The sequence below is a fragment of the Actinoplanes derwentensis genome (assembly GCF_900104725.1).
Lineage (GTDB): Bacteria > Actinomycetota > Actinomycetes > Mycobacteriales > Micromonosporaceae > Actinoplanes > Actinoplanes derwentensis.
Genome location: NZ_LT629758.1, coordinates 10361372 through 10415897 on the forward strand (window position 1 = coordinate 10361372; position 54526 = coordinate 10415897).

The window sequence follows — 54526 nt, forward strand, 5'->3', positions numbered from 1 at the left end:
CCGGGGATGCACGCGCTGGGCGGGAACGGTGCCGGCGGAGGCGACCTGCCCGCCGATTCGATCCCGCCACAGGGCCGCGGCGAGCTGGGAGCGGGCGGAGTTGTGGGTGCAGACGAACACCACCCGCTGCCCGGCGTCGAGCCGTGGTGCGGTCAGCGTGGACAGCACCCTGGGAACGAGTTGCAGGTAGGTGCGGCGGCGATCGCCTTCGGAGCGGCTGCGCCTCAGCAGACCAGCTTCTTGCAGGACCTTGACGTGGTGGGCGACAAGGTTGGTGGGCATGGCGAGTTCGGCGGCGATCTCGCCGGGAGAGGCGTCGCCGAGGGTGAGCGCGTCGACGATCGCGAGGCGGGCGGGGTCACCGAGTGCAGCGTGGACTCGAGCCCGCGCCGTCAGGGACAAAATTTCAGCGTCCATTGACTCAATTATTACTGAGTCATTCTGGCTGGGCAAGCGAACGTCGGGTGAACACGGCGGCTGTGAGAAGTCGGTGGATCTGATCCGCGCAGCCCAGGAACGGTCTGGCAGGGCTGGCGCGAGAACCGCGGCCTGTGGTGGATCGCCGCCGGCGTGATGGTGCTCGGCGCGTACGGCTTCGTCGCGACCTTTCAACCGGATCCGAACTTCGGCCGGATCCTGGCCGCCTACGGCGGCGTCTTCGTCACCGGATCCCTGATCTGAGGCATGGTCGTGGACAGATTCCGCCCGGACCGGTGGGACCTGCTCGGCGTCGCCGTGATCATGTACGCCCCACGCGGCCCCGCCGCCTCCTGACCGAACCATCGCCCATCTGGACCACGGCGGCGACGCAGCCGGTCACGATGAGCGGGTTGCGCCTTCAGCGTTGCCAGCAGGTCAGGCGACCGCAGGCTCCTCCACGGCGAGCAGCGTGGCGAGCTGGCGCATCAGGCCCGGCCTGGCCCGGTAGTAGACCCAGCTGGCCCGGCGTTCGGCGTCCACCAGGCCGGCTTCTCGTAACACCTTCAGGTGATGCGAGATGGTGGTCCCGGAGAGCGTGAAGGCCGGAGTGAGGTCGCAGACGCAGATCTCCCCGCCGGGCGCCGACGCGATCATCGACATCAGCTGCAACCGGATCGGATCGCCCAGCGCTTTGAACGCCTGGGCGAGGACTCCGGCGGCCTGCGCGGGCACCCGGTCCTGGGCCATCGGCGTGCAGCAGGGCACCGCGTCGAGGTCGATCGGCGGTGACGACACGGCTGGTTTCGACATGCGTCGAGGTTGACAGATGTCGAACCCGCATGCAAGGTGACTTCGACAAGCTTCGGATTCGACAAACCTCGAATCCGGGTACGGCGGATCCCGCCGATCCGCTCTCCTACTCGAACTCACCGAGGAGTCCCCGCCATGAGTAGCGACGCTTCCACCACGGCCACCGCCGGGCAGGACCCGTGCTGCGGCACCGCCGAAGCCGCAGCCCAGGCCGACGCCTGCTGCGCCCCGGCCGCCAAGACCGAAGCGGTCGCCGACGGCGCGAGCTGTTGCGTACCGACCGCTCAAGCCGCGCCGGCCGAGACACGAGAGGCCGGTTGCTGCGGCCCGGCCGGCACCACCAGCGCCGGGGAACTGCTGCCCACGCCTGCCGCCCCTCCGGCCCCGGTCGCTGGCGGTCAGCCGGAGCAGTCGCCGGTCGTGGTGATCGGCGCCGGACCGGTCGGTATGGCCGCTGCCGCCCACCTGCATGAGCAGGGTTTGCCGTTCCTGGTCCTGGAAGCCGGTGACCAGGTCGGCGCGTCGGTGCGGCAGTGGGCGCACGTCGGCCTGTTCAGCCCGTGGCGCTACGACATCGACACCGCCGCCCGCAGGCTGCTCGACGCCGTAGGTTGGGCCGCACCCGACGATGAAACCCTGCCCACCGGCGGCCAGCTTCTCGAGGACTACCTCCAGCCCCTCGCGAAGCTCCCCGAGATCGCCGCGCACCTGCGGTTCAACGTCACGGTGACCGCGATCAGCCGGGTCGGCGCCGACCGGGTCCGCACCGCCGGCCGCGCCGACCTGCCGTTCGTGATCCGTCTCGCCGACGGCACCGAGATCACCGCCAGCGCGATCATCGACGCGTCCGGCACTTGGCGCACCCCCAACCCCCTCGGCGCCAACGGCCTGCCCGCCCACGGCGAACCCGACACCGCCGCGCTGATCGACCATGCCCTGCCCGACGTGCTCAGCGCCGACCGCGACGCCCACGCCGGGAAACACACCATCGTCGTCGGCTCCGGGCACTCCGCCGCGAACACCCTGCTCGACCTGGCCCGCCTCGCCGAGACCACCACCGGCACCCGGATCACCTGGGCCGTGCGCGGCGGGTCCGCCAGCCGCGCGTTCGGCGGCGAGGACGCCGACGAACTACCCGCCCGCGGCGCCCTCGGCAGCGGCCTGCGCATGCTGGTCGACTCCGGCCAGGTCACCCTGGTCACCGGCTTCGGCGTCCACACCGTCCGCCGTACCAGCGACGGCATCGAGCTGATCGCCGCCGACGGCCGCACGCTGACCGCCGACCGGGCCGTGTCGGCCACCGGCTTCCGACCCGACCACGGCATCGCCTCCGAACTGCGCCTGGACCTCGACCCGATCCTGGGCTGCACCCGCACCCTCGCCGACCTGATCGACCCCAACGAGCACTCCTGCGGCACCGTCACCCCGCACGGCTACCGCGAACTCGGCCAGCCCGAACCCAACTACTACGCCGTCGGCATGAAGTCCTACGGACGCGCCCCGACCTTCCTGATGGCCACCGGCTACGAGCAGGTCCGTTCCATCGCCGCCGCCCTCGCCGGTGACTTCGAAGCCGCCGACGACGTGCAGCTCGACCTGCCCGAAACCGGGGTGTGCAGCACCAACCTCGTCGCGGAGAACGCCGCCCGGGAGATCGCCGCCCGCTTCGGCCTGACCCCCGACGTCCCGATCGCCCTTGCCGCCGCCACCATGGCACTACTCCCGGCAGCGGCCAGCACCAGCGACGCGGTCCGGGCCGCCGCCGCACAGATCGGCCTCGACCCGGAGACCGCCTTGCAGATCGCGGCACTGACCGAACAGCCCGGCGCCCTGCCCAGCGTCGCCGGACTGATCAGCCTCACCTCATCCGACGGCGGTAGCTGCTGCGCGTGAGCTCACCCACCCGCACCACGATGCCCGCCGGCCAGCAGGCCGGCGGGCATCACACACTCCTCACCGCGTTCGCAGTCACCCGCAGCCTGGACCCGACCGGAGCCGGCCGTACACGATGGACGATGCGGTGGAAACCTGCCATCGATGCCTTCGCCATCACCTTCAGTGACCGATGGCCAGGAGCCGAGACCTACTAACGAGAACGCCAAAAACACCGCTCGTGGTACACGCCCCCCGCCCGGCTCAGGCGGCTGCGGTGGTCAGCAGATCACGGAGTTGAGCCGCTGTGGGGATTCGTCCGGCGAGAACGACGCGGTCATCAACGACCAGGGCGGGTGTGCTCATCACACCGTAGCCGGCGATGGTGGGATAGTCGGTCACGCTCCTGACCTGGGCCGTCAGGTTCAGGTCAGCGATCGCGGCGCGGGTGAGTTTTTCGAGCGTGTGGCAATTGGCACAGCCGGGTCCGAGGATCTTGATGAACATGATGCCCTGCCTTTCAGAGGATGGCATTGAACAGGTAGCCGGTGGCCACGATGCCGGTGGCGACCACGCCGACGAAGGCGGCCAGCAGCGGTGGCTTGAGGACCCGCCGCAGCAGGATCAGCTCGGGTAGCGAGAGCGCGACGACGCTCATCATGAACGCGAGCACGGTGCCGATCGCCATGCCTTTGGCGTAAAGGACCTCTACCAGCGGAAGGATGCCGGCGGCGTTGGAGTACAGCGGCACCCCGATCGCCACGGCGACCAGTGGGCCGAACGGGTTGTCCGGTCCGGCGACGCGGGTGAAGAAGTCCGCCGGTGCCCAGCCGTGGATCACCGCGCCCAGCCCGATACCTATGAGCAGGTACGGCCACACCTTCCGCAGGATCGTGGCCACTTCCTCGCGGCCCATCACCAAACGGTCCGACCAGGTCAGCCGCTGTCCGGCAACGACGGCCGCGCCGCGCAGGGTGGTCTGGTAGACGAAGTCCTCCACCCAGCGGGACGGGCTGACCCGGCCGAGGACGTATCCGGCGACGGTGGCGATCATCAGTCCGGAGAGCACATAGAGGACGGCGATCCGGGCGCCGAACATGCCGTAGAGCAGCACCACTGCGACCTCGTTGATGAGCGGGCTGGCGATCAGGAACGACAGGGTGACACCGAGGGGCACACCGGCGGCGACGAAACCGATGAACGCCGGCACCGCCGAACACGAACAGAACGGGGTGGCGACACCCAGCCCGGCGGCGGCCAGATTCGCCACTCCCTCACGGCGCCCACCCAGCAGCGCACGGGTGCGCTCCAGGCTCAGGTACGAACGGGCGATCGTGACCACGAAGATGATGCCGGCCAGTAGCAGCACGATCTTGACGCTGTCGTAGAAGAAGAAATGCACACCTGAGCCCAGCCGGGAGCCGGCGTCCAGCCGCAGCCAGTCGTAGACGACAAGGTCCCACCACGGCCGGTTCAGCTGATAGGCGACCAGCCACAAGCCGGCCACGGCAGCCAGCGTCGCGCCCTGCACAGCAGGACGGCGCCAACCGCCCACCGCCGGTGCGGGAATCGATCCGCTGAGCATCACGGTCTCCCGGGAAAAGTGGGAAGAGCGGCCGCGAGCCGGTCGGCCGCACTGTCGGCGATGGCGTAGTCGATCCACCGACCCCGCCGCCGGGCGCTCACCAGGCCTGCCTCACGCAGCACTTTGAGGTGGTACGACAGCAGATTCGCTGCTACCGCCGCGACCGGCCGCAGATCGCACACACACCGGGTCCGGCCGTCGGCCAGGTGGGTGAGTAGCCGCCACCGCACCGGGTCGGCGACCACACCCAGCAGTGCCGACGATTCGATCGCGTTTGCTGCAATCGCCGTTGAAGTGTTCACCACCTCAGCGTCCGCCGGGTCCTCACGTCCCGCGCAGAGTCCGCCGACCCGATTGAGAGGGACCTGCGGGCCGAGCGAGGAAAGGCGGCCCGGAACATGGCCCATGCGATCGCCGCGGAAGCCGAGCCAGGTGCTGAGTTGGTATTGCAGGTGCCGTAGGACGGCGTAGAGGCTCAAGGTTGCCCTGCTGCTGTGGGGTCGGTAGCCGCGTAGCCGGGTGAGGAAAAGCTGAGCAGCGGTGGCGAGGGTGACATGGCGGTGCCAGCCGATCCAGGAACGGCCCTCGAAGTGGTAAAGGCCGATGCCAGTTTGAGCTCGCGATAGTCGTGCTCGATGCGCCAGCGGCTTTCGCGCGCTGGACCATGTCGCTCAGTTCGGTGTCGGCGGGTAGGCCGGACAGCCAGTAGTCGGTGGGTTCTTCTCCCGCCTTGACCGGCCGGACCACGGACGGCAACCAGCCGTTCAGCCCGGAGAGCCTGCGTGGCCTGGTACCCGACCTCGCCGAGCGCGACGTCTACCTGTGCGGACCTGTCGCCATGGCCACCACTGTGCAGCGCAGCCTCCGCGCGTTGTGGGTGCCGGCCCGTCAGCGGCACATCGAGGCGTTCCGCTTGGGCGTCTGACAATCAGCCGAGACGGTGCAGGAGTGGTCGACGTGGCGCCCGATCGCGTCGAAACCGGCCTGCTCGGCGGTGTACCCGGCCTCCGAGGCGAGAGCCCGCGCCCGCTCGGGTTCGCCGGTGGCGAGCAGTTCGGCGTAAGTCAGCTGGGTGCGGGCGACTAACAGTGGAGCGCGAAGGCGGCGGTTGGCGGCGAGAGCGATGCCGGCGGCCTGCTCGCGCCAGTTGTGCAGGATCGGCGCCATGCGGGCCGCGGGCTCGGTGAAGGTGAGACGGTGGCAGACCTCGGCCCACAGCATCAGGGCGGTCGACCAGACCGGCCTCATGATCCGGGCCAGGATCCGCGAGTGATGCCGGCGTGATCGCCTGAACGGTTTGAGGAACTAAGCAGCGTAGGGGACACCGACGATAGCGGTGTCCCCTACGCTGCTTCGCATCGTCTCCCTTGGAAGACCGGGTGGTGCGCCCTTGCTGTTACCGGTTGGTCTCAGCTTCGCTGATGCGGTGCCCCTCGACGTCCGGTGCTGGCGGCGCGTCAGGACCTTGGTGCCCCGGCCGACGGGTGACGATCAGGAAGGCCACGGCGGTGAGGAACACGATGACCGAGGTCCACACGTTGAGTCGCAGGCCCAGGATGTGGTTGACGTCGTCGACCCGCAAGGACTCGATCCAGGCCCGGCCCAAGGTGTAGGCGGCGATGTAGAGCGCGAACACGCGGCTGCCGGTGAGCCGGAATCGCTTCTCGGCCCAGATCAGCAGGAAGAATACCCCGACACACCACAGCGACTCGTACAGGAATGTCGGGTGGTACAAGGCGATGTCGGGGGTGTCGGCGGGACGGTCGTCGGCATCGATGAGCAGCGCCCACGGCGCGGTGGTGGGGCCGCCGAAGAGTTCCTGGTTGAAGTAGTTGCCCCACCTGCCGATCGCTTGGGCCAGGACGAGACCAGGGGCCACCGCGCCGGCGAACGCGGTCAGCGAGATGCCGCGGCGGCGGCAGCCGATCCAGGTACCGACGGCACCGAGCGCGACGGCTCCCCAGATTCCGAGTCCGCCTTGCCAGATGTACAGGGCTGCGGCGGGGTTCCGGCCTGGCGCGAAGTACAGCTGCGGGTCGGTGATCACGTGGTACAGGCGGCCCCCGATGATGCCGAACGGCACCGCCCACGTCGCGATGTCGGTGACATCCTCGGCATTGCCTGACCGGGCGACCCAGCGTCGCTGGGTGATCAGCACCGCCACCACGATGCCTACCAGGATGCACAGTGCGTACGCCCTGATCGGGAAGGGGCCTAGATGCCAGACCCCCGGTGACGGGCTGGGCAGGTAGGCAAGACTCATCGACTTTCTCCGTCCGCGTTAGCGGTGTCTGCACGATCCCGGCCGCCGGCAGCGATCTTCACCAGTCAGTATCGACGGCGTGACAAGCATGGCAACGTTCGGGTTCTGCGGGTGTCGGAGCCAATCTTCGTCAGGATGGAGCGCATCGAGTCGGGATCAGCTCAGTGGCGACGCCTGATCTGACGGCGACTCGGGGTGAGGCAGACCGGGTGTCGCGCGCGGCCTGCGGTGCCGTTGGAGGCCGGACTGTCGTGATCCGTGAGGTGGTCTCTGCGGTGGCCACCGAGGTCGGCTGGGTCAGCGGCGGTGATCCGGTTGGCGCGGGTGAGGTCGCCTTCCGTCTGCGTCAGGGCAGTCCCGGGTTCGTGCAGGTAGCCGAGGACTCGGTCGAAGCCGATGCGGGCGAGGCGGATCACGATTTCCTCGGCACGGTCGGCGTCGGCGACCACGAGCAGAGTGTCGCCGGGCTGGGCGACGGTGCCGGCGGTTTCGGCGAACCGGCCGTAGGCCGGGATGTTCAGCGCCCCCTTGAGGTGCCCGGCGAAGGCGAAGTAGCCGGTGCGGCGGGCTGTCCGGCGGTGACCACGGTGAGGAACTGCTCGACGCTCATCGGGGCGCAGGCGTAATTGGTGCGGCGTTGCTCGCCGATGGTGGACAGGTTCTTGCCGCAGGCGGATCCGGCGCCGTGGGCGGGGAACACCCGAACTTCGTCGGGCAGGGCCATGAGTTTGTGCTGCACGCTGTCGTGGAGCATGTGGTCGAGTTCGTCGGCGGTCACCCCGGCGGAGACGAGCAGGTCGGGTCGGCCTACGTCACCGATGAACAGCGCGTCGCCGGTGTGTTCGTAGACGAGCACGCTGATCGATTCGGGGGTGTGCCCGGGGGGTTTCCATGATCTGCAGGGTGACGTCGCCGAGGCTGATGCGTTCACTATCGGTGAAGTGCCGGATCGGGTATTCGGTCTCGGCGCGCCGGCCGAACCCCATCCAGGCGCCGGTGGCCGCGGCGACTTCGAGGTGGCCGGCGTGGAAGTGGGTGTTGATGACCCCGGCGATGGTCAGGCCGTGGGCCCGGGCGTCGGCGAGCACGGCCTGGCCCGTGGTCTCGTTGGCGATCAGGTATGAGGCCTGCGACAGGCAGTCGAGGTAGTACTGCGTGACCAGCATGATCTTCTTCCGTGGTCGGTGGTGTGGGGTCTCGGAGTGGATCAGACGAGCCGGCCGGGGCGGCCGCCGTTGGCCTGTAGCGGCATCCCGGCGCTGGTCCAGGCGCCCATGCCGCCGGTGAGGTTGTGCACCTGCCGGCCGTCGCGGGCCAAAAGGACGGCGGCCTGCCGAGAGCGGGCCCCGGACCGGCAGACGGTGATCACCGACCGGTCGGCCGGCACTTCGGCGAGTCGGGCGGTGAGCTGCCCGAGCGGGATGTGCCGGGCCCGCGGCGCGTGCCCAGCGCGCCATTCGGCCGGTTCGCGTACGTCGAGCAGCATCGCGCCGTCGGCGATCAGCATGGTCGCCTGCTGCGGGTTCACGGACCGGTACGGCTTGCGGAACAGCTTGGTGAGCAGTGCGGCTACGGGCATCGGATCCCCTTTGGGGTTCGGTGGCGTGGAGGCGTGAGCGGGCACCTGTCCTATCGAATACCCCTGGGGGTATCTGAGAGTGGTGGCTGTGGTGTGCGCCGCTGTCGCGGATGTCAATCTCTGGGGAAGGGCGGTCAGGCCGTGACGGGGTTGACGATCGCCTGGACGGCGACGAACGCGGCGATGGCGAACACGAGCCAGGCGAAGGCGCGTTGCAGCCGCTGGGTGGGCAGCCGGGTGGCGATGCGGCCGGCCAACAGAGAGCCGGTGATCGCGGCGAGGGTGAACGCCGTGGTGATGCGGTAGTCGATGGCCGTGTCGCCGGCGTGCGCGGCGAACCCGGCGGCCGAGTTGACCACGATGATGACCAACGAGGTGGTGACCGCCGCAGGCATGTTCAGTCCGAGTAGCAGCACCAGGGCCGGGATGATCAGGAAACCGCCGCCGACGCCGAACAGACCGGTCAGGAAGCCGACGCCCAGGCCGGCGGCGATGGATTTGGGCAGGCAGCCGCGCCAGTTGATGCCGCCGCCGGGCAGGGCGCAGTCGCCGCCGGAATCGTCGGTGCCGACCAGCATCCGCCACCCGGCGATGACCATGAGCAGGGCGAACCCGGCCAGGACCAGGCGCGGGTCGAGGAGCCGGTTGACGGCGGTGCCGGCGAACGCGGCGGCGGCGCCAGTGCCGCCGACGATGGCGGCGATACGCCACTGCACCAGCCCAGCCCGTAGGCGCGGCAGCAGCGCGGTGGCCGACGAGATACCGACGACCAGCAGGGAGGTGGGCACCGCGGCGGCCAGGGTGAGGCCGGCGCCGTAGACGAGGGCGGGAACGGCGAGGATCGACCCGCCGCCGCCGAGCAGGCCGAGCAGGATCCCGATGAGAGCGCCGAGCCCGACAGCGGCGATCATGATCGGTCGCGCCCCGGTCGGCGGCAGACGCTGCAGCGATACGGCATCGGATTACCGCCGGTCGCCGGTCAGTGCGGTGACGACCTGGTCGAGGTCGGTGCGCGGGCCGCGGTTGTAGGGCAGTCTGGCCAGTAGCATGCCCATCGCGCAGGTGTTGGTCAGTGCCGCGAAGGCAAGACCCCCACCGGCCAGCGCGGCCACCCACTTGACCGGATCGATCAGGACGCTGGCGAGCACCGCGAGCAGGACGATGCTGCCGGCGACCAGGCGGACCTGCCGTTCGAGGTCCCAGCGGGGTGTGCCGGTGGTGACCGGTGCGTTGGCGGCCTGCCAGGCGGTGATTCCGCCGGTGAGTACCCGCAGGTTCGGCAGACCTCCCCCGGCGAGGGCCTGTTCGGCCTGGCCGGCGCGCTGCCCGGAGCGGCAGACCAGAACGACCTGCTCGTCGAGGTGGTTGCGGAGTTCGTCGCGGTGCTCGCGCAGCAGATCCAGCGGCACGTTGTAGGAGCCGGGGATGTGCGTGGTCTCGAACTCGGCTGGGGTGCGCACATCGATCAGCCGAGGCGCGTGGCCGGTGGCGAGCAGGTGTTTCAGGTCGGGGACATCGAGGGCGGCGGGGGTGCCGGTGGGCGTGGTCATGTGGGGCTGGTGCTCCTGTTCAGTGTCCGGCAACGATGGGCAGGCCGGCGCCGGCCGCGGTGGGGTAGGCGTCGTCGATGTGCACGACCTGGCGACCTGCGCGTTGCAGCAGGCTGGTCGCTGCCGCGGCGCGATAGCCGGAGCCGCAGTGCACCCAGACCGTGCCGGCGGGCACGTCGGCGAGGCGGTGCGGCAGGTCGGGCAGCGGGATGTGGATCGCGCCGTCGATGTGGCCGGCCCGCCATTCGTTGGTCATCCGCACGTCGAGCAGAACGTCGACACGGGGCAGGCCGTGCGGTGATGTGCCGGTACGGGCGGCGGCCAGGTCGGTGAAGGCGGCGGTGGTGAGTTCGGTGAGGCGGGTGTCGTCGCCGCCGGACCATTGATCGGGGCTGCCTGTGGCGTGGGTGGCGGGCCGGTCGATGCCGATGCGGGCGAGTTCGCGCTGGGCGTCGGCGATCTGCTGGTCGTTGTCGCCGAGCAGGGTGATCGGCGCGCCCCACGGGGCCATCCAGCCGAGCCAGGTCGACATCGGCCCGTCCAGGCCGAAGCTGAGCGTGCCGGTCAGATGCCGATGTGTGAACGCCTTGCGGGAGCGCAGGTCGACCACCCACTCGCCGTCGGCGATCCGCTGCGCGAGTTCGGCCGGGTCGGCCACGGCGATCGGGGTGAGGTCGATCAGATCGGCGCCGGTGGAGTTGCGGGCACCCATGTGCGCGTAGTAGGCCGGATAGGCGTCCAGGCCGGCCAGGGTCTGCTGGACGAAGTCGTCGGTCTCCAGGCGCAGCGCCGGGTTGGCGGTGCGTTCCCGGCCGATGGTGGACTCCGGGGCGTCGGACTGGGTGGCCGAGCAGAAGCTGCCGAAACCGTGGGTCGGCCATACCTGGGCGCCGTCGGGCAGCAGGTCGGCCAACCGCCTGGCGGAGGCGTGCTGGTGTTCGGCCAGAGTGTGCGCGTGCTGTTTACCGAGCAGGTCGGTGCGGCCGGTGGTGCCGAACAGCAGCGATCCGCCGCTGAACACGCCGAGCGGCCCGGCGGTCTCGTCGAGGATGTAGGACAGGTGGTGGAAGGTGTGGCCGGGCGTGGCGACGACCCGCAGGCGCATCCGTGGTGACACGGTGAGTTCGTCGCCGTCGGTCACCGCCCGGCGGTCGAAGCCGACATGATCGTCGGTGGCGACCAGGTAGGCCGCCCCGGTCAGCTTCGCCAGGGCGAGGCCGCCGGAGACGTAGTCGTTGTGCAGGTGGGTCTCGGCCACGTGGGTGATCCGCACGCCGAGGCTGCCCGCGAGGGCCAGGATGCGGTCGATGTCGCGTTGCGGGTCGATGACGACCGCTACCTGCCCGTCGTGGGCCAGGTAGCTCCGGTCACCCAGCGATGATGTCTGTACGACTTCCACGGTCACGTCAGTCACTGCGCTCATCTCCTTGTACGTCGTCGGGGTGGTGGTCAGTGGCCGGTCTCGACGGGATGTCCGGCCTGCCGCCAGGCCTCGGTGCCGCCGGCCAGCGACTGCACCCGGGCGCCCGCGGCGTCCAGCAGCCGGGCGGCGGCCAGGCTCCTGGCGCCGGAGTGGCACACCGTCACCACGTCCTGCCCGGCGTAGCGAGCGGCGGCCGTCTCCAGTTCGTCGAGTGGCACGTTCACCGCACCGGGCAGATGACCGGCGGCGTACTCGTTCGGGCTGCGCACATCGAGCAACACCCCGGCGCCCAACTGGTCGACACGGATCTCTCTGACTGTCATTGCAAAACTCCGATCAGTGTATACCCCTGGGGGTATGTTGCGGACATGGTTCGGCCATGAACAAGCCGCAAGACTGCCGGCCCTCGAGTTCGGGCCGGCAGTCTTGCGCTCAGGACAGGGACATGAACAGCTTCTCGAGCTCTTCCTCGCTCATCGGCGGCTCCTCGCCCCGCTGCCGGGCGGTCTGACACTCCCGCATCCCGGTAGCGATGATCTTGAAACCCGCCCGGTCGACGGCGCTCGAGACCGCGGCCAGCTGGGTCAGCACACGCCGGCAGTCCTCGCCGTTCTCGATCATCGCGATCACCGCACCGAGCTGTCCCTGTGCTCGCTTCAATCGGGTCAACGCATCCTTGAGCAGGATCGGACTCATCTCCATGGGTATCGCACCTCCTCTTTCAATATACCCCCGGGGGTATATTGAGTGTCAAGGATCCGGGTCCGAGTGACCCGGTGTGATCGCGGCTTGAGGCCTTTCGGCCCCCACCCAAACATACCCCCAGGGGTATCTTCGGTGCAGAGTTGTCATAGGCCAGGAAGCGAGAACAGAGATGAAGACCGTCATCGTGGGCGCCGTGGCCGGCGGGATGTCAGCGGCGACCAGGCTGCGCCGCCTCGACCCCGAGGCCGACATCGTGGTGTTCGAACGCGGCGAACACGTCTCCTACGCCAACTGCGGCCTGCCTTACCACGTCGGCGGCGTGATCGCCGACCGCGAGGCTCTGCTGCTGAACACACCCGACAGCCTGCGCGCCCGCTTCGACCTCGACGTCCGGGTCCGCACCGAGGTCGCCGCCATCGACCGCGACCGGCAAGCCGTACAGGTGCGTGAGATCGACGGCGGCCGACGGTACGAGGAGCACTACGACCGGTTGGTGCTCAGCCCGGGGGCGGCGCCGTTCGTGCCGGACCTGCCCGGCATCGAACGAGCGATGACCCTACGGTCGGTCACCGACGCCGATCGGCTCACCACCCTGATCGCCGAGCAACGGCCCAGGACCGCCGTGGTGGTCGGCGGTGGATTCATCGGCCTGGAGACCGCGGAGAACCTGCGCCGTCGCGGGCTGCCGGTCGACCTCGTCGAACTCGACCGGCAGGTGCTCGCGCCCCTGGACCCGGAGATGGTCACCGCGGTCCACGCAGAACTGCGCCGCCACGGCGTCCGCGTGCACTGCGGCACCGCCCTGACCAAGGTGTTGCCCGCCGCGGTCGAACTCACCGACGGCCGGCACCTCGACGCCGACCTGGTCCTGCTGGCCATCGGCGTACGCCCGGAGACCGGCCTGGCCCGGGCCGCCGGACTGGCCATCGGCCCGCGCGGCGGTATCGCCGTCGACGACGCGATGCGAACCAGCGACCCGCACATCTTCGCCGTCGGCGACGCGGTCGAGAAGATCGACCGTATCGACGGCGAAACCACACTGATCCCTCTGGCCAACATCGCCAACCGGCAAGGACGCCTCGCCGCCGATACGATCGCCGGCCGCCCCGGCCGTCTGCAGGGGCGCCTCGGCACCGCCATCGTGCAGATCTTCGACCTGACCGTCGCCGTCACCGGCTGGAACGAGAAGCGCCTCCGCGCAGCCGGCCGCCCCTACCATGCGATCCACACCCACCCCGCGTCCCACGCCGGCTACTACCCGGGCGCCCAGCCGATGTCGCTCAAACTGCTGTTCGACCCCCACGACGGGCGGATCCTCGGCGCTCAAGCCGTCGGCGGCGACGGCGTCGACAAACGCATCGACGTTCTCGCGACCGCGATCCGCGCAGGCCTGACCGCCGCGGACCTCGCCGACCTCGAACTCGCCTACGCGCCCGCCTTCGGCTCGGCGAAGGATCCGGTCAACATGCTCGGCTACATCGCCGACAACCTGCGCACCGACGGCCAGCACAGCCTGCAATGGCACGAACTCGACGACGCCCTCGCCGACGGCGCCACCCTGGTCGACGTGCGCACCGCCGCGGAACACTCCGCCGGGCACATCCCCGGCTCGATCAATCTGCCACTCGACGAACTGCGCGACCACCTCGACGACCTGCCCGACAGCGACCTGATCGTCTACTGCCAGGTCGGCCAGCGCGGCCACACCGCCACCGCCCTGCTCACCGGCCTCGGCCACCGAGCCATCAACCTCGACGGCGGCTACCGCACCTGGCAAGCCGGCAATGCGGCACGTCCACCATCAGAGACCCACGAGTCCCTGTACGGCCGCCGTCCGGAGTGAACCTGCCACCGGATGAGACGGCGCCGCCGCTGAAGGCGGCGACCGGTGGATGTCGAGGCACCACGGTGCAGCGGGTCGATGGCGCTCCTGCACTGAAGAGGGCTTAGTCCTCTACGGCGCCGCCCGCCCCGTAGATACCGTGGGGGGTATCAGAGCCTGTGAGGTGAGCGCAATGCGACGGTTGCTCGTACTGGGTGCCGGTACAGCGGGCACGATGGTGGTCAACAAGCTGCGCCACCGGCTGCTCGCCCCGGACTGGCAGATCACCGTGGTCGAGCCCGGCGACACACACTTCTACCAGCCGGGCTACCTGTTCCTGCCATTCGGCATCTACGCGCCGGCTCAGGTCGTCAAGCCGACCCGGTCGTTGATCTCCGACACAGTGGAACTGATCCGTGGCGAGGTCGACAGGGTGGACCCGGCGGACAATCGGGTGCTGTTGTCCGACGGCCGGTCGCTGCCCTATGACTACCTGGTGATCGCTACCGGCGTCACACCCCGGCCGGACCAGACACCGGGCATGCTCGACGGCGGCCGGTGGCGCCGCAGCATCTTCGACTTCTACACCTACGACGGTGCGCTCGCGCTGGCGCACGCCCTCGACACGTTCGACGGCGGCCGACTGGTCGTGCACATCACCGACATGCCGATCAAGTGCCCGGTCGCGCCACTTGAGTTCACCCTTCTCGCCGATGCCCACCTGCGCCGGCGTGGCCTGCGTGACCGGGTCGAACTGGTGTACGCCACCCCGCTGCCCGGGGCGTTCACCAAACCGATCGCGGCCGCGCGGCTCGGCTCGATGCTCGACGACCGGAAGATCACCGTCGAACCGGACTTCCTGGTCGAACGCATCGAGGACAAGAGGCTCGTGTCCTACGACGAGCGGGAGATCGCCTTCGATCTGCTGGTCACCGTGCCGCTGAACATGGGCGCCGACTACGTGGCCCGTTCGGGGCTCGGCAACGAGCTGAACCTGGTGCCCGTTGACCGGCACACCATGCTCGCCAAGGCGTACGACAACATCTTCGCCCTCGGCGACGCCAACGACATCCCGACCTCCAAAGCCGGGTCGGTCGCTCACTTCTCCGTCGAAGTCTTCGCCGACAACTTCGTCGAGTACGCGGCCGGCACCCCGATGACCGGACGCTTCGACGGCCACGCCAACTGCTTCGTCGAGTCCGGCGACGGCAAAGCGCTGCTCATCGACTTCAACTACGACACCGAACCCCTGCCGGGCAGCTACCCGATACCGGTCGCCGGCCCGTTCCGGCTACTCGACGAGACGGCCGTGAACCACTGGGGCAAGCTCGCGTTCCGCTGGATGTATTGGAACGTGCTCCTGCCCGGGCGGCCGATCCCGTTGCCAGCGCACATGTCGATGGCCGGCAAGCAAACCCCGTGACCCGAAGGGAGCAGTCATGCCCGTCACCACCATCGCCGGCCGCGACATCCACGTCGACGACGAAGGATTCCTGACCGTCTACGACGAATGGGACCCCGACCTGGCCAAGCGGTTGGCCGCGCAGATCGGCATCGACCTGACCGACGCGCACTTCAAAGCACTCACATTCCTGCGTGACGACTACGCCACCCAAGGCGAGACCGCCACCCTGCGCCGCGTCTCCACGCTGGGCGGTATCCCGACCAGGCAACTGTTCGCGCTGTTCCCCAAGAAGCCGGCCAAGAAGATGGCCTACATCGCCGGCCTGCCCAAACCACACGGCTGCGTCTGAAACGGAGCACCGCCATGACCAATGATGCCGCACCGGCGATCATCCCGAACTTCGACGACGAGCAGAGCGCCGGCCGCAAACTCGCCATCATCTGTTCCAAGGGCACCCTCGACATGGCCTACCCCGGCCTCATCCTCGCCAACGCCGCCCTCGGCGAAGGCGTCGAGACCCACCTGTTCTTCACTTTCTGGGGCTTCGACATGATCACCAAGTCGCGGATGGCCGATCTGAAGTTCACGATGCTGGGTAACACCGCCACCCACCTGCCACAGGGGATCGGCGGCCTGCCCGGGATGACCGCTGTCACCACCCACCAGATGAAGAAGCAGATCGCCGACGCGGGAGTGCCCGAGGTGCCCGACTTCCTGGAGCAGATCGTCGCCTCCGGCGGCCACCTGTGGGCCTGCCGGATGTCGGCCGACATGATGCACCTGGCCAAGCCCGACCTCTACGACGGCGTCGAAGACATCATCAACGCCGCCGACTTCATCGAGAAGACCCACGGCGCGCAGCTCCTGTTCATCTAGGACAACGTCGTTGCCAGCGCACAGGACGGCGTCGACCTGCCGTCCACGCCGACGGCCGGGGGGTGTGACGTCCGCCGGATCCGATCGGGACGCCGTCGGTCACCGCGCAGTTCACGGACCGAGAAGCCGGAGGAGGTCACGAAGTCATGTCCGGTGTGGTTCTCGTGGTCGAGGACGATCGGGAACTGCGGGAAGTCGTCCGCCGCTACCTCGAACGCGACGGCTGCACCGTGCACACCACCGGCTCCGGCGCCGAGGCGTTGAGCCTGCTCGCCGGCGGCGGAGTCGACCTGGTCGTGCTCGATCTCGGCCTGCCCGATGTGGACGGGCTGGAGGTCCTGGCTGCCGCCCGCCAGCAACAGGAGGTGCCGGTGGTGGTGCTGACCGCGCGCAGCCAGGTCGAGGACCGCATCGACGGGCTGCGCCGCGGTGCCGACGACTATGTCACCAAACCGTTCAGCCCCACCGAACTCGTCCTGCGGGTCAAAGCCGTCCTGCACCGCACCCAGGGCGCCGACAGCGGCGGGCCCGAGTCGCCGGCCTTCGGCGGCGGACGGCTGCGGATCGACGACACCAGGCACGAAGCGCACCTGGACGGGATCGCGCTGGAACTGACCCCTACCGAGTGGGGCCTGCTGACCGCCCTGGCCGCCATCCCGGGCCGGGTGTTCTCCCGCTACGAACTGGTCAACCGGGTCCGCGGGTACGAGTTTGCCGGCTACGAACGCACCATCGACTCGCACGTGAAGAACCTGCGCCGCAAACTCGGCGACAACGGCGCCGAGATCGTCGAGACCGTCCTCGGCGTCGGATACCGGCTCGGGTGGTCCCGTGATCACTGACCGCTGGTTCTACGGCCCGCTACGCAGTCCGCTCGGGCGGCGGTTGCTCGCTGCGTTCCTGTTCGTCGCGCTGTCCTCGGTCGCCGTCCTGACCGCCGCCGCGCTGGTCGGTACCGCCCAAGGTCTGACCAGCGCCCAGCAGAACGACCGCCGGGAAGCCGCGGCCCGTACCGCCGAAGCCGCGGCCGTCGCCTATCAGCGGGCCGATGGCTGGGCCGGTGCCGACCTGACCGCCGCGTCGGCGATCGCTGGTGCCGCCGGCGCCGGACTCGTCGTGCGCGACGGCGATGACCAGATGGTCTGGCCGGGCCGGGGAATGGGGCCGGGGATGAACGGGATGCACGCTGCCCCGACCGTGGTCGAGGCCCCCGTCATCACCGACGGGCGGAGCGTCGGCGACGTCCGGCTCGCGTTCACCACGACCGCCACCGCCGGGCGGGCGGTGGCCTGGTCCTGGGTGCTCGGCGCCGCCGCCGTGGCGCTGCTCACCGCCCTGCTCGCCGCCGGCTACGTGACCCGGCGACTGACCCGGCCGCTGCACGCCCTCATCGGGGCGGCTCGCCGGTTCGCCGCCGGCGAACCCGCCGCCCGGGCACGTACCGGCGGCCCGGGAGAACTCGGTGAACTCGCCGACGCGTTCGACACCATGGCCGACGAGGTGGTCCGCGCCGGTCAGGTCCGGCGCCGCCTCGCCGCCGACGTCGCCCACGAACTGCGCACCCCGCTCGCAGCGCTGCAGGCCGGCCTCGAAGAACTCCGCGACGGCCTGCGCGAACCGGGCATCGAACGCCTTGCCGCCCTGCACGACCAGACACTGCGCCTGGGCCGTGTGGTGCAGGACCTCGCGGACCTGTCCGCGGCCGAGTCCGCCGCGCTGTCACTGCGCCGCACCGACACCGACCTGGCCGACATCGCCCGAACCGCGGTGGCCGCGTACCAGGGCCTGCTCGACGCCGCCGGTCTGCGCGCCGACACGGACCTGACGGTCGCGCTGCCCGTGTACGCGGACCCGGACCGGCTGCACCAGGCCGTGACAAACGTGCTCGCCAACGCCGCCCGGTACTGCCGCCTCGGCGACCGCGTCACCATCAGTGGGCACCGCAGTGGCGACGTCGCCGTCCTGGAGATCACCGACACCGGCCCCGGCATCCCCGCCGACGAACTCCCGCACGTCTTCCAGCGACTCTGGCGCGGCCACCGGGCCCGATCCGTCGCCGGCTCCGGCATCGGCCTCGCCGTGGTCCGCGAACTGGTCACCGCCCACAGTGGCACCGTCTCGGCGGCCTCACCACCCGCCGGGGGCACCACCATCACCATCCAACTCCCGTTCGCGCGCACGGCCCGGGCAGATCGATAGGCCGCCGCTCCCGACGTGGTCCCCAGGCAGGCTGACCGCCCTGGTGCCACGGCACACCCGATGGACACGCCGCGAACGAGCCACCCGGCTAGACCTGCGGCTCCCACCGTCGCTGTCACCCACCTGGCCGGCGCTGGCCCTTCCATCGTCGTGCTTGCTCGACTCCGGCTCGCCGAGGCGGCGATTGAACTCGTGCCGCTCATGGCCCATGTCGGTATCCGGGGTTCCCGATTGCTCCCGACATCACCCGATCCATCACACCGCGCCCGACTCCTCGCTGACGGCGGTCCTGAGTTGTGGCAGGAGTTCATTGACGAACTCCGCGCCAGCCACCTTGCAGGCCGTCCGCACCCTGCCGACGGCGCCCTCGCCGAAATCACCCTGGCCTACGAACGTGTCGCCTGCGCAACCTGGAGAAGCCCAACTCGACCGCGCGGATCGGCAAATCCGTGCACCGGATCAAGGACCCGGGGGTGAACTCGTTCCTGCGGTCGGCGGCGGGGTGTGAACCCCGCCGCCGACCGCACCCTGTCACCGGGTGGACCAGTTCTGGAACGCGGCCAGGTGATGCTGCGAAGCCATCCGCAGCTGGGTGTAGACCTGCGTGACGTCGGGGGCGCTCAGCCCGCCCAGGGCGGCGGTGAGGTCGGCGATGTCGGTCTGCTCGACCGTCACGCCCACCTGCAGCGCGGCCGCCTGGCCGGCCTGGCCCTGCGCCAGCAGCGTGTCATAGCTCGCCTGCGCAGCCGGGTCGCTGAACTTCCCGGCGGGCTCGCCCGTCGTCGGGTCGGCGACGCCGTACCGGGACAACAGCGTCCGCACCGTGGTCAGGTGCCGGGCCTCCGAGGCGGCGATCCGGTCGAAGACGATCGCGTCATACTTGCCGGCGAACGCCGTGTACAAGTCGTGCGCCGCCTTCTCCTCCTGCGCCATGGCGACCAGCGTCGTCTTCTGCGCCTCGGAGAGGGTGCCTTTCGCGGCGGCGATCGGCGCTTCGAGGCAGGACCCGTCACGGGCACCGATCCCCATCATCGCGGAACCTCCCTTGCCGTACCCCGAGCCCATGCCGTCGGACCATCCCGGTCCGGGTGTTGCCGCCACCACCGGGTGGCCGGCGAACGGACTCGCCGCGGCCATCGCCGACGCCGCGGCGAGCCCACTGAGGCCGAGCGCACCGGCGGCGACCAGAACTGCAGCCCTGCGTGTCGTCGTCCTCATCGTTTCCTCCACTCATCGTTCCAGCTGACACCCCTACCGTGACCCCGCGCTGTGTGGGCCGGATGGAACCGATGTGGAGACCCCATGGAGACTCCGCGACAGACGCACAGACACCACGGAAACCCCGTCTAGTACTGCTACGGCGGCTCGTAGCTTCCGAGCGTGCTGAGTCGTTTGCGGTAGTGGGCAGTTCGGGCGCGGTGGTTGCAACGTCGTCGGAAGTTCGACCAGGCCAAGGCATGCTTGGTGGTGTTCTTCGCGGTCAGGATCAGGACGGCGAGTAGGTGTCTGATCTCTTTGACGGTCAGTGGGATCAGGCCGTCCTGGCCGTGGTCGCCGGTGGTGCCCCCTTTTCGGCTTCGCGGGCGCGGGTGATGGTCAGGAACGCGGCGGCGGCCATGGACAGGGTGATGTGGGCGTACCAGGCGTCGTAGCGGCGGAACTGGTACTGGTCCATGCCGGCCTCGTTCTTCGCGATCTGGAACGATTCCTCGACCGCCCACCTCGCGCCCGCCGTGGCCACCAGCCTGCGCAGCCGGGTGCCGCGCGGGCCGAAGCACACGTAGTACGCCAGTTCGCCGCTGCTGATGCTGCGCCGGGCCAGCACCCAGCCACGCCGGCCATGCTCGAACTCGGTGCGGATCGGGACACTCGTCCAGTCGTAGACACGCGGGCCGTGGGCGCCGTCACCGCAGGACATCCGCCGCCAGGCCCCGGCCCGGACCTTGCCGATCAACGCGTCGACGCGGGTGGTGGTGTGCAGCCCGGACGCGACCTCATGATCCTTACGGGTGGCCAGCACATAGTGAATGTCCTGCTGTTCACACCATTCGCGCAGTGCCCGGTTCTGGCCGTACGCCTCGTCGCCGGTGAACCAGGCGAACGGCACCTTCGCGTCGACCGCACGTTCCAGCATGGACCTGGCCTGCTCGGGTTTGGTGGCGAACGGGACGTCGTCGCCGATGTGCGCACGCCGGCACCGGTCCCGGTCGTCGGTCCAGGACTTCGGCAGGTACAACTCCCGGTCGACGTGTGCCCGCCCATGCCGGGTGTGGTAGGTCAGGAACACCCCGAGCTGGCAGTTGTCGATCTTCCCGGTCGTTCCGGTGTACTGCCTTTGAACACCGGCCGATGATCTTCCCTTCTTGATGAAGCCGGTCTCGTCAGCGACCAGCACCCCGGCCTCATCGCCGATCGCCGCCACCAGCGCGGACCGCACCTCATCACGCAGCTTGTCCCGGTCCAGACACCGGCTGACCAGCAAACCCTGCATCTTGTCCGGCGTCGCGTCACCGGCATGCTCGGCCAGACTCCAGCCACTACGCCGCTCGATCGGCGCCATCAACCCCCGCAGATACTTCCACGCCTGCCACCGGACATCCGCCCGGCTGAACCAATGCGAAAACCCCAGGAAGAAATCCCAGAGGTCATCGTCCCAGCCGCCTACCTGTTCAGCCGTCACCACGCCCAGCAAACGATTCAGAACCACACGAAGTGGCGACCCGCCGTTGCAGTACTAGGGGTCATCGGCTTCACGACGTTCAGACGGCCGACGCCGGGGACCGGGTGCAGAGCCGGAGACAAGCGGCGCAGTCGACTATGCCCGCAGCGAGACTTTCGTCAGGCCAAGCCGCTGCGCTCCTGGTCTGGGCGCAACCCCGACCACACCGCTGTGCGGCGCATCGGACAGCCGGCGAGCACCGAAAATGGGCTGGACCTGACGACACGATCACGGTGCTGAAGCCCCTGCGGTCGGCCACCAAACGGCCTGTGCGCTACTACGCAAAGGTCAGCGCCGTCCGGCTTCGACAGGCCGGTGACCGGATTGCCGAACTGGTCACCGTACCCGAGCGTCCGCCTGGCAGAACTGACTCCATCATGGTTAGCCCTCGACGGTGGCACCTGGTGATGGCGGAGGAGGTGGCCGTGAAGCTGGCCGATAGACCAAATGGCGATATGCTGTTCGCAGGCGGGTTCGATTTGGATCGTTTCGCCTAATCATGGTGGGGGAGGGGTGCGCTTCTCATGGGCTGTCAAGTGGTCGAGGTGCCAACCCTGTTCCCGCGCCCTGAGTAGACTCGAATCCCGATTTGGGCCAGTGTGGGAATGGCCATCCCGCTCGGCAGCGCACAAGCGCCTTCGTTTCTCCATAATGCTTGCGTGGACCGAACGGCAGGCACCCCACTTGATGGGGCGTGTTCACATTCCTTTTCACAGTCTTGATCAATTTACTGGGATTGGTTGAAATCGGACGGCATGGTGATGTTTTTCTGTCCGGATCCGCATATGAAATGATATAAGTTGATGTTACTTGACGCAATCGTTGTATAGCTGGGGTCCACGGTCGTTTCAACATCATCTGGTGAGACCGAGGATGGTGAATGGCCTGGTCATGTCGCGGTTGGCCCAGCGGGTGGCTTCGGTGATGTCGGTGCGGCCTGCCAGGCGTAGGGCGTTGATGGCGAGGTTGCGTAGCGATGCGAGGACGCGGGGTCCGGAGCGGGTGCGGACGTGGGAGTGGTCCTCGCGGTAGCAGGTGTCCCTGATGAAGTGCAGGGTTTCGATGGCCCAGTGGCCGCGGTTGAACGCGGCCAGTTCGGCGGGTCCGGCTTGGTCGGCGGGGTGGCTGGTGACGCCGAGTTGTGCGGCTGCGGACTGTTTGCCGTTGCTGTGGGTGACGTAGCGTTCGATCAGCCAGACCTGTTTGACGTGCGGGAACGGCAGGCCGGGTGGAGTGGGTAGGACCCGGATGGTGCGGCGGGTGGTGCGGCCGTGCCCGGTGTCAGTGCTCTCGTGGCCGATCGGAGTGTCGGTCCAGGGCAGGGCGTCGAGGGCGTCGAACAGGGCGTGCCGGTTCTCTTTGACCGGTAGGACGAAGTGGCCACCCTGCTGGTGGATGAGTTCGGCGGTGGCTTTGACGGTGTGCAGGGCGTCGGCGGTGACCGTGACGTCGCGTAGGTCGAGAGACTCGAGCAGGGCACGGGCGGTGGCCGGTTCGCGGGTCTTGGCGCCGTCGGTCGGCGCTTGGGCGATGACGACGGCCGCTGATCCCTGGTGCGGTGGGCCGGCCAGAGCGGACAGCAGGTGCAGTTGTTCACCGTCGATGTCGACGGCGCCGCGGACGGTCTTGCCGTCCAGGCGCACCTGGATCGGGGTGTCGGTGCTGGTGGCGGTCTGCTGGGTGGTGGTCCACTCGGCGATCACCGCGTCCAGGACATCGGTGTCGGTGTCGGTGCAGACCCGCCAGAGTGTCGAGCGTGATGGCCGCCCTGCCGGGCGGGCTTCGGCCCGCGTGTACAGGCCGTCGAGGATGTGGCAGGGCACGTCGGCGACCCAGCCGCTCATCGCGCTGTAGCCCTTCAAACCGGCTACCGTGGCCGCCGCGACCAGCGCGAGCACGACCGCGACCGGATGATCACGGCCCTGGTCCGAACGGCCGTCAGAAACGGCGAGGAACAACTCCAGCAGACCGTGACACGAAGGCGTGAACGAGGCCTCGCCGACGGTCGCCGACGATGCTGGATCGGTGGTGGGGATGACAGACTGCGGCACGACGAAGCTCCGTTTGAACCAGTTCCGTGGAAAGACCTGGTCTCAACGGAGCTTCGTCCATATCCGACACGCTGAAGCCGCCACCATCACTCACCGCAACTATCGATCTTGAAACGGCCGTGAGCTGGGGTCAGGGGGCGCAGGTTTCAAATCCTGTCAGCCCGACCGATCAATAAAGGCCTTGGCCTAGGTATATTGACTGGTCAGCGGCCTTTCTCGTTACTGCGCTTGATCCTCAAATTCCTACTTGGTTGAGTGCATTTGGGGGCCGTTTAGGGACCAGACGACACATCCGTGGACTCCTTGACTGCTGTTTTGCCTGCTCAGATGGCACGCAGGTGGGGGCCGTCTGGGGAGCGCGGGACACGTTGGTGGGCGCTGAGGATCCGCGCTATGTCAGCTGTGCCGCAGCGGAGAGCTTCGATGGGCTTGAGAAGATATGGCCGAAAGTGCTCGGACGCCCGCGGTACAACGACACCATGCTGGACGGCGGTGGGGTCGACGAGGACGTCACCAATCTGGGTAGCGGTGACGAGGGATGGGCAACATGCGGAGACTGTGGGTCGCTGTCAGCGTGAACCTGGTAATGGGTGTGCCGGGGATCGTCTCGATCTTCCTGACCTACTACTACCTGGGTAACGGGCCCCTGGCAGGGCTGCACTGGGAGGTTCGGGAGTCGACCGAGAACGATGGCCCGCTTGCTCTGTCGTTGACTCTGGTGCCGCTCATTCTGGGGTCCGCGCTCTTCTGGGTGGGCGTCAATTGGCTGCTGTGGCGGAACAAGTTCCTGTGGCCGAACGCGGACGTTCCGGGACGCTGGTTCTGGCCGGCGTGCGCCCTCGCCGCCGTGACTCCCTTCGTCGTCGTGATCTCGCTCTGACCGAACAGGAAAGGCCGCTGGCCCAGGTATATCGCCTGACCGGCGGCCTTTCAGCACTCTTGCCTGATCAGACCGCTGGTCGGGGTGCAGATATCGCTGCGTGGTGGTCAGTGATCCGTGTCCGGCGATCTTGCGTAGGACGTGTGGTTTCATTCCGGCGTCGGCGAGTCAGGTAAGGCCGGTGTGCCGTAGGTCGTGGCGTCGCAGGTGTTCGTATCCCAGCGTCGTCGATGAGTCCGCCCGGTCCGGGAGTGGTCTGCCGGCGTGCGGTCCACGTCCAGGTGGCGTGGTCGATGTCGCCCGCGCGGACTCCGGACACTTCGCCGGTGCGGGCCGCTGTGCATGCGGCGAACATGACGATGTGGCCCCGCCCGGTGCACGTGTCCCGCGCCCGGGCCACCAGGGCATCGGCGAGGGTGGTCAACGCTTCCCAGCTCGGCAGGGCGAGGGCGTGGGTCGTCCAGCTCGTCCTCGCCCTGCTGGTATTCGCGGGGCCGGCCGTCACCATCCAGGAGCGCGTGGCTGGTGGGCGAAATCTATGTCTGGACCAACGGCTCGGGATTCGCACCCGACACCCGGTCACCGTCACCAAGGTGGTCACGAGTTGGTTGAGCCTGACCGAGACGTCCAGAATCAGCTGGTCCGATGTGGTAGCGAACCGGCGAAGTGCGGGACCGGATCGGGGTTCCGCGCCTTATCGGTGCAGGTCAGAGGCCAGTTGCGAAACTCCGTACCATCCTCTGTGTCCAATCAGCGGGTCACCTGCTAAATTTCTTTTGCATGTGCTGGGTGTTGTTATGACGGCCTCGTCGCCGGGTGGCGATGAGCTGGTGCGAATCCTGGCGGCGCTCGCCAGCCCGCACCGCATGCGTGTCGTGGCCGCGCTCACGGGTGGCCGCAACTACGTCAGCCGGCTGGCTCGGGAGCTCGGCATCAGCCGTGCGCTGTTACAAGTTCACCTGCGCAAGCTGGAGTCGGTCGGGCTGGTCTCGTCGGACCTCGAGCTGTCCGAGGATGGCAAGGCGCTGAAGTTCTACGAGGTCGTTCCATTCGACCTAACGCTCACTCCTCGGGTCATTCAAGGCGCGGCCAGCACGCTGACGAGTCTCGACGCTCTCGAAACGGACGCCAAGAAGGGAACCGAGTAAATGACTAGCAGCAGCGACTGGACCGAGGTTGTCGGTGCTGTCGGCGTCTTCGCTCTGCTGATCGTCTTGATCGTCGTCGTAGGGACGCAGGTGGGCGGGAGGATGCGGGCTCGGGTGCAACTGAGTCGAGAGGCCGAGTACCGGAAGCTGGCCGAGCAGGTCGTCACCGGTCAGGAGTCGATCTCCCAGCAGTTGGTGCAGGTCAACGAGCACCTCGCCGACCTGCGGAGCCGGATGCAACACATCGAGACGGTGCTCAAGCAGGTCGAGTAACCGAGGCGAGCCCAACGCAGACCGGGTCGTCGAGCTGCAACTCGACGACCCGGAATAGAAGCATCACCTCGCCTCGCGGCGAGTTCCTCGCAACGCTCCTGCTCTGGGGAAGGACATTACTCCATGCTGCGCAAAGGACCCTCGGACGGTGATCCGGCGAATGCCGGTAGCGACCCGCCGTCAGCATCCTTCGTGGAGCGGATCGTCAGCTGGTCCGCCCGTCATCCGGTCAAGGCCATCGTCGGCTGGTGCCTTCTGGTCCTGCTCGCCATCGCCTCGAGTTCGCTCGCCTCAGGTGAGGGGGCGCGCAACATCGACCCAGGCGAGGCCGGCACCGCGACCCGGGCGCTGATCGAGCAGGACGGCTACAACCCCGTGCGGGAGAGCGTCCTCATCCAGACCCAGGACGGCGGAGGCGCCGGGTTCCGCGAGAACCCCGAACTCCAGAAGGCCGCCCAGGACCTGGTCCAGGCACTGCAGGGCACCTCGGCAGCGGTTACCGACATCGGCTCCCCGCTCGGATCCGACCGGTCCGACCTGGTGTCCGCCGACGGCCGCTCGGCGCTGGTGACCTTCCAGATCGCGGGCACGCCGCAGGAGGTCGAACCCAACTACCAGGCCGCGGTGCGGGCCGTCGCCACGACCGCCGACGCGCATCCCGGGATCCGCATCGTGCAGGCCGGCGACCGGAGCCTGTCGGCGGCGGTGGACAACTCCATCAAGGACGACTTCCAGACCTCGCACGTCCTGGCGCTGCCGATCAGCCTCATCATCCTGCTGATCGTCTTCGGTTCGCTGGTGGCGGCGTCCATCCCGCTGCTCCTCTCGGCGACCGCGGTGATCGCCACCTTCGGGCTGCTGCAGATCATCGACCACTGGCTGCCGATCAACAGCGCGGTCAACGCCATGGTGCTGCTCATCGGCATGGCGGTCGGCATCGACTACTGCCTGTTCTATCTGCGGCGTGAACGTGAGGAACGGCTTGCCGGCCGGGACGTGCACACCGCGCTGCGCATCACCGCCCGTACCTCCGGCCGGGTCGTCCTGGCCTCGGGTCTGACGGTCGTGCTCTGTCTCAGCGGGCTGCTCTTCACCGGCATCGGCGTGTTCCGCGGTCTCACCGTCGGCACGATCCTGGTCGTCGGTCTGACCGTCGTCGGGTCGGTCAGCGTGCTGCCCGCGCTGCTCAGCCTGCTGGGCCGGAGGGTCGACAGCCTGCGGGTGCCGTTCCTGGGCCGCCGGCGCACGGAGGCCCGGGAGTCGCGGGTGTGGACCGCCGTGGCGCGGGTCGTCGTGCGGCGCCCGTTGATCTGGAGTGGCGTCGCCGTGATCGGGCTGCTCGCGTTGGCCGTGCCGGCGCTCGAAATGCACCCGCAGGACCCGGCGGTCATCAACAGCCTGCCGCGTACGGTGCCCACCGTGGACGCCGCGGTCCGGATGCAGGAGGCCTTCCCCGGGGCGGCCTCGCCGTCCCAGGTGGTGATCTGGAAACCGGACGGCAGCGACGCCGACACCGAGGCCGTACGCGGTGCGATCGCCGAACTCAAGACCCGGGCTGGAGAGCCCGGCGGGCTGGTCGCCGCGCCGGTCGCCGTCATCAAGGTCGACCAGGCTCTCGTGGTCCGGCTGCCGCTGGCCGGCTCCGGCACCGACGAGACCTCCGTGCAGGCCCTGACCCAACTGCGGGGACGCATCCTGCCGGAGACGGTCGGCCAGGTCGACGGCATCGACTACGCCGTCGCCGGGCGCACCGCCACGGCGCACGACTTTGCCGAGCAGATGACCGACCGGGCGCCCCGGGTCTTCCTGTTCGTGCTCGTCCTGGCCTTCCTGCTGCTTGTCGTGGCGTTCCGGTCGGTGACCATCCCGGTCATCTCTATCCTGCTCAACCTGCTGTCCATCGGCGCCGCCTACGGCGTGCTGACCTGGGTGTTCCAGGGCGGGCATCTGACCGGGCTGTTCGACTTCACCCCGTACGGCGGAGTGGTCGGCTGGTTGCCGTTGTTCATGTTCGTCATGCTGTTCGGCCTGAGCATGGATTACCACATCTTCATCCTCAGCCGGATCCGTGAGCGCTGGGTGAACGGTGCGGCTCCGCGGCAGGCCGTCATCGACGGTGTCGCCCACAGCGCCGGTGTGGTCACCAGCGCGGCCGTCATCATGACCGCCGTGTTCGCGGTGTTCGTGCTGCTCAGCGCCATCGAGTACAAAATGCTCGGGGTCGGCATGGCGGTGGCGATCATCATCGACGCCACCGTGGTGCGCGGGGTGTTGCTGCCCGTGTTCGTGGCCCTGCTCGGGCGCTTGGCCTGGGAGCTACCGCGGTGGATGCAATGGCTGCCCGGCAAGACCGAGACCAGCGGCGTGACCCCGGAACGCGAGCCGGCCGCCCCGGTCAGCAGCGTTCGCTGATCGGATTTCCTCCCGCACCGGCCGCTGTCCCCAGCGCGCACGGCCGGTGCCGTACGCCCGCATATGTCCCTCCATGGGACACCTCCGGACCGCCGGTTGTCCCGTCAACCTCGCGGGCCGGCCCTATGCCCGGGCGCAGCTGACCTCCAGGCCGGTGGTACCCGTTGATCACGCAGCCGAGGCGTTGTCGGCGTCGTACAGGGGCGTCCATCGCGATGACGACGGCCGGGTTGTGGTTGGGCGGCGACTGCTGTCGGCCTTGTTGCGGGCGGTGATTGTGGAAGTGGTCCACGTACTCGCCGACCACCACGAGGGCGTGTCGTTCGTGGTAGGTCAGCAGCCGGTCGGTGCACTCCTCGCGGAGACTGCGGCCCCAGCGTTCGATGCAGCAGTTCGCCTGCGGTGTCTGTGGCGGGATCTTGACCACGGTGATTCCGCGGCGGCGAAGACCTCATCGAATGTGCTGGTGTATGTGCCGTCCCGGTCGCGGATCAGGAACCGAAACCGGCATTCTGGCGATGACGGTCTCCGGCGCCTTCGCCGTCACCATCACCGTCGTACGCGGCAAGCAGCACCTTGCCGCAGCCGGCTTCGCGGCGCTGACCGCGGTCCTGTTGTACGCGCTGGTCAAGAACGTGATCGACAAGCCGGACGGCATCGCCATCTCGGGGATGTTCATCGCGGGGATCATCGTCGTCTCGCTGATCTCACAGGTGACCAGAACCACGGAGCTGCGGGCCGACCGGATCGAGTTCGACCCGACCGCCCGCCGGTTCGTCATCGATTCGCTGGCCTACGACGGAGCGTTGAACATCATCGCCAACCGCCGGCAAGCCGGTGACGCCGCCGAGTACGCCGACAAGGAACGGGAACAGCGCGGACACGACCCGGTGCCGGAACCGCCGACGTGATGTTCCTGGAGATCGACGTGGTCGACCCGGCAGAGTTCAGCGACACCCTGCACGTTCACGGCGTCGAGGTCGGCGGCCACCGGGTACTGCGGGCGAGCGCCCCTGCCGGGCCCAACACGATCGTCGTGATCCTTCTCGCCCTGCGAGAGACCATCGGGGGTGACGCCACACTGCTACTTCTACTTCGCCTGGGCCGAAGGCAGCGCACTGGTCCACATGTTCCGCTACTTCCTGCTCGGCCGAGGCGACACGGCACCCGTCGTCCGCGAGATCCTGCGCAAACACGACCCGGACCCCGACCGGCGCCCCGGCATCCACGTCGGCTGACCGCGGCCCGCCGCGGAAAGGCCTCGTACCCGACATCGCGGCCGGTGGCTCCCACCAAGCCGCTACCGACGATCGGTGCAGCGTCCGGGTGGTGCGTACGGTCGCTGACCGCCATCACCGATCAGATGGGCCACCACACCCGGGTCCGATCGGCCGGACCTGATGCTCGGTCCGCGACGCCCAGGGTTCTGCGAATCCTGCCGGCGGCGCTCCGGCCCGGTGCCGAGGGGACAAGGAGCGAATGTTCTCTGATTCCCTGTCTATCGTGAGGGGTCGGAAGCGGTGGGGCCGGTGGCATGCAGGGCCTGGAGGAGGTCGGCCTGTCCGGTGAGGACGCCGGACAGGATGAGCCGTGCCACGGCCAGCAGGTCGGCGACGTGTGGGCTGGCGAGGGTGTAATAGACGGTGGAGCCTTCTCGGCGGGTGGTGACGAGGTTCGCGCGTCGCAGCACGGCGAGTTGTTGAGACAGGTGGGCCGGCTCTATCCCGACCTCGGGGAGCATCTCGGTGACGGAGTGTTCGCGTTCACTGAGTAGTTCGAGGACCCGGATCCGGGCCGGGTGTCCGAGTGTTTTGAAGAATTCGGCCTTCAGCTGGTAGATCGGTTTGCTCACCAGTGTCCCCTTGATCATCGGTCCTCCTGCCTGTCAGCGGTGGGTTGAGGTGCTGCTCGGCGTCGTGAGGACTCCACCGCGGCGACGGCTGCGGCCACTGTTTCCACGACCTACGGGTCGAGGATGTCGGGTAGTGGCCGGTGCGTGCCGAGGAGATTGTCCCCGATGAGGCCGGCCGGCACGTCGGCGGTGGCGATCACGGTGGTGCGGTCGGCGAGCAGGTCGGGGTGCCATCGTGGTTCGGGCCGGCGAGGGTGAGCACCGCCGGCCTCGGCGTCATGACGGCCACGCGCAGCGCGGCGAGTATCACGTTCGCGGTGGCGTGCTGGTCGTCGTCCACAGCCGGTCGATGCGGCCGATCACGCGTCGGCGCCGCAGGGCCTGCCGCCGCAGTGCCGTCTCGTCGACCTGTATCAGGATGCGTTTCTGGCCCGGTACGGCCCGCGGCAGTGGTCGCAGTCCCCAGAGGTGTTCGAGGAAGTCCAGCAGCGACGCCATCGGCTCGTCGTTCCCGGCCCGCACGGTGATGATCGCCGCCGGTGCGGTGTTCGTCCGATGCCTGCACGTCCACCAGTCGCATGGGCTGGACACCCCCTTGCTTTCGCTCGCGCCGCGCCGCGCCGTCAGGCTGTCAGCGGTCCGCGGCCGGACGACGCCAGGGAATATCATCAAATGATGACTTGCTAATCTTAGCAAGTAATAACAGAGTGATATAAGTTTGCTGATACTCCCCGGGGGCGGCGACGCGGCCGCATCCGGGCCCGCCCTGTGCCACGGAAGGAAGAGTATGGATTCGGTCAGCCGTATGGAACTCGTCCAGCATCTCGAGACCGCCTTCGCCGCAGGCCCCGTCACGTCGGCCGGCCTGCTCGACGCCGCCACCGTCAGTGCGGCCCGGCCGGCGGTCCTGGCCGTCCTCGAGCAGCTGCCGAAACGGTCTTACGGCACGATCCGCGATTTGTGGTACGAGCTGCCGGACCTTCCCGTCGGGTAGCAGACCTTGGCACAGGCTCTGATGGGCCGATGCTGCCAAGGTGTCAGCCCCGCTGCGTCAGGGTCACTTCGGGTTCGCGGGGTGGCCCCCTCATCTGAATTGTCAACCGGCCATGAGAGAGATCCTTGCCTTCGGTGGGCGACGTCGCTACGGCAATCCAGGACTGTCGGCGCCAGCGTCCCGCCGGGCCCGACCCGAGGGAGCGCGTCATGTGGTGCAGGCAGTCATCGTCACGGATCCAGGACATCCGCGCCGTGCTGTTCGATTTCTGCGGCACGCCGAGTGTGTCGCCGGGGCCTGATCCCGGCTCCGAGCGGCCGGGTGGGGCGGGGCCTGTGACCGCCGCGGGCCGTGCAGCGGCACCCGTCGGTGGGTGGTTGGGCCGGGACGCTGTCACCGTCCTCGCCGTGCTGCGGTATCGAGGATTCGCCACCGGGGTGATCGCTGGCTGGGACCCGGATCTGGCGGCGGGGTTCCGGGAGCCGCCGATCGCCGCGCATGTCGACGTGGTCGTGTTCGCCGGACCGGCGAGCAGCCCCCTGGGCGCGGCGTATCTGGCCGGGTGTCGCGCGCTGGATCTGCCGTCTGAGCAGTGCCTGTGGGTCACCTGTGGTGATGGCGGGGTGTCGGCAGGCGTCGGCCTCATCCGGAATCCAGCCACGGTGGGCGACCTCGTCGACGTCCTGGCGCTCCTGCCGCCACGGCCGGGGCCCGTTCGTATCCGCGCCGAGAGTCCCGCCGGTCGCCACGCGCCGTACCGCAACGACGTTCCGGCGACGCGATGGCTGACCGCCACCACCTGATCGCGGCGCCGTAGCGGTGAGGCCGTTGCGGTCTGATGCGCACCCCGGCGGGCGGGTCTGCCCTCGCGGCGTCTCACCCGAGCGGTCACCCGCGATGCACCTGAGGCTCTTCTCGCGATTCATGGCACCTGCTTAGCAATTGCTAATTGCTAATGTTGGCAAGTAACGTATCCAGCAAATTTGCTGGATGTCGAGGAGGTGGACAGCGTGTCGTTGCCGGTGCATCAGGTGAAGGCCGAGCTCTTTCGCACACTCGGCCATCCGGTGCGGATCCGGGTGCTGGACCTGCTGCAGGACGGGCCCAGGCCGGTCCGTGACCTGCTCGCCTTGATCGAGGTGGAGGCGTCCAGCCTGTCGCAGCAACTGGCGGTGCTGCGCCGCGCCGGTCTGGTGGCCTCGACCAGGAAAGGCTCGATGGTGATCTACTCGTTGAGTACGCCGGACGTCGCGGATCTGCTCGGCGCCGCCCGGCGGATCCTCGGTGCGGTGTTGTCCGACCGCGACGGGCTGCTCGAGCAGTTGCGTACCGGTCCGCCGTCGTGAGCACGGCGCAGACGATGCGGTCTCTCGGTTCCCGGTTCACCGATCTGCTGCCGCAGCGTTCGGACTGGACAGCGGTACGGCGCTCACCGCGCCGCGACCTGCTCGCCGGGCTCACCGTGGCGGTGGTGGCACTGCCGCTGGCGTTGGCGTTCGGCGTCACCTCCGGTCTCGGCGCACAGGCCGGCCTGGTCACCGCGGTCATCGCCGGCGCCGTCGCCGCGATCTTCGGCGGATCGAACCTGCAGGTGTCCGGGCCCACCGGTGCGATGACGGTGGTCCTGGTCCCGATCGTCCAGCGTTTCGGCGCCCGTGGCGTACTCATGGTCGGCGCGATGGCCGGTGTCGTGCTGATCGCCCTGGCCGCCGCCCGGCTCGGCCGGTACGTCCGTTACCTGCCCACCCCGGTGATCGAGGGTTTCACCGCCGGCATCGCGGTGGTAATCGCCCTGCAGCAGCTTCCGGCCGCGCTCGGTGTCATTGACGCGCACGGCGACAAGGTTTGGGCCGTGGCCGCCGACGCGGTCGCCCGCTTCGCCCGCACCCCGCACCCCGCACCCCTCGCGGTCACCCTCGGCGTCGCGGCGCTGATGCTCCTGGGCGCCCGCTGGCGCCCAGGACTGCCGTTCTCGCTGCTCGGCGTCACCGCCGCGACGATCCTGGCCGAAGCCACACCGATCGAACTGACTCGCATCGGCACCCTGCCCGCCAGTATCCCGGCCCCGTCGCTGAGCTTCGTCGACCTCGGCGTCGTACAGGCGGTGCTCCCCGCGGCCCTGGCCGTCGCAGCGCTCGCCGCGCTGGAGAGTCTGCTGTGTGCGACCGTCGCCGACGCGATGAGTGTCAACGAGCGCCACGACCCCGACCGGGAACTGTTCGGCCAAGGACTGGCGAACCTCGCTGTGCCCGTGTTCGGCGGGATCCCCGCCACCGCCGCGATCGCGCGTACCGCGGTCAACGTTCGCGCCGGGGCCACCTCGAAACTGGCGTCGCTTACCCACGCCGTGGCGCTGGCCGTCATCGTGCTCGCCGCCGCGCCACTGGTCGGCCGCATTCCCCTGGCCGCGCTAGCCGGGGTTCTGCTGGCCACCACCGTGCGGATGGTCGAGGCCGGCTCTTTGATCGCCTTGGCCCGTTCCACCCGCGGCGACGCGATCGTGCTGATCCTCACCTTCACCGTGACCGTCGTATTCGATCTGGTCACCGCCGTCGCCGTCGGGATCGGCGTCGCGATCGTGCTGGCCCTGCGCGCAGTGGCCCGCACCGCCCGTCTGCAGCAGGTCCCACTGGAGAGCGGCGACCACAGTGCCGAGGAACACGCCCTGCTCGCCGAACACATCGTCGCGTATCGCCTCGACGGCCCCCTGTTCTTCGCCGGCGCCCACACCTTCCTGCTGCAGCTGTCCGAGATCACCGACGTGCGGGTTGTCATCCTGCGCATGTCACGGGTCACCACCCTCGACGCCACCGGCGCACACGTCCTCGCCGACGCGATTCATCGGTTGCAACGCCGGGGTGTCGTCGTCCTGCTCTCCGGCATCACCCCCGGCCACGAACAGGTCCTGACCACCCTCGGGCTCGCCGAACAACTCCGCCGCGACGGTCACATCTTCTCCAACACCCCGACCGCCATCACCCACGCCCGCGCTCACGTCCTGCACCACGACACCGACACCGCCGCCCGGACACCACTACCCGCCGCCACCGAACCCGCCGGTAACGGACGCGGCCGCAACGGTGAGGCTCGCACCGCATCCACCCCGCACCAGCCGCAGACCGTCCCCTTCGAACCCACACGCCCCGGAGCGTCTCCATGCGACTACTGCTGATCGGCCCGCCCGGCTCCGGCAAGGGCACCCAGGCCGTGCACCTCGCCCAGCACTACGGCATCACCCACATCTCCAGCGGCGACCTGCTGCGCCGACACCTCACCGACGACACCATCATCGGCCGGTCCGTCGCCGCATACATCCACCGCGGCGACCTCGTCCCCGACAGCATCGTCATGGACATCCTCCGTACACCCGTGCAAGCAGCCACCCGCCGCGGGGGCTACATCCTCGACGGATTCCCCCGCACCGTCGACCAGGCCGAAACCGTCGACCGGGCCGCTGAACCACTCGGCACCGAAGTCCGCATCGCCGTGTACCTCACCGCCGCACGATCCGAACTGATCCGTCGGCTACTGGCCCGAGGCGCGCAGACCGGCCGCACCGACGACACCGAACACGTCATCGCTCACCGCCTCGACGTCTTCGACCACGCCGCCACACCACTACTCGACTACTACCGCCAACGCCGGACCCTGATCACCGTCGACGGTGATCAGCCGGTAGCCGAAGTCACCCGGACCGCGATCGCCCACCTCGACCAGGCCCGCCACGAGCTTGGCCTTCCCGAACACCGCCACACCCCACCACCGGTGGCCGGTCAGCACACCAAACTGACAGCGACCCTCGCGACATCCCGCCAGCCGGCCCCACACCCCGGGCAGAACCGGCAAACCACCGGCCACGGCCGCAAATAGTCACCCACCCCGGCCAGATCGCGGCCGATCCGCCGTGGCTACCAACAACCTCACCTGCCACGCCATCCGACCCCGCTACGACGGCCACGGGCGGCGTCCTCGCCGTCCCCGCGGCGCTGATGCTGCTCAGTGTCGAGCGACGCTGACCGGCCGGCCACAGATGCGCCGGACCGGCCGGGCGGATGCAGCCCGACCAGCCGAGACTGATCGATGGCACCTGCACAGCGCACCTGATCGCCAGTCGTGCGTACCGAGCGAGAGCCGGGGCATGTGCTCACGTAGCTGAGACGTAATCGTCCAGTCTCCGAAATCGGGGTTGTTCGGGTCTTCGTGGTCGGGCACCCTGGGCTCTTCGCTGTTCGGAGGTGGTCAGGTGCCAAGAGAGTCAGTCAAGCCGGGACGTGCCGGGGGACTGGGGCTGTTTCTGCTCGCGGTGCCGGCCGTGGTGGAGCCGGCGGTTACGGCGCTGGCCGTGGCCATGTTTCCGGAGATCGCTGATGCCTCCCTGCTGGGTGGGGCCGGCACCATTGCGGTGGGCGTCGCGGCGGCCGTGCTTGCGGCGGTGGGGGCGGCTCTCGCACTGCGCGGTACGCGCGGCCTGGCCGCCTCGATCATCGCCGTTCTGCTCAGTGTCGCCGGTGGGCTCGTTGCGCTGGTCGCCTTCTCGTTGCTCTTCGCCGGGGGAGCCTTGATCATTTTTGCGATACTGCTCCTGCACGCGGCGTTCTCGATCGCCATGATCGTTCGTGCGGTGACGCGGTCCGGGCCGGAGGGAGTGGCGCAGTGAGCAGCCAGACGTGGCCGGAAGGCCTGCAACGACTGCATCAGCAGGTCGACCGGCTGGGCGTTCTGGCCGGCGAGTTGACTGCGGCGATCCCGCAGCGGTCCGAGGGCAACGACCCCACCGGAGCAGTGTCCGTGGTTCTCGGCTCGGCGGGGTTGCCGTTGGAGATCCGGGTTCGCGGCGGATGGGATCGCCGGATCGAGCCGGAAGCACTCGGCGCCGCGGTCATGGGTGCGTGCAACGACGCCGTCCGGCAGGCGATGCGGGCCTGGACCGACCGCCTCGACGACGACCGGTGGTGGCGCCGGCAACGAGATGCGGAAGACGAGCCGTACGCCGGCCCTGTCCCTTATGCACTGCCGCCTGGTGGCCGTGTGCAGGTGGATGCCGAGTTCAGCGAACCGATTCTCCAGGCTCTTCATACGGCCGGATCCCGAGCAGGGGAGCCGCCGGCTTCGGTGGAAGGGCGCTACGACGGGCGTAATGTCATCGTCCGTCTCGGCGCGGGTGGTCTGGCGGGGTGTGAGATCGATCCGGGGTGGGCGCGTCGCCGCGACGGTGCGACGATCACCGCGGCCTTGGGTGGGGCCCTCGCCGATGCCAGAAGTCAGGTCGCCGAGCCGGGGAGGCAGGCGCCCACCGGAGTCGACGCGGCTCTGCACGATGCGCTGGCCACCCTCGCTGATCTGGCCGGCCAGGTTCCGAATCGAGGTGAGCGGACATGAGCCTTCCCACTCCGGAGGAGGTGTCGGTCGCGACGAACGCGTTGCGTACCGAAGCAGGTTTGTGGGATGAGCAGGCCGGACGCCTCGGTACGTTGAGCGGCGAGACGGCCGCGATGGAGTTCGGCCGGTTGGAAGCCGGCCTGTTTCAGGTGATGGTCGATCCGTACAACGATGTCATCCGGGCTGTCACGGCACGCTGTGCCGAGGGGGCGACGGCGATGGGCGAGATCGCTGCGACTCTCCGCTCGGTCGCCGACACCTATGACGCCGAGGACCGGGCGGGCGCCCACCGGATCAAGAATATTTACTGACGGGGGATCAGTGGTGTTCAGCCAGGCACAGTATGAGGCCGTCATCGACGAGATCGACGGGGGTACGAAGACGCTTCAGGCCAAACTCGCCGAGGTCAAGCCAGCCGCGCGGGAGGCTACCGACCACTGGTGGATCGATCCGATGGCCGCCCAGGTGATCAACTGGATTGCCGACAAGACAGTCGAGATCGGTACGGCGATGCTCGATTGGATCCTCGATGTCCTGAAAGGCGCGACCGCCCCGATCTGGATGTTCATCGACGCCTACAAGTGGGCGGATCTGCGTGGGGCGGCGAACGGCGTGTCCACGGACCTGTCGATGCAGAACCTCGTCATCGACGACTCCGACTGGTCCGGTAAAGCCCGTGAGTCGTACCTCGTCGTAGCCGGAGCACAGGCTTCCGCCGCCGCCCGGGTGGGTTCGATCGCGACGACGACGTCGGCCACGCTTGTCGGATGTGCCACTGCGGGGCTGCTGTTCTACACCGCGGTGGCCGCGGTGCTCGTCAAACTGATCGCCGCTACGGTGACGGCGATCGCGGCGTTCGGGTCGGCGGTATTCTCCTGGGCCGGTGCTGCTCTGGTCATCGAGGAAGCCGGGTTCAACACCGCTGTGCTCGGTGGGGCGGCGGCCACTCTCGGCGCGTTCCTCGCCGCGCAGGCCGCGGCGATGGCCGTACTCCACGGCGACGCGGTGGATCCGGCCGGCTTCCCCTCCGGTGCGAACGGCGGGAGCCCGGCGTGGCCGACGTCGAACACGGCGCAGTACAGCGACGCGACAGTCAACGACGAGGACGCGGACTGGTCGCTCCAGAAGGACTGAATTCCGGCCCGGGACAGGATCGGACGGCGGTTCAGAGTACGGAGTAAGACGCGTGGGCCGCCATGCGGCATGTGCGAGAGTCCCGGCGGCGCGCCGTCCCTCCGGGCTCGGGGTTGCATTGGTCTCGACGGCATCGTCCGCCTTGCGGAAGGACTCGCCGCTGCGGACCACGCATTGAACGTCGGTGACCCGCGCGATCCTGTTCTGCGATAGTGGCGAAACAGCCCGGTAAGACGCTACATCGCCGATTCGCTGATGAGGAACGAAAGGAAATGGGCGATGGCCTACGACCGTGAACTCGCAGATCGAATCCGCGAAGCGCTCTCCGGCCGCGCGGTACGGGAAGTGGCAATGTTCGGCGGTCTCACTTTCATGGTCAACGACAAGTTGACCGCCACCGCCAATACGCAGGGCGATCTCATGATCCGTTGCGACCCTGTCCGGGTGGAGGAACTCCTCGAACGCGACGGCGCGAACTGGCCCGTCATGCGGGGCCGCAAGATGAGCAAAGGATGGATCGTCGTCGAGTCCGACCGGCTCGAGTCCGACGACATCCTCACCGCCTGGATCCAGGAGGCCATCGACTACAACGGAAAGGTCACCGGGTGTGCGGACAAGTAGCGGGCCGCCCGGTTCAGGGCCGGCGTCCACGATGACGTGACCAGGTCGGAATACGAATAGATGTGCCGGATTCGTAGGAGCGGAACAGGGCACCGGCCCGTCACGCTGCTCTGCCGGACCGGTACCCGGGCTGCCGGTGTCCGGCTGGACCTTCGCTTCGTTGCCGCTCGGGCGGTTTGCCTGATCCTCTGCTCCGCCTCGTGCGGGTCGGCCCGGACCCCGCGCCGAAGGGGTCCGGGCGGCCGGAGCAGCATGGGAGGATGGACGTAGAGGAGATCACCGCCGAGACGGTTCGCCCGGTGTCCCGCGTGATACTCGGGCAGCGCTGGACCGATCTCGCCTTCCTGCACTGGGCGGTGGACCCGGCACGGGTGGCGCCGCTGCTGCCGGCCGGCACGGTCCCGGACGTGCTGGACGGGGTCACCTACGCCGGCCTGATCGGGTTCCGGATGGAACGGGTCGGGTTCCTGAACGGTGCCGCCGTGCCCTACCTCGGAACGTTCTACGAGACGAACGTGCGGCTCTACAGCGTGGACGCGCAGGGGCGGCGGGCCGTGGTGTTCCGCTCGCTGGAGGCGGAGCGGCTGATTCCCGTTCTGGTGGCGCGGGTGGCCCTGGGGTTGCCCTACATGTGGGCGCGGATGCGCCTGACCCGGCACGGTGACGAACTCGCCTACGTCACCCGTCGCCGGTGGCCCGGCCCGCGGGCCGCGGCCAGCCGCATGCGGATCAGGGTCGGCGAGCCGATCGAATCGCCCACCGCGCGGGAACACTTCCTGACCGCCCGGTGGGGCCTGCACACCCGGGCCTGGGGAGGCACCCGGCATCTGGCCAACGATCATCCGCGGTGGCCGCTGCACCGTGCCGAACTGCTGGATCTGGAGGATTCGCTGCTGGCGGCGGCCGGGCTCCCGGGCCTGGACACGCCGCCCGACAGCGTCCTGTACTCCCCGGGCGTCCCGGTGGTCTTCGGTCCGCATCGGCGGAGCCCGGCCCCGGGGGCCTGACCGGGCGGCGGGCCGCGACTCCCGGGTCAGGTGAGGGTGTCGCCGGGGCGGACGATGCCGCGCTGGTAGGCCAGGACGACCAGCTGGGCGCGGTCCCGGATGCCGAGTTTCGTCATCGCCCGGTTGACGTGGGTCTTGGCGGTCAGCGGGGAGACGTACAGGCGTTCGGCGATCTCGTCGTTGGACAGGCCGTGCGCCACCAGGACCAGCACCTCCTGTTCGCGGTCGGTGAGGCCGCCCAGGGCCGCCGGTTCGAGTTCGGGCAGTGGCTCGAGTTCGGGACGGCTCAGGAACTGGGTGATCAGGGTCTGGGTGGCCTGGGGCGACAGCAGCGCCTCCCCGGCCGCCATCAACCGGACTGGGTTCATCGTGGGGCTCTACGAGGACTTCGACCACAAGGGTGTGTCGGTGACCCTCGATCCCGGTGAGCAGATGAACTTCAAGGCGAAGATCTTCCCTAATCGGGAGATCGGCAACGACACCCTGTCGTACGTCGAGGTTCGCAAGTTCTGATGATGCGCGCGGGGTGACCACTCGTGGGCGGTCACCTCGCAGTCTCGCGCTGAGTAGCCGTACGGCTGCGCAAAGTTTTTTGATCTTCTTGGCAGCAACCAGGGCTCGCCATCGCGTTCATCAGGGGAAGCAGATCATGAACGCTTGAGGAGTCGCGACGATGGCAGTCAACCGCAAGAGGCTCAAGGTGGGTGCCGGCATGGCGGCCGTCGTGGTCGTTGCGCTCGGTGTGGGGATCGGCACCGCTGACGCGGGGACCCGGCGCTCGTGGTGGGGTGCCAAACCGGTCAAGGCCACCCCCACCGTAAGCGTGACGCCGAGCAAGAGCGTGACGTCGTCCCCGAGCGTGACGCCTAGCGCGGCGGTGACACCGAGTAAGAGCACGACACCGAGCGCGACCCGGACCAGCACCACCCCGGCCCCGGCGGCCAGTACGACCACGGCCGCCCCGGTGACGACCTCGGCCGGGTGGAACCCGCCGCCCGCGAACGCGGGCTTCGACTACCAGATCGGCGGGGCGTACACGCCGCCCTCGGGTGTCACCGTGGTCAGCCGGGACCGGGAGGCGACTCCGGCCGCAGGGGTCTACAACATCTGCTACGTCAACGCGTTCCAAGCTCAGCCGGGGGCCGAGTCCTGGTGGAAGAGCAACCACCCGGACCTGCTGCTCAAGGACAAGAACGGTGCTCTGGTCGTCGACGAGGACTGGAACGAACTGATGCTGGACTTCTCCACCGCGGCCAAGCGCACGGCACTCGTCGCTGTCGTGGGGGAATGGATCGACGGTTGCGCCGCCGACGGTTTCGACGCGATCGAGTCCGACAACCTCGACTCGTACACCCGGTCGCAGGGCCTGCTGACGCAGGCGCAGGCGGTCGCCTACGCCACCGCACTCAACACGCGTGCCCACGACAACGGGCTGGCCTCGGGGCAGAAGAACACCGCCGAACTGAGCAGCGCGAACGCCAAGAAGGCCGGCTTCGACTTCGCGGTCGCCGAGGAGTGCGCCGAGTGGGACGAGTGCGACGTCTACACCGCCACGTACGGTGACAAGGTGATCGCGATCGAGTACTCCCGCGACGGGTTCAGCAAAGCCTGCGCGGCCTTCGGTAACAAGCTCTCGATCGTGCTCCGCGATCGGGACGTGTCGGCTTCGGGCTCCCGGTCGTACGTGTACGAGGCGTGCTGACCCGATCTCGACCGGTACCGATGGCGGACTTCGACGACTTCGTTCAGGGCCGCGGCAGTGCGCTGCTGCGGTTCGCCTTCGTGCTGTCCGGCGACGCGCACCTCGCCGAGGACCTGGTCCAGGAGGTGCTGGCCCGGTTGCACCGGCGCTGGGACCGGATCACCGCGATGGACCACGGCGAGGCGTACGTCCGGACCGCGATCGTGCGGCAGTTCCTGTCCTGGCGACGGCGGCGGGCGTACCGGGAAACGGTCCTCGCCGAGATGCCGGAACCGGCCGGACTCGACGAGCCGCAGCAGAGCGTGGTCGCGCGGGACCAGATGTGGCGGATGCTGCGCGGCCTGCCCCGCGCCCAGCGGGCCGTGCTGGTCCTGCGGTTCTACTGCGACCTGCCGGACGACGAGATCGCCACGCTGCTGGGATGCCGGCAGTCGACGGTCCGTTCGCAGGCGGCCCGGGCGCTGACCCGGATGCGCGCCTTGATGACCGAGGAAGGGGTGCACGGAAATGGATGAACTGGACCGCCTGCTGGCCGAGACGATGCACGACGCCGCCGTCCACGCGCCCTCCGACACCGGTCTGCTCGGCACGGTGCACGACCGGTCGCGCCGTTACCGCCGGCGCCGGGTGGCGACGGTCGCCGCAGTGGCGACCGCGGCGGTGCTGGTCGCCGCCGTTCCGGTCGTGACCGTTCTCGCCGCCCGGCCGGACCCGGTCGCGCCACCGGCCGCCCCGGTGCCGGCGACCTCAGGGTCCACATCCGTGCCCTCGTCACCCGAGGTCACCGCGCCGGTCGTGCCACCCTCGCCGTCCGTGCCGTCCTCGCCGTCTTCTTCACGCCGCTCCTCCTCGGGAACCGCCACGAGTCAGGTGAAACTGACGAGCGGGTGGACCGCGCCGGTGTTCCCGTACACACTCCCGGCCACCGACGGCATGAGCGCCCCGATCGGTTCGGCCGACGGCGGGCGGTTGAGCGCGTTCTTCGAGGCCACCGAGTTGCGCGAACACTCGGATGTCACGGTCACCGTCTCCAGCGGCGAGCCGTCCTTCACGGCGGAAGCTACCGAGACATCGATCCGGGTACGCGGTCATGCGGGCACGCTGCGGACCGTCGACGTGCAGCCGGCGAAGCAGCTCACTCTCGTCTGGAAGGAGTCCTCGAGCCGCTGGATCCGGCTGGACACCGACGACACCTACACGCCGTCACAGGTAGTGGCGCTCGCCGACTCGCTGACGGGCGCGTCGATCCCCGTACAACCGCCGTTTGATCTCGCTCGTAGCCCGGCCGGCCTGGTCACCGACACGGTCAGTGCCTCCCGGATGACCTTCCGAGCCTCGGGGACGAGCACTGCCGGGTTCCGCACCGTGCTGCGCAAACGGCAGCAACTCACCGGTGCCGACCGGAGAGTCGGCGGGTACGACGCGGTGCTCACCCGGCGCACGGGCAGTGTCACCCTCGCCGTCGACGTCACCGACTGGGACGCGACCCTGGAGGTGACCGTCGCCGACGGCCTCACCATCAGCGACGCCGACCTGCTGAGCTACGCCGAAGGGGTGCGGATCCTGAACCGTTCCAACCCGGAGTAGCGCCCGGCGCTACGACCGGTAGGAGCGGTAGATCGCGGTGCCGAGCACGCCGAGGAGGATCACGATCCCGGCCATCATCAGGGCGAACACCCCGTTGCCCTGGGTTTCGCGCACCCCCAGGGCGCCGTTGATCAGGAAGTAGGCGCCGACGACCCCACCACCGATCGGGAAGATCCAGTTACCGGACCGGGGTTTCCTCGGGGCCGGTGCCGGGGTGGGGTCGGCGGAGTCGTTCGGCGGCTGAGAAGAGTCGGTCACCCGAGCAGTATCCGTGATCAGTTCATCGCGGACTGCAGGGCCTCGTTGTAGAACGGCACGGTGGCGGGAACGGCGAGGCCCCCGGTCGACGGCGGGACGAACTTGTAGCCCACCTGACGGACGGTGCCGATCATCGTCTCGCAGCGGGGCCCGAGTTTGGCCCGCAGGCGGCGGACGTGCACGTCCACGGTGCGGGTGCCGCCGAAGTAGTCGTAACCCCAGACCTCGCGCAGCAACTGGTCCCGGCTGAACACCCGGCCGGGCTGCTGGGCCAGGAACTTCAGGAGCTCGAATTCCTTGTACGTCAGTGCCAGCGACTCGCCGCGCAGCCTGGTCGTGTAACTGTGCGGGTCGATGGTCAGGTCGCCGATGTGGATCATCTGCTCCCCGGCGGCGCTCTCCAGACCACGCCGGCCCACCAGCATGCTCAGCCGGGCCGCGACCTCGGCCGGGCCGACAGTCGTCAGCACGAAGTCGTCGATGCACCAGTCGACACCGACGGCGGCCAGGCCCGCTTCGCGAACCAGCGCGATCAGCGGAGTGTTCAGGCCGCTCGCGCGCAGCGCCCGGCAGATCGCGCGGGCCTGGTTCAGCTGCCCGCTCGCGTCCACCAGGACCGCGCCCACCTGCGGATCCTTGGACGTCTCCGCCCAACGTTCCTGAGGTGCTACCTGAACGGCGTACGGCAGTAGGTCCAGTACCGGCAGCACATCGACGTGGCTGTCGGTCAGCAGGAGAAGATTCATGACGTCCTTCCGTGGCATTCCGGACTACACGAATATCGTTCGAGGGCGATCCCGGCGCCTACGGTCGGTCCTGAGCTTGCCCGCAACGCTAACGGCGAACTGTTTCCACTGGATATCGCGCTGATTCCGCACCCGTCGGTGGACTGTGCGCACGACCACACCCACGGGCCCCGGCGGAGACCGCCCAGCCGGTGTCAGTGCGCGTCGATCATCGGCGGGTAGGTTCGCCGGTATGACGGTCGTCCGCTCGCTGCTGTTGTTCGTGCTGGCCGCGTTGGCCGAGATCGGCGGGGCGTGGCTGATCTGGCAGGGCTGGCGGGAGAACCGCGGCCTGTGGTGGATCGCCGCCGGGGTGGTGGCCCTGGGCGCCTACGGTTTCGTCGCCACGTTGCAGCCGGATCCGAACTTCGGCCGGATCCTGGCCGCCTACGGCGGTGTCTTCGTCGCCGGTTCACTCGCCTGGGCCATGGTGTTCGACAGGTTCCGGCCGGACCGGTGGGACCTCATCGGCGCCGCCATCTGCCTGATCGGCGTCGCCGTGATCATGTACGCCCCGCGCACCGCCCCCTGATCGAAGCCGGTCACACCTCGACGCGGGAACCCATGACGACCGTGCGGTGGCGGGGAAGCCCGAGGTGCTCCGCGGCGTCGGCGGTGATGTGGGACGTGGCGATGAACAGGCGTTTCTGCCAGGCCGCCATGGTCGGGGCGGGGCCGCGGGCCAGTTCGATCTTCGACCGGAAGTACGAGGCCCGGTCCAGGTCGATCTCGCCCTCACTCGTCCGGTGAGACGGTCACCAGCCGATCCGGAGTTCGTGATCCTCAAGTGCCGGCGGGCCGGACCGATATGCGCAGACGTCGTTCCGTCATCGGAGGAGGGTCTGTGCGAACTCGGAGGACGCCGCGAGCGCGGCACCGTCGTGCAGCCCGGAGTGTGTCACCGCTCTACCCGGCGTTCGGCCTGCTCTACCTGGCGGCGCTGATCCCGTCTGCGCTCAACCTCGTCACCAGTCTGTCCTGGTACGAGCAGGCCGCCGAGGCGGCCCGATTCGCCTTCGGTGTGTTCGGGCTGGCCGCCGCGGTTCGCGCGGCCCGGATGCCCTCGTTGCCCGCCCGGCTGCGGCAGGCATGGGGCGCGGTCGCCGCCTGCTTCGCCGCCCTCGTGGTCGCCATCCCGCTGCTGCTGTTCTTCGGCGGTAGCGGGAGGTCACGATGGGACGACGCTGTCCACGTCGTGTTCGTGGTGGCCCTGCTGATCGCCCTGCAACGGTTCCCGCTGGCTCCGACGAACCGTCGCGACCGCCTCAAGGCGGCGATCGACGCGCTGACCGTGATGGCCGGCGGTTCGGTGGTCCTCTGGTACACCGCGATCGGCCCGCTGCTGGAACGCTCCGGCATGTCCGCCGACATCCTGATCAGCGCGGCCGTCTACCCGCTCGGTGACCTGGCCCTGCTGTTCAGCGCCGTCAAGGCCCTGCTGCGCGGTGCCGACGACTCGGCGCAGCGGCCCCTGCGGCTACTCACCGCCGGCACTCTCGTCCTGTTCACCGGCGACGCCGTGCGCGGCTACCTCAGCGGACACGACGGCACCGACATGCCGGCCTCCTGGCAGTTCGTCGCCTGGATCACCGCGGACGCGCTGCTGGCCGCCGCCGCCCTGACCCAGACCCGGACCGCGTTCACCGCGTCCACGCCGGCGGACGCGCGTCACACTCTCGGCGTCGGCCGGTATCTGCCGTTCGTCGCGGTCGCGGTGGCACAGGTGCTGATGCTGGCGCAGGCCTGGGCGGACGGCCGGTTCTTCCCCTGGGGTGGGCTGGCTATCGGCGGGGCGGCGCTCAGTGTGCTCGTCCTCTACCGGCAGACCCTCGTGCAGCGGGAGAGCGACGAGCGGGCACTCACCGACGGGCTCACCGGCCTGGCCAACCGGACCGTGTTCCGGCGGACGTCGTCCCGGGCCCTGGCCCGTGGCCGGCGGATGGCGGTCCTGGTGATCGACATGAACGGGTTCAAGGAGATCAACGACACCCTCGGCCACAAAGCCGGCGATCAGGTCCTTGTCGAGTTCGCGGCGGTTCTGCGGCGTTGTGTGCCACCGCCCGGCCTGCCGGTGCGCCTGGGTGGCGACGAGTTCGCGGTCGTCCTGCCCGGCATTCGAGAGCCGGAGGAGGCGTACGAGGTGGCCGAGCGCCTGGCCTCCGCCCTGGGGACCGTCGACATCGACGGCTGCCAGGTCACCCTGGCCGCAAGTATCGGGGTGACCGTCGCCGAACCGGCCGAACTCACCCACGACGAGATCGTGCACCGCGCCGATCTGGCCATGTACCGGGCCAAGTCGCTGGGCCCGGAAACCAACTGGGCGATCTGGCAGGAATACCTGGAACCCTCCACCGACCTGGGGCTGGCCGCCTGAAAGGCCGGCCCGGAGTCGAGGGCTCCGGGCCGGCCGGTTCGTCATCGGCCGTCCAGCGCCAGATTCAGCTCCAGGACGTCGACGACGGGTTCACCCAGAAAACCCAGGACTCGATCACTGGTGTACGCCGAGATCAGGTCACGGACCCGGGCTTCGTCGATGCCGCGTTCCCTGGCCACGCGGGGTGCCTGGAGCGCGGCGTAGGCGGGGCTGATGTGCGGGTCGAGGCCGCTGCCACTGGCGGCCACCGCGTCGGCGGGCACCGCGGGGTCGGCGGGCGCGTCCCCACGGATCGGGGTGATCACGCCGCCGAGGGCCCGGTAGTCCTCGCCCTCGCTCGCGGATTCGACGCTGACGCCCTGGTAGGTGGCGACGAACGGGGTGCCGGTCTGGTTCACCGAGACCACCCGGGTGATCGGGCCGGTAAAACCGCCGGAGTGGAAGACCGCCAGGACCGCGCCGACGCCGTCAGCCGTGCAGAACGGGCGGCTGCCGTCGACACCTTCGAGCTTGCCGACCGCGAGGCTGCGCGCGCAGACCCGGGTGAGCAGGCTCGGCGAGTCCGGTGTGTCGACGACACTCTCCGGGCCGAGGTTGGAGGCGCCGGTGGACGTGGGGTCGTACCCGTCGCCGGCTTGGGAGGGCCGGCTCTGGAAGTACTTCGGAACCGGGTTGCCGTCGGCGTCGGTGAACGACTGGCCGATCAGGGTGCTGCCGACGGTGACCATCGACCCGTCGGCCTTGCCGGCGAGGCCGGGGATCCGGCCGATGCCGACGAAGAGCAGCGGGTAGGCCAGGCCCAGGACGGCGGTCAGGACGAGTAGTGCACGGAGCGCGGCGAGGTGCTGGGCGAGCCAGGCGGGTTTTCGCATGATGATCAGATCCCGGGGATGAGCTGGACGAGCAGGTCGATGAGCTTGATGCCGAGGAACGGCGCGAGCACGCCACCCAGGCCGTAGACCAGCAGGTTGCGGCGCAGCAGGGCGCTGGCCGACGACGGCCGGTACTGGACGCCGCGCAGGGCGAGCGGGATCAGGAAGACGATCACGATGGCGTTGAAGACGACCGCGGACAGGATCGCCGAGCCGGGCGAGTGCAGCCGCATGATGTTGAGGGTGTCCAGGCCCGGATGGACCGCCGCGAACATGGCCGGGATGATCGCGAAGTACTTGGCGATGTCGTTGGCGATGGAGAACGTGGTGAGCGCGCCCCGGGTGATCAGGAGCTGTTTGCCGATCTCGACGATCTCGATCAGTTTGGTCGGGTCGGAGTCCAGGTCGACCATGTTGCCGGCCTCTTTGGCGGCCGACGTGCCGGTGTTCATGGCTACGCCGACGTCGGCCTGGGCGAGGGCGGGTGCGTCGTTCGTACCGTCGCCGGTCATCGCGACCAGCCGCCCGCCCTGCTGCTCCTTGCGGATGTAGGCGAGTTTGTCCTCCGGGGTCGCCTCGGCGAGGAAGTCGTCGACTCCGGCCTCGGCGGCGATCGCGGCGGCGGTCTTCGGGTTGTCGCCGGTGATCATGACGGTGCGGATGCCCATCCGGCGCATCTCGTCGAACCGGGTCCGCATACCTGGCTTGACCACGTCCTTGAGGTGGATCACCCCGAGAACGGAATCGTTCTCGGCCACCACGAGCGGGGTGCCGCCGGACTCGCTGATCGCGTCGACGATCTCGCCGACCTGCTCGGACGGGGTTCCGCCGTTGGCCCGGACCCACTTCAGCACGGCGGTGGCGGCGCCCTTGCGGATGTTCCGGTCGCCGATGTCGACGCCGCTCATCCGGGTCTGTGCGGTGAACGGAACGAAGGTCGCGCCGGCCGTCAGCCCCGGTTCACGGGCGCCGAGACCGTACTCGTTCTCGGCCAGCACCACGATCGACCGGCCCTCGGGTGTCTCGTCGGCGAGGCTGGAGAGCTGTGCGGCATCGGCCAGAGCCTGACGATCAACCCCCTCGGCCGGTACGAATTCCGCAGCCTGCCGATCGCCCAGGGTGATCGTGCCGGTCTTGTCGAGCAGCAGGGTGTTGACGTCACCGGCGGCCTCGACCGCACGCCCGCTCATGGCGAGCACGTTGCGCTGGACCAGACGGTCCATGCCGGCGATGCCGATCGCCGAGAGCAGCGCCCCGATCGTGGTGGGGATCAGGCAGACCAGCAGCGACACCAGGACGATCCCGGTGACACCGTTGCCGTCGATCGCCGCGGTGTCCGGGGCCGCCGCCTGGAACGCCTTCGAGAAGATCGCCAGTGGCTGCAACGTCACCACGGCGAGCAGGAAGATGATGGTGAGCGCGGACAGCAGGATGTTGAGCGCGATCTCGTTCGGGGTCTTCTGCCGATTCGCGCCTTCGACCAGGGCGATCATCCGGTCGACGAAACTCTCACCGGGCTTCTGCGTTATCCGTACGACGATCCGGTCGGAAAGGACCTTGGTGCCGCCGGTGACGGCCGACCGGTCGCCGCCGGACTCGCGGATCACCGGTGCGGACTCGCCGGTGATGGCCGACTCGTCGACGCTGGCGATGCCCTCGATGACGTCACCGTCGCCGGGGATCACCTGACCGGCCTCGACGATCACCAGGTCGCCCTGCTGGAGTTCCGGCGCGGGGATGTCCCGGCCGTCCTTCAGATGCGCGACGGTGTCCTGCTTCGCGGCCCGCAGCGCGGCGGCCTGAGCCTTGCCACGGCCTTCGGCGACCGCCTCGGCCAGGTTCGCGAAGATCACGGTCAGCCACAGCCAGATCGTGATCAGCCAGGCGAACAGGGTCGGCTCGACGATGCTCAGCACGGTGGTGAAGACCGCGCCGACTTCGACGATCAGCATCACCGGGTTGCGCCACATGATCCGCGGGTCGAGTTTGCGCAGCGCGCCCGGCAGCGAGCGCCAGAGCTGGCCGGGGTCGAGCAGACCACCCCGGACCTTGGGAGCGGGTGGCGGCACCGGGCCGGTCTCGATCAGTTGTTCTTCGAGCAAGGTGGTCATGAGAGGCCCTCCGCGAGGGGTCCGAGAGCGAGAGCGGGGAAGAAGGTCAGGGCGACCAGCACGACGGTGACGCCGACGACCATGCCGACGAACAGTGGCTGGTGGGTGGGGAGGGTGCCCTCGGTCTCCGGCGCCGGCTGCTGCTTGGCGAGCGAACCGGCCAGGGCCAGGACCAGGATCAGAGGGAGGAACCGGCCGAGCAGCATGGCCAGGCCGAGCGCGATGTCCCACCAGCCGGTGTTGACGGTGATGCCGGCGAAGGCGGAGCCGTTGTTGTTGGCGGCGCTGGTGAAGGCGTACAAGACCTCGGAGAGCCCGTGCGGGCCGACGTTGAGCGCCGTGCCGTTGTTGCCGGTCGCGAACGCCGCCGCCGTACCGGAGAGAACGATGGCCGGGGTGACCAGGAAGTAGAGGGCCGCGAACTTGATCTCGCGGGCCCGGATCTTCTTACCGAGATATTCGGGGGTACGGCCGACCATCAGCCCCGCCACGAACACCGTGATGATCGCCAGGATCAGCATGCCGTAGAGGCCGGATCCGACACCGCCCGGCGCCACCTCCCCGAGCATCATGTTGACCAGCGGCATCATGCCGCCGAGCGCGGTGTACGAGTCATGGAACGAGTTGACCGCACCGGTCGACGTCAACGTGGTCGCCGCCGCGAACACGGCCGAGCCGGTGACCCCGAACCGGGTCTCCTTGCCCTCCATCGCGGCACCGACGGCCTCCGGGACGGTACCCGCGCCGTGGTTCTCGAAGCCGGCCGTCAGCGCGATGCTGCCGAGAGCGAGCACCGCCATCACGGCGACGATGGCGTAACCCTGCCGGTTCTGGCCGACCACCCGGCCGAAGACACGGGGCAGGCTGAACGGGATCAGGAAGATCAGGAAGATCTGCAGCCAGTTCGTCCACGCGGTCGGGTTCTCGAACGGGTGCGCCGAGTTGGCGTTGTAGAAGCCGCCACCGTTCGTACCCAGCTCCTTGATCGCCTCCTGGGAGGCCACCGGCCCGCCGGTGATGTGCTGGGCCGCGCCGGTCAACGTGGTGACGTCGCTGCCGCCGGACAGGTTCTGCACCACCCCGCCGACCATGAAGGCGAGCGTGGCCAGCACACAGATCGGCAGCAGGATGCGCAGGGTGATGCGGGTCAGGTCGACCCAGAAGTTGCCGAGCAGCGTGCTGTTACGGGCCGCGAAGCCGCGCATCAGGACCACTGCCACGGCGATGCCGACACTGGCCGAGACGAAGTTCTGCACCGACAGACCGGCCATCTGCACCAGGTGACCCATCGTGGATTCACCCGAGTACGCCTGCCAGTTCGTGTTGGTGACGAAGCTGACCGCGGTGTTCCAGGCGATGTGGTCGGTGACCGCCGGTAGTCCCAGCGACAGCCACAGCCGGTCCTGGACCCGCAGGAACAGGTACAGCGCGAGGATCGAGACGGCGGAGAACGCCAGCGCGGACCGGGCGTAGACACCCCAGCTCTGCTGGGCGGCCGGGTTCACCCCGACCAGGCGGTGGACGCCGCGTTCGATCACGTGGTGCCGGTCACCGGTGACCACCCGGTACATGTAGTCGCCGAACGGCCGGTACACCGCGACGAGGGCGGCGACCAGCGACAGCACGAAAAGCCAGCCGGCCATCAGAACTTCTCCGGAAAGAGCAGGGCGGCCACCAGGAAGGCGGCCAGGGCGACGGCCAGGATCAGGCCGATCAGGTTGACGGCGCTCATCAGCGTTCGACCGCCCGGATCAGCACGGTCAGCGCTGCGAACAGCACCACCGTGAGCACGACGAATCCGAGATCAGCCACGGGGGACTCCAAGGGCGAGGGGTTTTGCCTACGCCCCGAAGTGAAACGCACGAAATGGCGGCCGACGCGTTTGTTGACGCGACTGCTACGGGCGCCGCAGGTTTTTTGACGCGTTTTTGACGCCATTTTTTTGACGCTTTATTAACGCCGCGGGACGGGCGTCGAAGGGGCCACGGTGACAGACTTCTCCTGAATATCGGGGAGGGCCCACCATGACCACCACAACATTGCGCGGCTGGATGCTGAAAGGGGCTCCCCAGCAGGACACCGCTCCGGCCTCCTCGGCGGAGAAGCCGCACAGCTGGTGGAAGGTGATGTGCCTGACCGGCGTGGACTACTTCTCCACCCTCGGCTACCAGCCCGGCATCGCCGCTCTCGCCGCCGGTGTGCTGTCCCCGCTCGCCACCCTGGTCCTGGTGCTGGTGACCCTGCTCGGGGCGCTGCCGGTCTACCGGCGGGTGGCCGCCGACAGCCCGCACGGCGAGGGTTCGATCGCGATGCTGGTGCGGCTGCTGTCGTTCTGGAAGGGCAAACTGTTCGTCCTGGTCCTGCTCGGGTTCGCGGCCACCGACTTCATCATCACGATCACCCTGTCCGCCGCCGACGCGACCGCGCACATCGACGAGAACCCGTTCTGGCCGGACACCTGGCACGGCCAGGAGGTGCTGATCACGCTGATGCTGATCGCGGCGCTCGGCGCGGTGTTCCTGAAAGGCTTCACCGAGGCCATCGGCATCGCGGTCGTGCTGGTCGGCGTCTATCTCGGGCTCAACGTGATCGTGCTCGGCGACGCGTTGTGGCAGGTGTTCACCCATCCGACAGTGGTCACCGACTGGACGACCGCCCTCACCACCTCACACGGCAGCCCGCTGGCGATGGTCGGCATCGCGCTGTTGGTCTTCCCGAAACTGGCGCTCGGGCTCTCCGGCTTCGAGACCGGCGTGGCCGTCATGCCGCACATCAAAGGCGACCTGCAAGCACGGATCCGGGGCGGGAAACGGCTACTCACCACCGCTGCGGTGATCATGAGCGTCTTCCTGGTCACCAGCAGTGTCGCCACCACCGTGCTGATCCCTGCCGCCGAGTTCCAGCCCGGCGGCGAGGCCAACGGGCGGGCCCTGGCCTACCTCGCCCACCAGAACCTGGGCACCGTGTTCGGCAGCGTCTACGACATCTCGACCATCGCGATCCTCTGGTTCGCCGGGGCCTCCGCGATGGCCGGACTGCTCAACCTGGTGCCACGCTACCTGCCCAAATTCGGGATGGCACCGGCCTGGGCGCGGGCCGTCCGGCCGCTGGTCCTGGTCTTCACCGGCACCGCGTTCCTGATCACCTGGATCTTCGACGCCGACGTGGACGCCCAGGGCGGGGCGTACGCCACCGGGGTCCTGGTCCTGATCACCTCGGCCTCGGTGGCGGTGACCCTCTCCGCCCACCGCACCGGGCAGCGCGCCCGGACCTGGGGCTTCGGCGCGATCACCGCGGTCTTCGTCTACACCACCCTCGTCAACATCGGGGAACGCCCCGACGGCGTGAAGATCGCCGCCTGTTTCATTGCCGCGATCATCGCGGTGTCATTGCTCTCCCGTATCTTCCGGGCCTTCGAACTGCGTGTCACCCGCATCGACGCCGACCCGCTGGTCCATCAATGGCTCGACGAGATCGGCAGCCGGCAGATCCGCCTGATCGCCAACGAACCCGAAGCTCGCGACACCCGCGAATACTCCGAGAAACTGGCGCAGATCATCGCCGACAACGACATGACCGATCAGCGGGACGTCCTTTTCGTCGAGGTGACCGTTGGCGACGCCTCAGACTTCGAAACCGATCTGCCGGTACGCGGGGAGTTGCTGCACCACCGCTACCGCGTCCTCACGCTGGAGAGTTCATCGGTGCCGAGTGCCCTGGCCGCGCTGACGCTGTGGATCCGGGACACCACCCACCGGCGCCCGCACATCTACTTCGAATGGACCGAGGGCAACCCGGTCACCAACTTCGCCCGCTACCTGATCTTCGGCCAGGGCGAGGTGGCCCCGGTGACCCGCGAGATGATCCGCCAGGCCGAACCGGACCGCCGCCGCCGCCCCCACGTCCACGTCGGCTGACCCGGCCCGGCCGGGCTGCCGGTGGCCGGGATCGGTGCGCGTCAGGTCCGGAACCTGGCGACCAGGGCCCGGAGATCGCTGGTCATGCCGGTGAGGTTGTGTGCCGCGGCGAGGGCGGTCTGCGCGTCCTCGGCGGTGGCTGAGGCGTCCGCGGCGACCGTGGCGATCGCCGTGGTGATCTCGCCACTGCGGCTGGACGCCTCGTTCATGTTGCGGGTCATCTCGGCGGCGGTGCTGCTCTGCTGGTCGATGGCCGAGGCGATGGTGGTCTGCAGGCCGTTGATGCGCTGGATGACGGTGGTGATCTCGTCGATCGCCTGGACCGCGTCGGTGGCGCCGGACTGAATCGCCTCGACCCGGGTGGAGATGTCCTTGGTGGCCCGGGCGGTCTCCTGAGCGAGATCCTTGACCTCGCCGGCGACGACGGCGAAGCCCTTTCCGGACTCTCCGGCCCGGGCGGCTTCGATGGTGGCGTTGAGGGCGAGCAGGTTGGTCTGTTCGGCGATCGAGGTGATGACCTTGATGACGTTGCCGATCTCGGTGGACGAGGTGCCGAGCTGAATCATGATCGTGTTGGTGCGTTCGGCCATCGCGACGGCCTCGGCGACGACCTGGACGGCGTTGGCGGTGCTGCGGGTGATCTCGGCGATCGAGGCGCTCATGTCCTGGTTGCCGGCGGCCGTGGTGTCGATGTTGCGGGCGACCGCGTCGGCGGCCCCGGCGGTGACTCCGGCGTGACCGGTGGCCCGTTCGGCCGCGGCGGAGATCTTCTGGGACACGGTGGTCATCCGGCTGGTGGAATCGGCGACGGTGGTGGCGGACTCGGTGATCGCCGCGATGGTCTCGCGCATCCCGACGATGACCGTGTTGACCTGCCCGGCCATGTCAGCGAACTCGTCGCGGCCGATGACGTCGGCCCGATGGGACAGGTCGCCGTCCGCGACCGTGGCGAGCGCGGTGGACACCTGCCGCAGTGCGGTGAGGATGCTGCTGGTCACCAGGGCGGCCATGCCCAGCAGCAGCGCGGCCGCGACCCCGGCGGTCAGTGACAGCGTCCAGGTGTCGGAGCTTCCCTGCGCGGCCACGGCGGCGGCGATGGCGGCGGCGTTGGCGTCCAATGCGTCCCCGACCGCCGGCAGGTCGTCCTCCACGGCGGTGAAGGCGGCGGTGAACTGCAGGAAGGTGGCGTCTCGGGCCCGGCCGGCCGGGGTGGTGACGACGGTTTCCGCGAGCTGAATGTAGTTCTCGACCGTGGGGGTGACCTCGTCGGTCGCGGCCCGGACCGGAGCCGGGGTCTGCTCGCCACGCAGAACGGCCAGCCTGTCGCGCATGGCGGCGCTGTGCTCGGTGAGATCGTCGGCGGCTTCGGCCCGGTCGGTCGCCCCGCGGGAGAACACGCCCCGCAGCACGTCGCCGCGGATGGCGTCGTGGGCCATGTCGGCTTCCAGCGCGGTACGGGTCAGCTGTGCCGACGTCTGCAGGTCCCGGGCGTTGTCCTGGGCCTTACCGAGCCCGCGGATGCCGACCATCGTGCTGATCACCAACCCGGCCAGTGCGATCGCGACGATCAGCCCCAGTTTGGTGCGCACCCGTCGACTGCGAAGCCATGCGTACACCACAGCCTGTACCCCCGTGCCGGTGTTCGAGACTGATTCGGTCCTGCAGTCCTTGATCGGCATGAACGCTGCTGGAATGAGCGTCAGGCGATCCGGCACCGAGGGGACGATTGGATACCCTTGGGGGGTATGGGTATAGTCGCCGAGGGTGGGCGGCATCGGCCGCTCGGTCTTTCGCGAAGGAGAACCGCCGTGGCGACTCGGAGCGGGGTAGTCATGAACACCCCCACCAAGCTGGGAGTCTTCGGCCTGGGGCTGGCGGTCGTCTTCACCGCGGCCCTCGGTCTGGGCCGCGCGATCGGCCCGGACGCCACCACCGTCACCA

General features: G+C 68.8%; 64 protein-coding genes and 4 pseudogenes (2 of these 68 cut by a window edge). 35 read left to right on the plus strand and 33 right to left on the minus strand.

The window, feature by feature from the left end; translation table 11 throughout:
• Positions 1-417: the 5' portion of an arsenate reductase/protein-tyrosine-phosphatase family protein gene (locus tag BLU81_RS46185; protein WP_092555950.1), read on the minus strand. The gene continues 273 nt to the left of window position 1, outside the view; only the first 417 of its 690 coding nucleotides appear in the window; it begins with the start codon at positions 415-417; its stop codon lies beyond the left edge, outside the window.
• A 66-nt stretch (positions 418-483) separates the two neighbouring features.
• Between BLU81_RS46185 and BLU81_RS46190 the strand changes: the two are divergent.
• Positions 484-774: pseudogene (locus BLU81_RS46190) on the plus strand (YnfA family protein); the annotation flags it as partial.
• An 81-nt stretch (positions 775-855) separates the two neighbouring features.
• Here BLU81_RS46190 and BLU81_RS46195 read toward each other — a convergent pair.
• Entirely contained in the window at positions 856-1230 is a 375-nt protein-coding gene (locus BLU81_RS46195; protein ID WP_092555952.1) for an ArsR/SmtB family transcription factor, read from the minus strand.
• A 447-nt stretch (positions 1231-1677) separates the two neighbouring features.
• Here BLU81_RS46195 and BLU81_RS46200 point away from each other — a divergent pair, with 447 nt between their 5' ends.
• Positions 1678-3123: an NAD(P)-binding domain-containing protein gene (locus BLU81_RS46200; protein ID WP_231954906.1), complete on the plus strand. Its 1446-nt coding sequence runs from the start codon at positions 1678-1680 to the stop codon at positions 3121-3123.
• Positions 3120-3320, plus strand: a complete 201-nt coding sequence (locus BLU81_RS46205) for a hypothetical protein (RefSeq protein ID WP_092555956.1) — start codon at positions 3120-3122, stop codon at positions 3318-3320. The genes BLU81_RS46200 and BLU81_RS46205 overlap by 4 nt, the downstream gene beginning before the upstream one ends.
• Before the next feature lie 46 nt (positions 3321-3366).
• On the opposite strand, the gene BLU81_RS46210 is transcribed toward BLU81_RS46205, so the two are convergent.
• From BLU81_RS46210 to BLU81_RS51300, 4 genes and pseudogenes are all read right to left on the minus strand, one after another.
• On the minus strand, positions 3367-3609 hold the full coding sequence (locus tag BLU81_RS46210) for a thioredoxin family protein (protein ID WP_092555958.1): 243 nt from the start codon (positions 3607-3609) through the stop codon (positions 3367-3369).
• Between the two features lie 13 nt (positions 3610-3622).
• Entirely contained in the window at positions 3623-4687 is a 1065-nt protein-coding gene (locus tag BLU81_RS46215; RefSeq protein ID WP_092558608.1) for a permease, read from the minus strand.
• A complete protein-coding gene (locus tag BLU81_RS46220) occupies positions 4687-4989 on the minus strand; it encodes an ArsR/SmtB family transcription factor (RefSeq protein ID WP_197686071.1) in 303 nt (100 codons plus the stop codon). Before BLU81_RS46220 ends, BLU81_RS46215 begins: the two co-directional genes overlap by 1 nt.
• A 173-nt stretch (positions 4990-5162) precedes the next feature.
• A pseudogene (locus BLU81_RS51300) lies at positions 5163-5407 on the minus strand (IS701 family transposase); the annotation flags it as partial.
• Between BLU81_RS51300 and BLU81_RS46225 the strand changes: the two are divergent.
• A complete protein-coding gene (locus BLU81_RS46225) occupies positions 5400-5612 on the plus strand; it encodes a hypothetical protein (protein WP_197686072.1) in 213 nt (70 codons plus the stop codon). The pseudogene BLU81_RS51300 and the gene BLU81_RS46225 overlap by 8 nt on opposite strands.
• Here the strand turns inward: BLU81_RS46225 and BLU81_RS46230 are convergent.
• The 11 genes from BLU81_RS46230 to BLU81_RS46270 form a co-directional block, all read right to left on the minus strand.
• Positions 5576-5935 carry a hypothetical protein gene (locus BLU81_RS46230; protein WP_092555962.1) on the minus strand — a complete coding sequence of 120 codons (360 nt, stop codon included), beginning with the start codon at positions 5933-5935 and terminating at the stop codon, positions 5576-5578. The genes BLU81_RS46225 and BLU81_RS46230 overlap by 37 nt on opposite strands.
• Before the next feature lie 148 nt (positions 5936-6083).
• Positions 6084-6950, minus strand: a complete 867-nt coding sequence (gene lgt, locus BLU81_RS46235; protein ID WP_092555964.1) for a prolipoprotein diacylglyceryl transferase — start codon at positions 6948-6950, stop codon at positions 6084-6086.
• 161 nt (positions 6951-7111) lie between these two features.
• On the minus strand, positions 7112-7399 hold the full coding sequence (locus tag BLU81_RS51305) for a hypothetical protein (RefSeq protein ID WP_231953849.1): 288 nt from the start codon (positions 7397-7399) through the stop codon (positions 7112-7114).
• A gap of 68 nt (positions 7400-7467) precedes the next feature.
• Positions 7468-7806: an MBL fold metallo-hydrolase gene (locus BLU81_RS51310; RefSeq protein WP_231953850.1), complete on the minus strand. Its 339-nt coding sequence runs from the start codon at positions 7804-7806 to the stop codon at positions 7468-7470.
• Positions 7763-8116 carry an MBL fold metallo-hydrolase gene (locus BLU81_RS51315; RefSeq protein WP_231953851.1) on the minus strand — a complete coding sequence of 118 codons (354 nt, stop codon included), beginning with the start codon at positions 8114-8116 and terminating at the stop codon, positions 7763-7765. The genes BLU81_RS51310 and BLU81_RS51315 overlap by 44 nt, the downstream gene beginning before the upstream one ends.
• 41 nt (positions 8117-8157) lie before the next feature.
• Positions 8158-8529, minus strand: a complete 372-nt coding sequence (locus tag BLU81_RS46245) for a rhodanese-like domain-containing protein (protein ID WP_373873384.1) — start codon at positions 8527-8529, stop codon at positions 8158-8160.
• 134 nt (positions 8530-8663) lie between these two features.
• Positions 8664-9440 carry a sulfite exporter TauE/SafE family protein gene (locus BLU81_RS46250; protein WP_092555966.1) on the minus strand — a complete coding sequence of 259 codons (777 nt, stop codon included), beginning with the start codon at positions 9438-9440 and terminating at the stop codon, positions 8664-8666.
• Between the two features lie 51 nt (positions 9441-9491).
• A complete protein-coding gene (locus BLU81_RS46255; protein WP_092555968.1) occupies positions 9492-10079 on the minus strand; it encodes a rhodanese-like domain-containing protein in 588 nt (195 codons plus the stop codon).
• A 19-nt stretch (positions 10080-10098) separates the two neighbouring features.
• Positions 10099-11493, minus strand: a complete 1395-nt coding sequence (locus BLU81_RS46260; protein WP_407923876.1) for an MBL fold metallo-hydrolase — start codon at positions 11491-11493, stop codon at positions 10099-10101.
• A 35-nt stretch (positions 11494-11528) separates the two neighbouring features.
• Entirely contained in the window at positions 11529-11825 is a 297-nt protein-coding gene (locus tag BLU81_RS46265) for a rhodanese-like domain-containing protein (RefSeq protein ID WP_092555972.1), read from the minus strand.
• Positions 11826-11934: 109 nt separating this feature from the next.
• Positions 11935-12204 carry a metal-sensitive transcriptional regulator gene (locus BLU81_RS46270; protein ID WP_092555974.1) on the minus strand — a complete coding sequence of 90 codons (270 nt, stop codon included), beginning with the start codon at positions 12202-12204 and terminating at the stop codon, positions 11935-11937.
• Between the two features lie 172 nt (positions 12205-12376).
• On the opposite strand from BLU81_RS46270, the gene BLU81_RS46275 reads away from it, so the two are divergent.
• From BLU81_RS46275 to BLU81_RS46300, 6 genes are all read left to right on the plus strand, one after another.
• Positions 12377-14050 (plus strand): FAD-dependent oxidoreductase, encoded by a 1674-nt coding sequence (locus BLU81_RS46275; RefSeq protein ID WP_092555976.1) that lies wholly within the window; start codon positions 12377-12379, stop codon positions 14048-14050.
• A gap of 172 nt (positions 14051-14222) precedes the next feature.
• Positions 14223-15452, plus strand: coding sequence for a type III sulfide quinone reductase, selenoprotein subtype (sqr, locus tag BLU81_RS46280; protein ID WP_092555978.1), 1230 nt, complete (start codon positions 14223-14225; stop codon positions 15450-15452).
• Between the two features lie 16 nt (positions 15453-15468).
• A complete protein-coding gene (locus tag BLU81_RS46285; protein ID WP_092555980.1) occupies positions 15469-15783 on the plus strand; it encodes a TusE/DsrC/DsvC family sulfur relay protein in 315 nt (104 codons plus the stop codon).
• 14 nt (positions 15784-15797) lie between these two features.
• A complete protein-coding gene (locus BLU81_RS46290) occupies positions 15798-16310 on the plus strand; it encodes a DsrE/DsrF/DrsH-like family protein (protein ID WP_092555982.1) in 513 nt (170 codons plus the stop codon).
• 146 nt (positions 16311-16456) lie between these two features.
• Entirely contained in the window at positions 16457-17152 is a 696-nt protein-coding gene (locus tag BLU81_RS46295) for a response regulator transcription factor (RefSeq protein WP_092555984.1), read from the plus strand.
• Entirely contained in the window at positions 17142-18509 is a 1368-nt protein-coding gene (locus BLU81_RS46300) for a HAMP domain-containing sensor histidine kinase (protein ID WP_092555986.1), read from the plus strand. Before BLU81_RS46295 ends, BLU81_RS46300 begins: the two co-directional genes overlap by 11 nt.
• 531 nt (positions 18510-19040) lie before the next feature.
• Here the strand turns inward: BLU81_RS46300 and BLU81_RS46305 are convergent.
• Positions 19041-19727 carry a ferritin-like domain-containing protein gene (locus BLU81_RS46305; RefSeq protein ID WP_092555988.1) on the minus strand — a complete coding sequence of 229 codons (687 nt, stop codon included), beginning with the start codon at positions 19725-19727 and terminating at the stop codon, positions 19041-19043.
• Between the two features lie 313 nt (positions 19728-20040).
• Positions 20041-21138, minus strand: coding sequence for an IS701 family transposase (locus BLU81_RS46315; RefSeq protein WP_092557431.1), 1098 nt, complete (start codon positions 21136-21138; stop codon positions 20041-20043).
• Between the two features lie 323 nt (positions 21139-21461).
• Here BLU81_RS46315 and BLU81_RS48990 point away from each other — a divergent pair, with 323 nt between their 5' ends.
• Positions 21462-21725, plus strand: a complete 264-nt coding sequence (locus tag BLU81_RS48990) for a hypothetical protein (RefSeq protein WP_157752091.1) — start codon at positions 21462-21464, stop codon at positions 21723-21725.
• A gap of 357 nt (positions 21726-22082) precedes the next feature.
• Here the strand turns inward: BLU81_RS48990 and BLU81_RS46320 are convergent, their stop codons facing one another.
• The gene (locus BLU81_RS46320) at positions 22083-23279 is read right to left on the minus strand and encodes an ISAs1 family transposase (RefSeq protein WP_092541649.1); all 1197 of its coding nucleotides are present in this window, start codon (positions 23277-23279) and stop codon (positions 22083-22085) included.
• Between the two features lie 547 nt (positions 23280-23826).
• Here BLU81_RS46320 and BLU81_RS48995 point away from each other — a divergent pair.
• Complete coding sequence (locus BLU81_RS48995; protein ID WP_157752092.1) at positions 23827-24159, plus strand: hypothetical protein; 333 nt, start codon at positions 23827-23829, stop codon at positions 24157-24159.
• 9 nt (positions 24160-24168) lie between these two features.
• Here the strand turns inward: BLU81_RS48995 and BLU81_RS51860 are convergent.
• A pseudogene (locus BLU81_RS51860) lies at positions 24169-24659 on the minus strand (tyrosine-type recombinase/integrase); the annotation flags it as partial.
• A gap of 297 nt (positions 24660-24956) precedes the next feature.
• Between BLU81_RS51860 and BLU81_RS46330 the strand changes: the two are divergent.
• The 3 genes from BLU81_RS46330 to BLU81_RS46340 all read left to right on the plus strand — a co-directional run bounded on the left by BLU81_RS46330 (position 24957) and on the right by BLU81_RS46340 (position 27992).
• Entirely contained in the window at positions 24957-25307 is a 351-nt protein-coding gene (locus BLU81_RS46330; protein ID WP_092555990.1) for an ArsR/SmtB family transcription factor, read from the plus strand.
• Positions 25308-25580 carry a hypothetical protein gene (locus tag BLU81_RS46335; protein ID WP_092555992.1) on the plus strand — a complete coding sequence of 91 codons (273 nt, stop codon included), beginning with the start codon at positions 25308-25310 and terminating at the stop codon, positions 25578-25580.
• Between the two features lie 123 nt (positions 25581-25703).
• The gene (locus BLU81_RS46340) at positions 25704-27992 is read left to right on the plus strand and encodes an MMPL family transporter (RefSeq protein ID WP_092555994.1); all 2289 of its coding nucleotides are present in this window, start codon (positions 25704-25706) and stop codon (positions 27990-27992) included.
• Here BLU81_RS46340 and BLU81_RS51320 read toward each other — a convergent pair.
• Complete coding sequence (locus BLU81_RS51320) at positions 27976-28419, minus strand: transposase (protein ID WP_231953852.1); 444 nt, start codon at positions 28417-28419, stop codon at positions 27976-27978. The two genes, BLU81_RS46340 and BLU81_RS51320, sit on opposite strands and share 17 nt — an antisense overlap.
• Positions 28420-28495: 76 nt before the next feature.
• On the opposite strand from BLU81_RS51320, the pseudogene BLU81_RS46350 reads away from it, so the two are divergent.
• Positions 28496-29230 (plus strand): annotated as a pseudogene (locus BLU81_RS46350) (amino acid transporter); the annotation flags it as partial.
• A gap of 260 nt (positions 29231-29490) precedes the next feature.
• On the opposite strand, the gene BLU81_RS46355 reads toward BLU81_RS46350, so the two are convergent.
• Both BLU81_RS46355 and BLU81_RS46360 read right to left on the minus strand, forming a co-directional pair.
• Positions 29491-29862: an ArsR/SmtB family transcription factor gene (locus BLU81_RS46355; RefSeq protein ID WP_231953853.1), complete on the minus strand. Its 372-nt coding sequence runs from the start codon at positions 29860-29862 to the stop codon at positions 29491-29493.
• A gap of 288 nt (positions 29863-30150) precedes the next feature.
• Positions 30151-30435 carry a hypothetical protein gene (locus BLU81_RS46360; protein WP_157752094.1) on the minus strand — a complete coding sequence of 95 codons (285 nt, stop codon included), beginning with the start codon at positions 30433-30435 and terminating at the stop codon, positions 30151-30153.
• A 214-nt stretch (positions 30436-30649) separates the two neighbouring features.
• On the opposite strand from BLU81_RS46360, the gene BLU81_RS46365 reads away from it, so the two are divergent.
• The 11 genes from BLU81_RS46365 to BLU81_RS46415 all read left to right on the plus strand — a co-directional run bounded on the left by BLU81_RS46365 (position 30650) and on the right by BLU81_RS46415 (position 38979).
• The gene (locus tag BLU81_RS46365) at positions 30650-30838 is read left to right on the plus strand and encodes a DUF2795 domain-containing protein (RefSeq protein ID WP_092555998.1); all 189 of its coding nucleotides are present in this window, start codon (positions 30650-30652) and stop codon (positions 30836-30838) included.
• Between the two features lie 377 nt (positions 30839-31215).
• The gene (locus tag BLU81_RS46370) at positions 31216-31641 is read left to right on the plus strand and encodes an HAD family hydrolase (RefSeq protein ID WP_157752095.1); all 426 of its coding nucleotides are present in this window, start codon (positions 31216-31218) and stop codon (positions 31639-31641) included.
• A gap of 207 nt (positions 31642-31848) precedes the next feature.
• Positions 31849-32184 (plus strand): ArsR/SmtB family transcription factor, encoded by a 336-nt coding sequence (locus BLU81_RS46375; protein WP_092558616.1) that lies wholly within the window; start codon positions 31849-31851, stop codon positions 32182-32184.
• 14 nt (positions 32185-32198) lie between these two features.
• A complete protein-coding gene (locus tag BLU81_RS46380) occupies positions 32199-34010 on the plus strand; it encodes a SulP family inorganic anion transporter (protein WP_092558618.1) in 1812 nt (603 codons plus the stop codon).
• Positions 33995-34708, plus strand: a complete 714-nt coding sequence (locus BLU81_RS46385; protein WP_092556002.1) for an adenylate kinase — start codon at positions 33995-33997, stop codon at positions 34706-34708. The genes BLU81_RS46380 and BLU81_RS46385 overlap by 16 nt, the downstream gene beginning before the upstream one ends.
• Positions 34709-35081: 373 nt before the next feature.
• A complete protein-coding gene (locus BLU81_RS46390; RefSeq protein ID WP_157752096.1) occupies positions 35082-35495 on the plus strand; it encodes a hypothetical protein in 414 nt (137 codons plus the stop codon).
• A complete protein-coding gene (locus tag BLU81_RS46395; RefSeq protein WP_092556006.1) occupies positions 35492-36217 on the plus strand; it encodes a hypothetical protein in 726 nt (241 codons plus the stop codon). Before BLU81_RS46390 ends, BLU81_RS46395 begins: the two co-directional genes overlap by 4 nt.
• Positions 36214-36528 (plus strand): type VII secretion target, encoded by a 315-nt coding sequence (locus tag BLU81_RS46400; RefSeq protein WP_092556008.1) that lies wholly within the window; start codon positions 36214-36216, stop codon positions 36526-36528. Before BLU81_RS46395 ends, BLU81_RS46400 begins: the two co-directional genes overlap by 4 nt.
• A gap of 13 nt (positions 36529-36541) precedes the next feature.
• Positions 36542-37351 carry a hypothetical protein gene (locus tag BLU81_RS46405; RefSeq protein ID WP_092556010.1) on the plus strand — a complete coding sequence of 270 codons (810 nt, stop codon included), beginning with the start codon at positions 36542-36544 and terminating at the stop codon, positions 37349-37351.
• 279 nt (positions 37352-37630) lie between these two features.
• Entirely contained in the window at positions 37631-37972 is a 342-nt protein-coding gene (locus BLU81_RS46410; protein ID WP_092556012.1) for a TfoX/Sxy family protein, read from the plus strand.
• Positions 37973-38232: 260 nt separating this feature from the next.
• Positions 38233-38979, plus strand: a complete 747-nt coding sequence (locus BLU81_RS46415) for a YqjF family protein (protein ID WP_092556014.1) — start codon at positions 38233-38235, stop codon at positions 38977-38979.
• A gap of 26 nt (positions 38980-39005) precedes the next feature.
• Here the strand turns inward: BLU81_RS46415 and BLU81_RS46420 are convergent, their stop codons facing one another.
• A complete protein-coding gene (locus BLU81_RS46420; protein WP_092556016.1) occupies positions 39006-39347 on the minus strand; it encodes a response regulator transcription factor in 342 nt (113 codons plus the stop codon).
• A 1-nt stretch (position 39348) separates the two neighbouring features.
• Between BLU81_RS46420 and BLU81_RS49010 the strand changes: the two genes are divergently transcribed.
• The 4 genes from BLU81_RS49010 to BLU81_RS46440 all read left to right on the plus strand — a co-directional run bounded on the left by BLU81_RS49010 (position 39349) and on the right by BLU81_RS46440 (position 42268).
• Positions 39349-39492, plus strand: coding sequence for a hypothetical protein (locus tag BLU81_RS49010; protein WP_157752097.1), 144 nt, complete (start codon positions 39349-39351; stop codon positions 39490-39492).
• Positions 39493-39652: 160 nt separating this feature from the next.
• Positions 39653-40681 (plus strand): endo alpha-1,4 polygalactosaminidase, encoded by a 1029-nt coding sequence (locus BLU81_RS46430; protein WP_231953855.1) that lies wholly within the window; start codon positions 39653-39655, stop codon positions 40679-40681.
• Positions 40682-40701: 20 nt separating this feature from the next.
• Positions 40702-41196, plus strand: a complete 495-nt coding sequence (locus BLU81_RS46435; RefSeq protein WP_092556018.1) for a SigE family RNA polymerase sigma factor — start codon at positions 40702-40704, stop codon at positions 41194-41196.
• Entirely contained in the window at positions 41189-42268 is a 1080-nt protein-coding gene (locus BLU81_RS46440) for a hypothetical protein (protein ID WP_092556020.1), read from the plus strand. Before BLU81_RS46435 ends, BLU81_RS46440 begins: the two co-directional genes overlap by 8 nt.
• Positions 42269-42277: 9 nt before the next feature.
• Here the strand turns inward: BLU81_RS46440 and BLU81_RS46445 are convergent, their stop codons facing one another.
• Positions 42278-42526, minus strand: coding sequence for a hypothetical protein (locus tag BLU81_RS46445; RefSeq protein ID WP_092556022.1), 249 nt, complete (start codon positions 42524-42526; stop codon positions 42278-42280).
• Between the two features lie 17 nt (positions 42527-42543).
• On the minus strand, positions 42544-43272 hold the full coding sequence (locus BLU81_RS46450; RefSeq protein WP_197686073.1) for a response regulator transcription factor: 729 nt from the start codon (positions 43270-43272) through the stop codon (positions 42544-42546).
• A 232-nt stretch (positions 43273-43504) separates the two neighbouring features.
• On the opposite strand from BLU81_RS46450, the gene BLU81_RS46455 reads away from it, so the two are divergent.
• On the plus strand, positions 43505-43843 hold the full coding sequence (locus BLU81_RS46455; RefSeq protein ID WP_092556026.1) for a YnfA family protein: 339 nt from the start codon (positions 43505-43507) through the stop codon (positions 43841-43843).
• Positions 43844-43853: 10 nt separating this feature from the next.
• Here the strand turns inward: BLU81_RS46455 and BLU81_RS52225 are convergent, their stop codons facing one another.
• Positions 43854-44039, minus strand: coding sequence for a KUP/HAK/KT family potassium transporter (locus tag BLU81_RS52225; RefSeq protein ID WP_407923909.1), 186 nt, complete (start codon positions 44037-44039; stop codon positions 43854-43856).
• Positions 44040-44206: 167 nt separating this feature from the next.
• On the opposite strand from BLU81_RS52225, the gene BLU81_RS46465 reads away from it, so the two are divergent.
• On the plus strand, positions 44207-45685 hold the full coding sequence (locus BLU81_RS46465) for a GGDEF domain-containing protein (RefSeq protein WP_231953856.1): 1479 nt from the start codon (positions 44207-44209) through the stop codon (positions 45683-45685).
• A gap of 41 nt (positions 45686-45726) precedes the next feature.
• Here BLU81_RS46465 and BLU81_RS46470 read toward each other — a convergent pair whose 3' ends face one another.
• From BLU81_RS46470 to kdpF, 4 genes are read right to left on the minus strand one after another with little or no spacing between them, the layout of a single operon-like run.
• Positions 45727-46557, minus strand: a complete 831-nt coding sequence (locus BLU81_RS46470; protein WP_092556030.1) for a potassium-transporting ATPase subunit C — start codon at positions 46555-46557, stop codon at positions 45727-45729.
• A 5-nt stretch (positions 46558-46562) separates the two neighbouring features.
• A complete protein-coding gene (kdpB, locus tag BLU81_RS46475) occupies positions 46563-48668 on the minus strand; it encodes a potassium-transporting ATPase subunit KdpB (protein ID WP_092556032.1) in 2106 nt (701 codons plus the stop codon).
• Complete coding sequence (kdpA, locus tag BLU81_RS46480) at positions 48665-50311, minus strand: potassium-transporting ATPase subunit KdpA (RefSeq protein WP_092556034.1); 1647 nt, start codon at positions 50309-50311, stop codon at positions 48665-48667. Before kdpA ends, kdpB begins: the two co-directional genes overlap by 4 nt.
• Positions 50311-50400, minus strand: a complete 90-nt coding sequence (gene kdpF / locus BLU81_RS46485) for a K(+)-transporting ATPase subunit F (RefSeq protein ID WP_092556036.1) — start codon at positions 50398-50400, stop codon at positions 50311-50313. The genes kdpA and kdpF overlap by 1 nt, the downstream gene beginning before the upstream one ends.
• A 292-nt stretch (positions 50401-50692) precedes the next feature.
• Here kdpF and BLU81_RS46490 point away from each other — a divergent pair, with 292 nt between their 5' ends.
• On the plus strand, positions 50693-52585 hold the full coding sequence (locus BLU81_RS46490) for an APC family permease (protein WP_092556038.1): 1893 nt from the start codon (positions 50693-50695) through the stop codon (positions 52583-52585).
• A 41-nt stretch (positions 52586-52626) separates the two neighbouring features.
• Here the strand turns inward: BLU81_RS46490 and BLU81_RS46495 are convergent, their stop codons facing one another.
• Positions 52627-54174, minus strand: coding sequence for a methyl-accepting chemotaxis protein (locus tag BLU81_RS46495; protein ID WP_172890762.1), 1548 nt, complete (start codon positions 54172-54174; stop codon positions 52627-52629).
• Between the two features lie 243 nt (positions 54175-54417).
• Here BLU81_RS46495 and BLU81_RS46500 point away from each other — a divergent pair, with 243 nt between their 5' ends.
• Positions 54418-54526: the start of a hypothetical protein gene (locus BLU81_RS46500; RefSeq protein ID WP_092558622.1), read on the plus strand. Its footprint extends 833 nt past the window's final position; only the first 109 of its 942 coding nucleotides appear in the window; its start codon is at positions 54418-54420; its stop codon lies beyond the right edge, outside the window.

Excerpts from the sequence above, each read along its gene's own strand:
- BLU81_RS46430 (WP_231953855.1), top strand. The coding sequence starts at position 39,653 with ATGGCAGTCAACCGCAAGAGGCTCAAGGTGGGTGCCGGCATGGCGGCC.
- BLU81_RS46230 (WP_092555962.1), bottom strand. The coding sequence starts at position 5,935 with ATGAGGCCGGTCTGGTCGACCGCCCTGATGCTGTGGGCCGAGGTCTGC.
- BLU81_RS46470 (WP_092556030.1), bottom strand. The coding sequence starts at position 46,557 with ATGCGAAAACCCGCCTGGCTCGCCCAGCACCTCGCCGCGCTCCGTGCA.
- kdpB (WP_092556032.1), bottom strand. The coding sequence starts at position 48,668 with ATGACCACCTTGCTCGAAGAACAACTGATCGAGACCGGCCCGGTGCCG.
- BLU81_RS46330 (WP_092555990.1), top strand. The coding sequence starts at position 24,957 with ATGACGGCCTCGTCGCCGGGTGGCGATGAGCTGGTGCGAATCCTGGCG.
- BLU81_RS46290 (WP_092555982.1), top strand. The coding sequence starts at position 15,798 with ATGACCAATGATGCCGCACCGGCGATCATCCCGAACTTCGACGACGAG.
- BLU81_RS46490 (WP_092556038.1), top strand. The coding sequence starts at position 50,693 with ATGACCACCACAACATTGCGCGGCTGGATGCTGAAAGGGGCTCCCCAG.
- BLU81_RS46250 (WP_092555966.1), bottom strand. The coding sequence starts at position 9,440 with ATGATCGCCGCTGTCGGGCTCGGCGCTCTCATCGGGATCCTGCTCGGC.
- BLU81_RS46385 (WP_092556002.1), top strand. The coding sequence starts at position 33,995 with ATGCGACTACTGCTGATCGGCCCGCCCGGCTCCGGCAAGGGCACCCAG.
- BLU81_RS46335 (WP_092555992.1), top strand. The coding sequence starts at position 25,308 with ATGACTAGCAGCAGCGACTGGACCGAGGTTGTCGGTGCTGTCGGCGTC.
- BLU81_RS46255 (WP_092555968.1), bottom strand. The coding sequence starts at position 10,079 with ATGACCACGCCCACCGGCACCCCCGCCGCCCTCGATGTCCCCGACCTG.
- BLU81_RS46355 (WP_231953853.1), bottom strand. The coding sequence starts at position 29,862 with ATGATCAAGGGGACACTGGTGAGCAAACCGATCTACCAGCTGAAGGCC.
- BLU81_RS46400 (WP_092556008.1), top strand. The coding sequence starts at position 36,214 with ATGAGCCTTCCCACTCCGGAGGAGGTGTCGGTCGCGACGAACGCGTTG.
- BLU81_RS46365 (WP_092555998.1), top strand. The coding sequence starts at position 30,650 with ATGGAACTCGTCCAGCATCTCGAGACCGCCTTCGCCGCAGGCCCCGTC.
- lgt (WP_092555964.1), bottom strand. The coding sequence starts at position 6,950 with ATGAGTCTTGCCTACCTGCCCAGCCCGTCACCGGGGGTCTGGCATCTA.
- BLU81_RS48995 (WP_157752092.1), top strand. The coding sequence starts at position 23,827 with ATGCGGAGACTGTGGGTCGCTGTCAGCGTGAACCTGGTAATGGGTGTG.
- BLU81_RS46305 (WP_092555988.1), bottom strand. The coding sequence starts at position 19,727 with ATGAGGACGACGACACGCAGGGCTGCAGTTCTGGTCGCCGCCGGTGCG.
- BLU81_RS46380 (WP_092558618.1), top strand. The coding sequence starts at position 32,199 with ATGCGGTCTCTCGGTTCCCGGTTCACCGATCTGCTGCCGCAGCGTTCG.
- kdpA (WP_092556034.1), bottom strand. The coding sequence starts at position 50,311 with ATGGCCGGCTGGCTTTTCGTGCTGTCGCTGGTCGCCGCCCTCGTCGCG.
- BLU81_RS46440 (WP_092556020.1), top strand. The coding sequence starts at position 41,189 with ATGGATGAACTGGACCGCCTGCTGGCCGAGACGATGCACGACGCCGCC.
- sqr (WP_092555978.1), top strand. The coding sequence starts at position 14,223 with ATGCGACGGTTGCTCGTACTGGGTGCCGGTACAGCGGGCACGATGGTG.
- BLU81_RS46200 (WP_231954906.1), top strand. The coding sequence starts at position 1,678 with ATGGCCGCTGCCGCCCACCTGCATGAGCAGGGTTTGCCGTTCCTGGTC.
- BLU81_RS46270 (WP_092555974.1), bottom strand. The coding sequence starts at position 12,204 with ATGGAGATGAGTCCGATCCTGCTCAAGGATGCGTTGACCCGATTGAAG.
- BLU81_RS46295 (WP_092555984.1), top strand. The coding sequence starts at position 16,457 with ATGTCCGGTGTGGTTCTCGTGGTCGAGGACGATCGGGAACTGCGGGAA.
- BLU81_RS46195 (WP_092555952.1), bottom strand. The coding sequence starts at position 1,230 with ATGTCGAAACCAGCCGTGTCGTCACCGCCGATCGACCTCGACGCGGTG.
- BLU81_RS46210 (WP_092555958.1), bottom strand. The coding sequence starts at position 3,609 with ATGTTCATCAAGATCCTCGGACCCGGCTGTGCCAATTGCCACACGCTC.
- BLU81_RS46420 (WP_092556016.1), bottom strand. The coding sequence starts at position 39,347 with ATGAACCCAGTCCGGTTGATGGCGGCCGGGGAGGCGCTGCTGTCGCCC.
- BLU81_RS46245 (WP_373873384.1), bottom strand. The coding sequence starts at position 8,529 with ATGCCCGTAGCCGCACTGCTCACCAAGCTGTTCCGCAAGCCGTACCGG.
- BLU81_RS46265 (WP_092555972.1), bottom strand. The coding sequence starts at position 11,825 with ATGACAGTCAGAGAGATCCGTGTCGACCAGTTGGGCGCCGGGGTGTTG.
- BLU81_RS46455 (WP_092556026.1), top strand. The coding sequence starts at position 43,505 with ATGACGGTCGTCCGCTCGCTGCTGTTGTTCGTGCTGGCCGCGTTGGCC.
- BLU81_RS46215 (WP_092558608.1), bottom strand. The coding sequence starts at position 4,687 with ATGCTCAGCGGATCGATTCCCGCACCGGCGGTGGGCGGTTGGCGCCGT.
- BLU81_RS46415 (WP_092556014.1), top strand. The coding sequence starts at position 38,233 with ATGGACGTAGAGGAGATCACCGCCGAGACGGTTCGCCCGGTGTCCCGC.
- BLU81_RS46435 (WP_092556018.1), top strand. The coding sequence starts at position 40,702 with ATGGCGGACTTCGACGACTTCGTTCAGGGCCGCGGCAGTGCGCTGCTG.
- BLU81_RS46285 (WP_092555980.1), top strand. The coding sequence starts at position 15,469 with ATGCCCGTCACCACCATCGCCGGCCGCGACATCCACGTCGACGACGAA.
- BLU81_RS51315 (WP_231953851.1), bottom strand. The coding sequence starts at position 8,116 with ATGCTGGTCACGCAGTACTACCTCGACTGCCTGTCGCAGGCCTCATAC.
- BLU81_RS46340 (WP_092555994.1), top strand. The coding sequence starts at position 25,704 with ATGCTGCGCAAAGGACCCTCGGACGGTGATCCGGCGAATGCCGGTAGC.
- BLU81_RS46410 (WP_092556012.1), top strand. The coding sequence starts at position 37,631 with ATGGCCTACGACCGTGAACTCGCAGATCGAATCCGCGAAGCGCTCTCC.
- BLU81_RS46275 (WP_092555976.1), top strand. The coding sequence starts at position 12,377 with ATGAAGACCGTCATCGTGGGCGCCGTGGCCGGCGGGATGTCAGCGGCG.
- kdpF (WP_092556036.1), bottom strand. The coding sequence starts at position 50,400 with ATGAGCGCCGTCAACCTGATCGGCCTGATCCTGGCCGTCGCCCTGGCC.
- BLU81_RS46450 (WP_197686073.1), bottom strand. The coding sequence starts at position 43,272 with ATGAATCTTCTCCTGCTGACCGACAGCCACGTCGATGTGCTGCCGGTA.